Source organism: Hamadaea tsunoensis DSM 44101 (assembly GCF_000428945.1).
Lineage (GTDB): Bacteria > Actinomycetota > Actinomycetes > Mycobacteriales > Micromonosporaceae > Hamadaea > Hamadaea tsunoensis.
Window position 1 is genome coordinate 1 of the sequence record NZ_KE386821.1, and the last position, 55,359, is coordinate 55,359.

The 55,359-nt window shown below is 71.3% G+C and carries 56 protein-coding genes (1 of these 56 only partly in view); 29 read left to right on the forward strand and 27 right to left on the reverse strand.

Translation table 11 applies throughout. From position 1 onward, the window contains the following. Positions 1 to 333 precede the first annotated feature (333 nt). The 5 genes from G401_RS0139020 to G401_RS0139040 form a co-directional block, all read right to left on the reverse strand. Positions 334 to 1,026, reverse strand: a complete 693-nt coding sequence (locus G401_RS0139020; protein WP_027346749.1) for a phosphonatase-like hydrolase — start codon at positions 1,024 to 1,026, stop codon at positions 334 to 336. After that, positions 1,023 to 2,132 (reverse strand): TIGR03364 family FAD-dependent oxidoreductase, encoded by a 1,110-nt coding sequence (locus tag G401_RS0139025; protein ID WP_027346750.1) that lies wholly within the window; start codon positions 2,130 to 2,132, stop codon positions 1,023 to 1,025. The genes G401_RS0139020 and G401_RS0139025 overlap by 4 nt, the downstream gene beginning before the upstream one ends. A 100-nt stretch (positions 2,133 to 2,232) precedes the next feature. Continuing rightward, positions 2,233 to 2,973, reverse strand: coding sequence for a GntR family transcriptional regulator (locus G401_RS0139030; protein ID WP_027346751.1), 741 nt, complete (start codon positions 2,971 to 2,973; stop codon positions 2,233 to 2,235). Between the two features lie 49 nt (positions 2,974 to 3,022). Continuing rightward, entirely contained in the window at positions 3,023 to 3,826 is an 804-nt protein-coding gene (locus G401_RS0139035) for a family 1 encapsulin nanocompartment shell protein (RefSeq protein ID WP_027346752.1), read from the reverse strand. Continuing rightward, on the reverse strand, positions 3,826 to 4,869 hold the full coding sequence (locus G401_RS0139040; RefSeq protein WP_027346753.1) for a Dyp-type peroxidase: 1,044 nt from the start codon (positions 4,867 to 4,869) through the stop codon (positions 3,826 to 3,828). The genes G401_RS0139035 and G401_RS0139040 overlap by 1 nt, the downstream gene beginning before the upstream one ends. Before the next feature lie 250 nt (positions 4,870 to 5,119). Here G401_RS0139040 and G401_RS0139045 point away from each other — a divergent pair, with 250 nt between their 5' ends. The 3 genes from G401_RS0139045 (at position 5,120) to G401_RS0139055 (ending at position 8,878) form a co-directional block, all read left to right on the forward strand. Then, the gene (locus G401_RS0139045) at positions 5,120 to 5,947 is read left to right on the forward strand and encodes an alpha/beta fold hydrolase (protein ID WP_245602070.1); all 828 of its coding nucleotides are present in this window, start codon (positions 5,120 to 5,122) and stop codon (positions 5,945 to 5,947) included. A 152-nt stretch (positions 5,948 to 6,099) separates the two neighbouring features. Then, positions 6,100 to 8,445 carry an FdhF/YdeP family oxidoreductase gene (locus tag G401_RS0139050; protein WP_211240963.1) on the forward strand — a complete coding sequence of 782 codons (2,346 nt, stop codon included), beginning with the start codon at positions 6,100 to 6,102 and terminating at the stop codon, positions 8,443 to 8,445. A gap of 148 nt (positions 8,446 to 8,593) precedes the next feature. Beyond that, positions 8,594 to 8,878, forward strand: a complete 285-nt coding sequence (locus G401_RS0139055) for a hypothetical protein (RefSeq protein ID WP_027346756.1) — start codon at positions 8,594 to 8,596, stop codon at positions 8,876 to 8,878. Here the strand turns inward: G401_RS0139055 and G401_RS0139060 are convergent. Beyond that, complete coding sequence (locus G401_RS0139060; RefSeq protein ID WP_034594509.1) at positions 8,875 to 9,957, reverse strand: NAD(P)/FAD-dependent oxidoreductase; 1,083 nt, start codon at positions 9,955 to 9,957, stop codon at positions 8,875 to 8,877. The two genes, G401_RS0139055 and G401_RS0139060, sit on opposite strands and share 4 nt — an antisense overlap. Before the next feature lie 102 nt (positions 9,958 to 10,059). On the opposite strand from G401_RS0139060, the gene G401_RS0139065 reads away from it, so the two are divergent. Beyond that, positions 10,060 to 10,902 carry a helix-turn-helix domain-containing protein gene (locus tag G401_RS0139065; protein ID WP_027346758.1) on the forward strand — a complete coding sequence of 281 codons (843 nt, stop codon included), beginning with the start codon at positions 10,060 to 10,062 and terminating at the stop codon, positions 10,900 to 10,902. Between the two features lie 17 nt (positions 10,903 to 10,919). Here the strand turns inward: G401_RS0139065 and G401_RS0139070 are convergent, their stop codons facing one another. Next, positions 10,920 to 11,333: a nitroreductase family deazaflavin-dependent oxidoreductase gene (locus tag G401_RS0139070; RefSeq protein WP_027346759.1), complete on the reverse strand. Its 414-nt coding sequence runs from the start codon at positions 11,331 to 11,333 to the stop codon at positions 10,920 to 10,922. A gap of 14 nt (positions 11,334 to 11,347) precedes the next feature. After that, on the reverse strand, positions 11,348 to 11,872 hold the full coding sequence (locus G401_RS0139075) for an HAD domain-containing protein (protein ID WP_027346760.1): 525 nt from the start codon (positions 11,870 to 11,872) through the stop codon (positions 11,348 to 11,350). A 148-nt stretch (positions 11,873 to 12,020) separates the two neighbouring features. On the opposite strand from G401_RS0139075, the gene G401_RS0139080 reads away from it, so the two are divergent. Then, entirely contained in the window at positions 12,021 to 13,271 is a 1,251-nt protein-coding gene (locus tag G401_RS0139080) for a glycoside hydrolase domain-containing protein (RefSeq protein WP_027346761.1), read from the forward strand. Between the two features lie 142 nt (positions 13,272 to 13,413). Here G401_RS0139080 and G401_RS53885 read toward each other — a convergent pair whose 3' ends face one another. Both G401_RS53885 and G401_RS0139090 read right to left on the reverse strand, forming a co-directional pair. Further along, positions 13,414 to 13,839 carry a GNAT family N-acetyltransferase gene (locus tag G401_RS53885; protein ID WP_051367914.1) on the reverse strand — a complete coding sequence of 142 codons (426 nt, stop codon included), beginning with the start codon at positions 13,837 to 13,839 and terminating at the stop codon, positions 13,414 to 13,416. Further along, complete coding sequence (locus G401_RS0139090) at positions 13,840 to 14,214, reverse strand: winged helix-turn-helix transcriptional regulator (RefSeq protein WP_027346762.1); 375 nt, start codon at positions 14,212 to 14,214, stop codon at positions 13,840 to 13,842. A 122-nt stretch (positions 14,215 to 14,336) separates the two neighbouring features. Here G401_RS0139090 and G401_RS0139095 point away from each other — a divergent pair, with 122 nt between their 5' ends. Together G401_RS0139095 and G401_RS51465 are read left to right on the forward strand one after the other, a co-directional pair. Further along, entirely contained in the window at positions 14,337 to 14,702 is a 366-nt protein-coding gene (locus G401_RS0139095; RefSeq protein WP_027346763.1) for a DoxX family protein, read from the forward strand. 49 nt (positions 14,703 to 14,751) lie between these two features. Next, complete coding sequence (locus G401_RS51465; RefSeq protein ID WP_051367915.1) at positions 14,752 to 15,498, forward strand: PHP domain-containing protein; 747 nt, start codon at positions 14,752 to 14,754, stop codon at positions 15,496 to 15,498. Between the two features lie 6 nt (positions 15,499 to 15,504). Here the strand turns inward: G401_RS51465 and G401_RS0139105 are convergent, their stop codons facing one another. Next, a complete protein-coding gene (locus G401_RS0139105) occupies positions 15,505 to 16,431 on the reverse strand; it encodes a lysophospholipid acyltransferase family protein (protein ID WP_027346764.1) in 927 nt (308 codons plus the stop codon). Between the two features lie 236 nt (positions 16,432 to 16,667). Between G401_RS0139105 and G401_RS0139115 the strand changes: the two genes are divergently transcribed. From G401_RS0139115 to G401_RS0139125, 3 genes are all read left to right on the forward strand, one after another. Further along, on the forward strand, positions 16,668 to 17,660 hold the full coding sequence (locus G401_RS0139115; RefSeq protein ID WP_027346765.1) for a hypothetical protein: 993 nt from the start codon (positions 16,668 to 16,670) through the stop codon (positions 17,658 to 17,660). 33 nt (positions 17,661 to 17,693) lie between these two features. Then, positions 17,694 to 18,425 carry a VOC family protein gene (locus G401_RS0139120; protein ID WP_027346766.1) on the forward strand — a complete coding sequence of 244 codons (732 nt, stop codon included), beginning with the start codon at positions 17,694 to 17,696 and terminating at the stop codon, positions 18,423 to 18,425. A gap of 66 nt (positions 18,426 to 18,491) precedes the next feature. After that, complete coding sequence (locus tag G401_RS0139125) at positions 18,492 to 19,259, forward strand: class I SAM-dependent methyltransferase (protein WP_027346767.1); 768 nt, start codon at positions 18,492 to 18,494, stop codon at positions 19,257 to 19,259. Here the strand turns inward: G401_RS0139125 and G401_RS0139130 are convergent. The 4 genes from G401_RS0139130 to G401_RS51475 form a co-directional block, all read right to left on the reverse strand. Next, positions 19,247 to 20,914: an AMP-dependent synthetase/ligase gene (locus G401_RS0139130; RefSeq protein WP_034594511.1), complete on the reverse strand. Its 1,668-nt coding sequence runs from the start codon at positions 20,912 to 20,914 to the stop codon at positions 19,247 to 19,249. The genes G401_RS0139125 and G401_RS0139130 overlap by 13 nt on opposite strands. Positions 20,915 to 21,011: 97 nt before the next feature. After that, positions 21,012 to 22,343 (reverse strand): ricin-type beta-trefoil lectin domain protein, encoded by a 1,332-nt coding sequence (locus G401_RS51470; RefSeq protein ID WP_051367916.1) that lies wholly within the window; start codon positions 22,341 to 22,343, stop codon positions 21,012 to 21,014. Positions 22,344 to 22,898: 555 nt separating this feature from the next. Then, entirely contained in the window at positions 22,899 to 24,644 is a 1,746-nt protein-coding gene (locus G401_RS0139140; protein WP_027346769.1) for an ABC transporter ATP-binding protein, read from the reverse strand. Continuing rightward, entirely contained in the window at positions 24,641 to 26,404 is a 1,764-nt protein-coding gene (locus G401_RS51475; protein ID WP_051367917.1) for an ABC transporter ATP-binding protein, read from the reverse strand. Before G401_RS51475 ends, G401_RS0139140 begins: the two co-directional genes overlap by 4 nt. Before the next feature lie 124 nt (positions 26,405 to 26,528). On the opposite strand from G401_RS51475, the gene G401_RS53890 reads away from it, so the two are divergent. Both G401_RS53890 and G401_RS51485 read left to right on the forward strand, forming a co-directional pair. Further along, positions 26,529 to 27,113, forward strand: coding sequence for an AAA family ATPase (locus tag G401_RS53890; RefSeq protein ID WP_051367918.1), 585 nt, complete (start codon positions 26,529 to 26,531; stop codon positions 27,111 to 27,113). A gap of 82 nt (positions 27,114 to 27,195) precedes the next feature. After that, positions 27,196 to 28,611 carry a phosphatase PAP2 family protein gene (locus G401_RS51485; protein WP_051367919.1) on the forward strand — a complete coding sequence of 472 codons (1,416 nt, stop codon included), beginning with the start codon at positions 27,196 to 27,198 and terminating at the stop codon, positions 28,609 to 28,611. A gap of 25 nt (positions 28,612 to 28,636) precedes the next feature. Here G401_RS51485 and G401_RS0139160 read toward each other — a convergent pair whose 3' ends face one another. After that, positions 28,637 to 29,746, reverse strand: a complete 1,110-nt coding sequence (locus G401_RS0139160) for an FAD-dependent oxidoreductase (RefSeq protein WP_027346770.1) — start codon at positions 29,744 to 29,746, stop codon at positions 28,637 to 28,639. Between the two features lie 97 nt (positions 29,747 to 29,843). On the opposite strand from G401_RS0139160, the gene G401_RS0139165 reads away from it, so the two are divergent. Further along, a complete protein-coding gene (locus tag G401_RS0139165) occupies positions 29,844 to 30,533 on the forward strand; it encodes a TetR/AcrR family transcriptional regulator (RefSeq protein ID WP_027346771.1) in 690 nt (229 codons plus the stop codon). Positions 30,534 to 30,629: 96 nt separating this feature from the next. Here G401_RS0139165 and G401_RS0139170 read toward each other — a convergent pair whose 3' ends face one another. Continuing rightward, the gene (locus G401_RS0139170) at positions 30,630 to 31,448 is read right to left on the reverse strand and encodes a DUF1206 domain-containing protein (protein WP_027346772.1); all 819 of its coding nucleotides are present in this window, start codon (positions 31,446 to 31,448) and stop codon (positions 30,630 to 30,632) included. Between the two features lie 133 nt (positions 31,449 to 31,581). On the opposite strand from G401_RS0139170, the gene G401_RS0139175 reads away from it, so the two are divergent. After that, entirely contained in the window at positions 31,582 to 32,469 is an 888-nt protein-coding gene (locus G401_RS0139175) for a diacylglycerol/lipid kinase family protein (protein ID WP_027346773.1), read from the forward strand. Positions 32,470 to 32,493: 24 nt separating this feature from the next. After that, positions 32,494 to 33,693: a calcium-binding protein gene (locus G401_RS53895; RefSeq protein WP_027346774.1), complete on the forward strand. Its 1,200-nt coding sequence runs from the start codon at positions 32,494 to 32,496 to the stop codon at positions 33,691 to 33,693. A 3-nt stretch (positions 33,694 to 33,696) separates the two neighbouring features. On the opposite strand, the gene G401_RS0139185 is transcribed toward G401_RS53895, so the two are convergent. Genes G401_RS0139185 through G401_RS0139195 form a run of 3 tightly spaced genes read right to left on the reverse strand, consistent with a single transcriptional unit; the run spans position 33,697 to position 36,829 of the window. After that, a complete protein-coding gene (locus G401_RS0139185) occupies positions 33,697 to 34,038 on the reverse strand; it encodes a hypothetical protein (protein ID WP_211240964.1) in 342 nt (113 codons plus the stop codon). Next, entirely contained in the window at positions 34,035 to 34,997 is a 963-nt protein-coding gene (locus tag G401_RS0139190; protein WP_027346776.1) for a hypothetical protein, read from the reverse strand. Before G401_RS0139190 ends, G401_RS0139185 begins: the two co-directional genes overlap by 4 nt. A gap of 35 nt (positions 34,998 to 35,032) precedes the next feature. Continuing rightward, positions 35,033 to 36,829 carry a hypothetical protein gene (locus tag G401_RS0139195; RefSeq protein ID WP_027346777.1) on the reverse strand — a complete coding sequence of 599 codons (1,797 nt, stop codon included), beginning with the start codon at positions 36,827 to 36,829 and terminating at the stop codon, positions 35,033 to 35,035. Positions 36,830 to 37,013: 184 nt separating this feature from the next. Here G401_RS0139195 and G401_RS0139200 point away from each other — a divergent pair, with 184 nt between their 5' ends. Both G401_RS0139200 and G401_RS53900 read left to right on the forward strand, forming a co-directional pair. Further along, complete coding sequence (locus G401_RS0139200; protein ID WP_027346778.1) at positions 37,014 to 37,280, forward strand: DUF4235 domain-containing protein; 267 nt, start codon at positions 37,014 to 37,016, stop codon at positions 37,278 to 37,280. A gap of 378 nt (positions 37,281 to 37,658) precedes the next feature. After that, the gene (locus G401_RS53900; RefSeq protein ID WP_027346779.1) at positions 37,659 to 38,396 is read left to right on the forward strand and encodes an alpha/beta fold hydrolase; all 738 of its coding nucleotides are present in this window, start codon (positions 37,659 to 37,661) and stop codon (positions 38,394 to 38,396) included. 9 nt (positions 38,397 to 38,405) lie between these two features. Here the strand turns inward: G401_RS53900 and G401_RS0139210 are convergent, their stop codons facing one another. Genes G401_RS0139210 through G401_RS0139225 form a run of 4 tightly spaced genes read right to left on the reverse strand, consistent with a single transcriptional unit; the run spans position 38,406 to position 40,555 of the window. Further along, complete coding sequence (locus G401_RS0139210) at positions 38,406 to 39,065, reverse strand: Type 1 glutamine amidotransferase-like domain-containing protein (protein WP_027346780.1); 660 nt, start codon at positions 39,063 to 39,065, stop codon at positions 38,406 to 38,408. A gap of 37 nt (positions 39,066 to 39,102) precedes the next feature. Then, positions 39,103 to 39,672, reverse strand: a complete 570-nt coding sequence (locus G401_RS0139215; protein WP_027346781.1) for a dihydrofolate reductase family protein — start codon at positions 39,670 to 39,672, stop codon at positions 39,103 to 39,105. A 2-nt stretch (positions 39,673 to 39,674) separates the two neighbouring features. Further along, a complete protein-coding gene (locus G401_RS0139220; protein WP_027346782.1) occupies positions 39,675 to 40,175 on the reverse strand; it encodes an SRPBCC domain-containing protein in 501 nt (166 codons plus the stop codon). After that, positions 40,172 to 40,555 (reverse strand): ArsR/SmtB family transcription factor, encoded by a 384-nt coding sequence (locus G401_RS0139225; protein WP_027346783.1) that lies wholly within the window; start codon positions 40,553 to 40,555, stop codon positions 40,172 to 40,174. The genes G401_RS0139220 and G401_RS0139225 overlap by 4 nt, the downstream gene beginning before the upstream one ends. A 131-nt stretch (positions 40,556 to 40,686) precedes the next feature. Here G401_RS0139225 and mmuM point away from each other — a divergent pair, with 131 nt between their 5' ends. The 11 genes from mmuM (at position 40,687) to G401_RS51510 (ending at position 53,092) form a co-directional block, all read left to right on the forward strand. Further along, positions 40,687 to 41,649 (forward strand): homocysteine S-methyltransferase, encoded by a 963-nt coding sequence (gene mmuM, locus G401_RS51500; RefSeq protein WP_084558103.1) that lies wholly within the window; start codon positions 40,687 to 40,689, stop codon positions 41,647 to 41,649. Between the two features lies 1 nt (position 41,650). Then, positions 41,651 to 42,070: a YkvA family protein gene (locus G401_RS58545; protein WP_027346784.1), complete on the forward strand. Its 420-nt coding sequence runs from the start codon at positions 41,651 to 41,653 to the stop codon at positions 42,068 to 42,070. Between the two features lie 108 nt (positions 42,071 to 42,178). Beyond that, the gene (locus tag G401_RS0139240) at positions 42,179 to 44,920 is read left to right on the forward strand and encodes a cation-translocating P-type ATPase (protein WP_027346785.1); all 2,742 of its coding nucleotides are present in this window, start codon (positions 42,179 to 42,181) and stop codon (positions 44,918 to 44,920) included. A 29-nt stretch (positions 44,921 to 44,949) separates the two neighbouring features. Continuing rightward, on the forward strand, positions 44,950 to 45,951 hold the full coding sequence (gene argF, locus G401_RS0139245) for an ornithine carbamoyltransferase (protein WP_027346786.1): 1,002 nt from the start codon (positions 44,950 to 44,952) through the stop codon (positions 45,949 to 45,951). A gap of 1 nt (position 45,952) precedes the next feature. Beyond that, positions 45,953 to 46,888 carry a carbamate kinase gene (gene arcC, locus G401_RS0139250; RefSeq protein ID WP_034594516.1) on the forward strand — a complete coding sequence of 312 codons (936 nt, stop codon included), beginning with the start codon at positions 45,953 to 45,955 and terminating at the stop codon, positions 46,886 to 46,888. Positions 46,889 to 46,910: 22 nt separating this feature from the next. Then, a complete protein-coding gene (locus tag G401_RS0139255; RefSeq protein ID WP_027346788.1) occupies positions 46,911 to 48,173 on the forward strand; it encodes an arginine deiminase in 1,263 nt (420 codons plus the stop codon). Between the two features lie 27 nt (positions 48,174 to 48,200). Then, positions 48,201 to 48,341: a hypothetical protein gene (locus tag G401_RS56515; protein WP_157546793.1), complete on the forward strand. Its 141-nt coding sequence runs from the start codon at positions 48,201 to 48,203 to the stop codon at positions 48,339 to 48,341. Beyond that, positions 48,334 to 49,863: a Na+/H+ antiporter NhaC family protein gene (locus G401_RS51505; RefSeq protein WP_051367920.1), complete on the forward strand. Its 1,530-nt coding sequence runs from the start codon at positions 48,334 to 48,336 to the stop codon at positions 49,861 to 49,863. The genes G401_RS56515 and G401_RS51505 overlap by 8 nt, the downstream gene beginning before the upstream one ends. Before the next feature lie 5 nt (positions 49,864 to 49,868). Next, positions 49,869 to 51,377, forward strand: a complete 1,509-nt coding sequence (locus G401_RS0139270) for a YfcC family protein (protein WP_027346789.1) — start codon at positions 49,869 to 49,871, stop codon at positions 51,375 to 51,377. A gap of 103 nt (positions 51,378 to 51,480) precedes the next feature. Beyond that, positions 51,481 to 51,846 carry an SHOCT domain-containing protein gene (locus tag G401_RS0139280; RefSeq protein ID WP_034594518.1) on the forward strand — a complete coding sequence of 122 codons (366 nt, stop codon included), beginning with the start codon at positions 51,481 to 51,483 and terminating at the stop codon, positions 51,844 to 51,846. A 37-nt stretch (positions 51,847 to 51,883) separates the two neighbouring features. Next, positions 51,884 to 53,092, forward strand: a complete 1,209-nt coding sequence (locus tag G401_RS51510) for a cation:proton antiporter domain-containing protein (protein ID WP_051367921.1) — start codon at positions 51,884 to 51,886, stop codon at positions 53,090 to 53,092. Here G401_RS51510 and G401_RS0139290 read toward each other — a convergent pair. Continuing rightward, on the reverse strand, positions 53,071 to 53,856 hold the full coding sequence (locus G401_RS0139290) for a GNAT family N-acetyltransferase (protein ID WP_027346791.1): 786 nt from the start codon (positions 53,854 to 53,856) through the stop codon (positions 53,071 to 53,073). The genes G401_RS51510 and G401_RS0139290 overlap by 22 nt on opposite strands. Positions 53,857 to 53,964: 108 nt before the next feature. Then, complete coding sequence (locus G401_RS51515) at positions 53,965 to 54,519, reverse strand: TetR/AcrR family transcriptional regulator (RefSeq protein WP_051367922.1); 555 nt, start codon at positions 54,517 to 54,519, stop codon at positions 53,965 to 53,967. Positions 54,520 to 54,679: 160 nt separating this feature from the next. Here G401_RS51515 and G401_RS0139300 point away from each other — a divergent pair, with 160 nt between their 5' ends. Next, the gene (locus G401_RS0139300) at positions 54,680 to 55,120 is read left to right on the forward strand and encodes a DoxX family protein (RefSeq protein WP_027346792.1); all 441 of its coding nucleotides are present in this window, start codon (positions 54,680 to 54,682) and stop codon (positions 55,118 to 55,120) included. 78 nt (positions 55,121 to 55,198) lie between these two features. Here the strand turns inward: G401_RS0139300 and G401_RS0139305 are convergent, their stop codons facing one another. After that, positions 55,199 to 55,359: the 3' portion of a phosphotransferase gene (locus G401_RS0139305; RefSeq protein ID WP_027346793.1), read on the reverse strand. Its footprint extends 178 nt past the window's final position; the window shows 161 of its 339 coding nt (coding positions 179–339); the start codon falls outside the window, past its right edge; its stop codon occupies positions 55,199 to 55,201.

Genomic DNA, 55,359 nt, shown 5'->3' on the forward strand with positions numbered 1-55,359 from the left:
TCCGGCCCGATCTGCATGATCAATGACGTGTCAGGTGCAGCGGAACCCGGTCAGCGCGCTCCGGAACCGTAAACGATCATGCATCGGGTGGCCGTTTCGACACCACAGCCGTAAACGATCACCCCACCGACCGCCGTCCCGGCGCCCATATCGGACAGTCGGGACAAAGGCCGGGCGGGGGTGGGGTGAAGCGGTGACCGGACGACGGTGAACAATGCTTCGCCCCACCCACCTGGCAGTGGAGTCCCCGGAGCGCAGCGATAGGGGCGGAACGGTCTCCCGCGGGAGGAGCGGAGGTGAGATCGACGAACCCGGGACAAAAAGATCTTGACCCTAATGATCTTGCATGGGACCCGAGATGACGGCGGGGAGTTCGCGGATCGACGGGAGGACGTGGGTTGCCCCTGCGGCGGCGAGTGTGGGCTCGTCGTGGGCCCCCGTCAGTACGCCCGCCACGATGGACGCCCCGGCGCGCAGGCCGCAGAGGATGTCGTACGCGGTGTCGCCGGCGGTCGCGACGGCCCGCACGTCGTCGACGGCCAGCCGGAGGACGGCGGTGAGGACGAGGTCGGGGTAGGGCCGGCCGCGACCCGCTTCGGCCGGGCAGAGCGTGAGGTCGGCGATGTCCCGCCAGCCGAGGGCGTCGAGAATGCCGTCCTGTGTGGACCGGGCGAAGCCGGTCGTCAGGGCCACCTTGACACCGGCCTCGCGGAGCGCGGCGATGGCCTCGGCGGCACCGTCGACGGGACGGCAGCGGCCATCGCCGACGAGGTCGGCGTACGCGGACTCGAAGGCGGCGTTCGCCTGCTGCGCCTTGGTCTCGTCGCCGGACATCAGGTGCCGGAACACGGTGATCTTCGACTCGCCCATGGTCCGGCGCACGTACGCGAGCATCCCGTCGTACGCGTCCGTCCCCGGGTGGACGCCCTGGCCGCGGATGGCGGCCGTGAACGCGTCCTCGACGAGGCCGTCGTCGGCGACGGTCGTCCCGGCCATGTCGAGGACCGCCAACTGTATGCGGGTCACCAGCCCAGCTCCTCTGCGGTCTGTTCGGCGATGGCGGGGGAGCAGGTCATGCCGCGGCCGCCCGGTCCGGTCACGAGAACGGCGCCGGTGCCGAGCCGCTGTCGGTGGACGATCGCGGCGGGGTCGAGGCACTGCGCGTAGACGCCGGCCCAGCGGCGTACGACGCGGGGGAGGGGGCGGCCGAGCAGCGCCGAGGCCACCTCGGTCACGTGGTCGTAGGGCGGCTCGACGACGTCGAAGTCGAACGGTTCGGCGTACGCGTGGGTGTCGCCGATCGTCAGGCCGCCGTCCAGCCGCTGCACCATCAGCAACTGCATCTTGTACGCGTCCGCCACCGGGCTCTGCGCCTGGGCGGCTTCCAGGGCGGACGAGTCGAAGGCGGGGTAGTAGCGGAAACTGTCGCCGTCGGCCACGGAGGTCGTCAGCGCCTCGCCGAGCGGTTCGGTCTGCGCCATCTGCAGGCGGACGCGGCGTACCGGCAGTTCTCCGGCGACCTCCCGGGTCAGGCCGCCGAGCGCCGCCCCGGTCGCGAGGACGACCAGGTCGCCGGCGTGGGTGTCGCCCTGGTCGTCGCGTACGGCGGAGTCGGCGAGGTCGCGTACCTCCCGGCCGGGCAGCCACGTGTAGCGGCCCGACGCGGCCATCGCGGCGCGCAGAGCGGGCAGGGCGACCCGCGACTCGACGGCGCCGTCGCGGCCGCACCAGAGCGCGGCGGTGAACTCCCCGCGCAGCGCGGGATTGCGGCGGCGGGTCTCGGCCGGGTCGAGCAGTTCGAAGCCGCGCTCGACCGCGTCGGGCGCGGCGACTGCGGCCTCGGCGACGGCGACCTCGGCCGGCGTCCGGCAGACGGTCAGCGACCCGTTGCCCCGGAACCCCACCCCCGGTACGCGTTCCCCGATGGACTGCCACAGTTGGCGGGCCCGGGAGGCGACGGCCAGTTCGGGGCCGGCGGCGCGGCCGGAGACCCAGACGAGGCCGAAGTTGCGTACGGAGGCGCCCCGGGCCTCGCGCTCGCGCTCCAGGTGCACCACGGAGTGGCCACGTTCGACTGCCTGCCAGGCGTGCATGGTGCCGAGCACTCCGCCGCCCACGACGATGATTCGCACGAGCAGAAGACTCGGCGCGCCGGATGAACCGTAGGCGGTCGGTACGCGACGCGCGGGTGAACCGGGCCGAAAGGTTCGGACCAGTTATGGTTACGTGATGTCAGGCGCGGAGCCGCGTCTCGAAGCCGATCCGGTCGCCGCGGTACAGCGCCCGCACGCACTCGATCGGCACACCGGCCGGATCGCGGCTGACCCGCTGCATCAGCAGCATCGGCAGGGCCGGATTGGTCTGCAGCAGCAGCGCCTCACGCGGGCTCGCGAGCGCGGTCTCGATCCGCTCGGTCGCCTCCGCCCACACCACGCCCAGTTCCTCCTGCATGCACCGGTACAGCGAACCGGCCGGATCCAGCACGTCCATCAGCGTCGGGTACCGCTCCGCCGCCAGGTACGTGCTCTCCAGGCCCAACGGCTCGCCATCGGCCAGCAGTACGCGTTCCAGATGGACCACAGGCGCGCCGGGCCCGATCGCGAGCGCCGCCGACACCTCGTCGCCGGCCGGGACCACGTCGAAGGCGGTGACGGTACGGGAGGGCTCGTAACCCATGTCCCGCAACGCTTCCGTATAGCTGTGCAGGGACAGCGGCTGGATTACCTTCGGCTTCGCGACGAACGTCCCGCGGCCCTGCCGGGCGCTGAGCCGGCCCTCGATCGTCAGCTCCGAGATCGCCTGGCGGACGGTCGACCGGGCCACGGTGTAGCGGGCGGCCAGATCCCGCTCGGGCGGCAGCGGCGCGCCCACGCCCAGCTCGGCGATCTCCGCCAGGATCCGCGCCTTGACGGCGTAGTACTTGGGTACGCGGCCGTGATCCGGTACGCCCGAACGGAAAGCGGCAGACGGCACGGCGCCCACCCTACGCCGATCGCGGCCGGAGACCCTGTCGGCGTTTCCGCTACGCGGCGGCGGGCAGCGCGACCACGGCCTCCGAGGTGTACGCGAGGAACGTCAGCGTCTCCTGCAGGTACAGCTCGACGTTGCCCTCGTCGTGGCTCAGGTACCCGATCGCGAGATCCTGGCCGAGGGCCAGCTCGTAGTCGCCGCCCCGGGTCGACAGGACGAAGCCGCCCTCGATCGCCGGAGCCCAGACGATGTCGCCGTCGACGATCGCCGACAGGTGCTTGCGTACGGGGTAGCCGTCGTCGGCGCCCTCGTCCGCCAGCTTGTACGCGTCGGCGCCGAGCGCCAGCGCGTACGGGCCGCCGACCCCGGCGAGGCGGAGGGCGGCGAGGGCGCGGCTGACCGCGTCCGGATAGTCGTCCGGGTCCTCGGGCAACGGGACGGGCGCCAGCGACGCGCTCGTCCGCAGGCCGGCGATCCCGGCCGCCGGGTACCCCTCGAAGATCACCTGGTCCTCGGCGAACGCGATCTGCCGGGCGGCGTCCTTGGCGGGCTGCCAGTCGGCGTCCTTGGCCCCGCGCTCGACGGAGTCCACCTGCCGCCGGTCGACGGTGAACGGTACGCGCAGCTCCACGACCACGCTCGCCTGCCGCACCTCCGCCCGTACGCCGTCGGCCGGCCCCGCAACCGGTTCGCGATGCCCGGTCCCGAGCGCGGCGAACGTCTCGCCCGCGGGCTCGGCCACGTCCACGAGACGGCGTCCGGCGACGTGGCGGCGGAACGTCCGGCGTACCTCTTCTTCGAGGTCGGCCCACGCGGCCGCGCTGATCGGGGCGAGTTCCCGGTAGAGGTTGTCCATCACTGTCCTCTCAGGTCGCCCACGCCGAGCGTGGGTGCGAACGTGTGCGTCAGGGTGACCCGGGGGCCGTCGGCGGCGGGGTCCGCGGCGGGGTCGGCGGCCGTGCCGAAGGGCGGGTCGTCGAGGAAGGTCTCCGACGGGGCGAAGAACAGGTTCCCGGTGACCGCGGTCGAGAAGTCCAGGATGCGGTCGTGGGCGGCGGTGCCGTCGCCGAGGAACATCCGGTCCAGCATGCGCTCGGTGACGGTCGGCGTACGCGCGTAGCCGATGAAGTAGGTGCCGAACTCGGCCTGGCCGACCGACCCGAACGGCATGTTGTCGCGCAAGATCTGCCGTTCGGTGCCGTCCGGGTCGACGATCGTGGTCAGCGCGGTGTGGGCGCTCGCGGGCTTCTCGTCGTCGCCGAGTTCGACGTCCGACAGCTTCCGGCGCCCGACGACCAGTTCCTGCGCCTCGGTCGGCAGCGCGTTCCAGGCCCGCAGGTCGTGCAGGTACTTCTGGACGATGACATAGCTGCCGGCGGCGTACGCGGCGTCCTCGTCGCCGATCAGCACGGCGGCCGCGGCGGCAGGCCCGACCGGGTTCTCGGTGCCGTCGACGAAACCGAGCAGGTCGCGCGCGTCGAAGTAGCGGAATCCGTGCACCTCGTCGCAGACCGTGACGGCGCCGCGGATCCGGTCCATGATCTCCTGCGCCAGCGCGAAGCAGAGGTCCTGTTGCTGGGCGCGGATGTGGAAGAGCAGATCGCCCGGGGTGGCCGGCGCGCGGTGCACCGGGCCGGTCACCTCCCGGAAAGCGTGCAACTCGGCCGGCCGCGGCGTGGTGCCGAACAGCCGCCCCCATACCTCCGCGCCGATGCCGGTCACGCAGCTCAGATCGCCGTCCGGCGCGCGGAAGCCCACCGCCCGCTGCAGACCGGACAGGTCCGGCAGGAGATCGCGTACGCGGTCCTCGCCACCGGGGTCGACGGTCACCACGAGGATCAGGGCGGCCCTCGTGAGCGGGCTCAGTACGGACTGCGAGACCGCCGTGTTCGCTTCCATCGCGCAACCTCCGGATCGGCGCCGGTGGGAGTGCGCCCCGCTCGACGCTACCGACCGGATCCGATCAAGCCGGATGATTCCGAGCTTTGCCGCGAACCGGTTTGCTTCCGGCGTACGCTATGGAACTTGGGCACGGACCCCGCGGCGAGCGCGGGCGGTCCGCAGCGCCTTCATCCGCGGCAACGACGGCCGCGTGATTTTTCTCCAGCGAGATCTGATTCGCACCCGCGAGTGGGGAGTTTTCACGATCATGAGTACTGGAATGGTCGGCACCAAGGACGGTACGCAGATCTTCTACAAGGACTGGGGCGGCGGGCAGCCCGTCGTGTTCAGCCACGGCTGGCCGTTGACGGCCGACGCCTGGGACGACCAGATGTGGTACGTCGTCTCCAACGGTTTCCGCGCGGTCGCCCACGACCGGCGCGGGCACGGGCGCTCCAGCCAGCCGTGGGACGGCAACGACATGGACACGTACGCCGACGACCTGGCGGCGGTCATCGAAAAGCTCGACCTGCACGACATCGTGCTGGTCGGGCACTCCACCGGCGGCGGCGAGATCACCCGCTACATGGCCCGCCACGGCACGGACCGGGTGGCGAAGGCGTGCCTGGTCGGCGCGATCCCGCCGCTGATGCTCAAGACCGACGCGAATCCGGAGGGGCTGCCCCGCAGCGTCTTCGACGAGCTGCGCGGCAACGTCGAGCGGGACCGGTCGCAGTTCTGGCAGGATCTCAGCGCCCCGTTCTACGGCGCCAACCGCAAGGGTTCCAAGGTCAGCCAGGGCCTGCGGGACAGCTTCTGGCTGATGGGCATGACCGTCGGGTTCAAGGCCGCGTACGACTGCATCCGGGTCTTCTCCGAGACCGACCAGACGGCGGACTGCAAGAAGATCGACGTGCCGACGCTGATCATCCACGGTGACGACGATCAGATCGTGCCCATGGTGGCGTCCGCGGCGAAGTCGTCGAAGCTGATCAAGAACAGCACGCTGAAGGTGTACCCGGGCGCGCCGCACGGCCTGACCGCGACGCACCAGGACGAGTTCAACGCGGATCTCCTCGCCTTCATCAAGGGCTGACCCCGCAGGGGCCGGCCCGCAACTCTCGGCACCAAGATCCCGTTTGGATCAGGGATTCGCACGTGATCATGGCCCATGATTCGGGTGATTTCCCTGATCCAAACGGGATCATCGAACGCGGCACCACGAACGCGGCACCACGGGGGGAAGCGATGGTGGAGGGGGACGCCGAGCAGCGGATGCTGGGGGCGGTGCCGGGGGAGGCCGCGCTGGGGCGGGGGCCGCTGCCGAAGGGCGATCACGAGCGATACGAGTACCACCATCCGGCCGCGGGGTGGGGTGCCGCCAAGAGCGTCGGCCACGTGCTGCTGCACAGTCCTGAGCCGCTGGACGGCATGCGGGCGCTGCTGGTCATGAACCAGGAGAACGGCGGCTTCGACTGCCCCGGCTGCGCCTGGCCCGACGACCCGACCGGCCTGCACCTGGACATCTGCGAGAACGGCGTCAAGCACGTCACCTGGGAGATGTCCCCAGCCAAGGCCGGCCGCGACTTCTTCGCCGCGCACACCGTCGCCGAGCTCTCGAACTGGACCGACCACGACCTCGAAGACGTCGGCCGGCTCGCCGAGCCGATGGCCTACGACCCCGGAACCGACAAGTACGTCCCCATCTCCTGGGACGACGCCTTCGCCGTGGTCGGCCGCACGCTGCGCGGCCTCGACAGCCCGCACCGCGCGGCCTTCTACACCTCGGGCCGGCTCAGCAACGAGGCCACCTTCCTCTACCAGCTGTGGGTACGCGAATTCGGCACCAACAATCTGCCGGACTGCTCGAACATGTGCCACGAGGCGAGCGGCCGGGGACTGACGGCGGCCATCGGCACGGGCAAGGGCACGACCGACCTGTCCGACTGGGAGCAGGCGGACGCGATCTGGCTGATGGGCGACAACGCCGCCACGAACGCGCCCCGGATGCTGACCTGGCTCGCCGAGGCCGATCGTCGCGGCGCCGCCCTGGTGCACGTCAACCCGCTGATCGAGGCGGCGTCCCGGCGTACCATCGTGCCGCACGAGTTCGTCGACATGGCCACGTTCCACACGACGAGGACCGGCACCCGCAACGTCCAGGTACGCATCGGCGGGGATCTCGCGCTCCTGCGCGGCGTCGCGAAGGCGCTCCTCGAAACGGCCGGGCACGACGAGGCCGCCCTCGACCGGGAGTTCATCGAGCAGCACACGAGCGGGTTCGACGCGTACCGGTCGGCGGTCGAGGAGACGGCGTGGGACGACATCGTCCGCGACAGCGGGATCGCCGAGGCCGACATCCGCGCGCTCGCACAGTCCTATCGCGACTCGGAGCGGACGGTCATCGCGTGGTGCCTGGGCCTGACGCAGCACGAGCACGGCGTCGACACCGTACGCGAGATCGTCAACGTGCTGCTCCTGCGGGGCAACATCGGCCGCCCCGGCACCGGCCCGTCCCCCGTACGCGGGCACAGCAACGTGCAGGGCAACCGCACCTGCGGCATCGACCACCGCCCGAGCGCCGCGTTCCTGGACCGGCTCGCGTCGGCCTGCGGGATCGACCCGCCGCGCGAGCACGGGCTCGGCACGGTGGCCACGATCGAGGCCATGCGGCGCGGCGACGTGACCGTCTTCGTGGCCCTCGGCGGCAACTTCGCGCTCGCCGCCCCGGACCTGCCGGCGACGGCCGAGGCGTTGCGCGCCTGCGAACTCACCGTCCAGGTGAGCACCAAACTCAACCGCAGCCACCTCGTCCACGGCCGGCAGGCGCTGATCCTGCCGTGCCTCGGGCGTACCGAGCGGGACCGGCAGGCCGGCGGCGAACAGGGGATCACCGTCGAGGACTCGATGGCGATGGTGCACATCTCCTTCGGCATGAAGGACCCCGTGTCGCCCCACCTGAGATCCGAATGCGCCGTCATCGCCGGGATGGCCGCGGCGACCCTGCCCGGCTCGCGTACGCCCTGGACGGCGTACATCGAGGACTACGACCGGATCCGGGACACGATGGCCGAGGCGCTGGACGGTTTCGAGGACTTCAACGCCAGGGTCCGCCGGCCGCACGGCTTCCGCCTCGCCCAGCCCGCCCGGGAACGCGACTTCCGTACGCCTTCCGGCCGGGCGGAGTTCTGGGCCGGCCCGCTTCCGTCCGATGTGGACCCTGGCGAGGGCCGGTTGATGCTCACCACGATCCGGTCGCACGACCAGTTCAACACCACGATCTACGCCAACGACGACCGTTACCGGGGGCTGCGCGGACTGCGTACCGTCATCTTCCTGAACGAGGCGGACATGCGGGCACGCGGCCTGTCCGAGTGGGACCTGATCGACGTGACCGCGATCTCCCGCGACGGTACGCGCCGCACGGTGCACGGCTACCGGGCGGTGACCCACCCCATCCCGCCGGGCTGCGCGGCCGGCTACATGCCGGAGCTCAACGTGCTGTGCGGCCTCGCGGACGTGAGCAGCCAGAGCGAGCAGCCCGTCACCAAACACCTCGTCATCGAGATCACCCGGCAACCACCCGGTTCCTGAAGCCCCTCCACCGACTCGGCCGGCGCCGGTACGCGTACTACCGCACAGGGGAAGGCCCACGACGGTGCGTGCGGGATCCGCCTGGTGGTGCGGGTGACCGGCCTTGTGGCGGAAGCGGGCGCGGAGCTCCGATCGCTACCCTCCTGCCATGATCTTCGTGGATGGGCAGGGCAACGAGCGCCTGATCCTGGACGGCGAGTGGTTCGAGAAGCAGCGCGGCGGCGAGTCGAAGACCCGCGTGCCGGTGTCGTCCTTCCGCGGCGCGCAGTGGCAGGAGATCGAGCGGCGTACCAAGCTCTTCGGGGGCACCAAGGAGCGCCTGATCCAGGTGACGCTGACCTTCGACGGCGGCCCGTTCGTCGGCTTCGTCGCGGAGGAGGCCAAGCGGCCCGAGCTGGAAGCCCTGGTCGCCGGCCTCGAATCCGCCCGTTAGTCCGCGCCGAGGAGTTCGCGGTACCGCTCGATGTAGAAGGTCTTCTTGATGTGCGCCGTCGTGGCCGCGTCGAGCAGTCCGGCCTCGGGCGCGTAGGACACGCCGCCGTGCGGGCCGAGCGGCAGCACGATGGCGTCGGGCGTGGGTTCGTAGACGGCGGTCGCCTCGCGTCCCTCGATGAGCGCGCGGATGTTGTCCGCCACCACGGCCGCGTGGAACTGGGCGAGGCGGGCCATTTTCAGCTCGGGGACGTCGGTGATGTCGCCGACCGCGAACACGGTCTCCTGGCCGGTGACGCGCAGCTGCGGCGTCACCGCGACCTGCCCGTTGGGCCGCCGGACCGCGGCCAGCTCGCCCGCCAGGTAGGCGCTGGCGGTGACGGCGCCGTAGCACGGGAACCAGACGTCCGCGGTGATGTCCACACCGGACAGTGTGGTGGCGGTGAACTCCGCGGCGGCACCCGGCTCGGTCGGCGGCAGCTCGCGCAGGGACGTACCCAGGACCAGGTCGACGCCCAGCTCGGCGAGCTGGCGGCGCAGCTCGGCGCGTACCTCGGCGGGGAAGCCCGGGCCGAGCGGTTCGTCGGCGGGGTCCACGACGGTCACGGCGGTACCGGGCCACGCGGCCTTGATCTCGCCCGCGAACTCCAGGCCGACCGGGCCGGCGCCCAGCAGCAGCACCCGGTCCGCGGCGGCGAGCGTCTTGTACGCCTCAGCGAACCGCCGCGCGCCGGTCGCCCGGTCGTCGGAGTCGAGCTTCGCCGGGAACGGGTACGCCGTCCCCGTCGCCAGGACGAGATAGTCGGCCTGGAGCACGTCGCCGGAGGCCAGCCGGACCGATCCCGGGTGGACCTCGACGGCCCGGTCCCGGCGTACGCGGCCGCGGGTCAGCAGCCCGTCGTAGGGGATGAACAGCTGTCCGGCCCAGGCCGGGTCGACCACCGCCCGGAGGGTGGCTACGTTGTGCACGAAGGCGTCGCGGGGTTCGATCAGAGTCACGTCGGCCACCTCGTCGAGCGCCTTCGCGACGGTGATCCCGCCGTACCCGCCGCCCACGATGATCACGCTGGGATTCGTCATGCCCACCACTCTGGCCACGGAACCGGCCCTCGTGGAGACCGGCGTGAGGGTGGTAGGCGCAGGGCCACGATCCGGTCCGGCGGCGCTGCTACCGTCGAACCCGTGAGCGACAACGAACTGGGCCTGTTCCTGCGTACGCGCCGCGAAGCGGTCACCCCGGCGCAGGCCGGACTGCCGGTCGGCCCCCGCCGCCGGGCGGCCGGACTGCGCCGGTCGGAGGTCGCCGCGCTCGCGGACGTCAGCGTCGAGTACGTGATCCGGCTGGAGCAGGGCCGCGACCGGCACCCGTCGCCGCAGGTGCTGTCCGCCCTGGCCGACGCCCTGCGGTTGACGGCGAGCGAGCGGACCCACCTCTACCGGCTCACCAAGTCGGCCGACCCCGGTTTCAACTGCCGTGGCGCGACCCCGCCCGTCCGGCCGGTACGCCCGACGGTCCAGGCCCTGCTCGACCGTTTGGAACCCGCGCCGGCGCTGCTGCTCAACCAGCTCGGGGACGTGCTCGCGTACACGACGGGGTTCCAGCGGATCGCCGGGCCGGCCGGGCTGCTGGGGGAGCGTACGCCGAACCTGCCCCGGTTCGTGTTCGGCGACCCCCGCGCCCGCGAGGTGTTCCCCGACTGGTCGCACGTCGCCGACGAGCAGGTCGCCGCGCTCAAGAACGGCCCGTTCCGGGCGGACCCCGGGCTGGCCGCGCTCGCCGACGAACTGGCCTTCCTCGCCGGCGAGGAGTTCACCCGCCGGGTCGCCACCCTCCCCGGGCTGCCGGCGTCCCACGGGATCCTGCGCTGGAACCACGCCGAGGCGGGGATGCTGCGGCTCGCGTACGAGGTGCTGGACCTGGCGGCCGACGACAACCAGCGGCTGCTCGCGTACCTGCCCGCGGACGAGGGGACGCAGCGGGCCCTGGACCGGCTGAACCACCAGGGACTGCGGCTCGTCGGCTGAACCCGAGCGGGCGTGACTCAGCCGGTACGCGTCACCCGGAAGACGGGGATCACGCGGCTCGTCTTCTCCTGGTACTCGCCGAATCCGGGCCGCTCCGCGACGATCTGCGGCCACACCTGCTCCCGCTCGGCCGGGCTCAGCTCGGCGGCGGTCGCGGCGAACGTCTCCTCGCCGAACTCGGCGGTGATCTCCGGGTACGCCTTCAGGTTGTAGTACCAGTCGGGATTGTCCGGTGCGCCGCCCTTGGACGCGACGATCAGCCAGCCGCCGTCCGGCTGCGGGAACGACATCACGGGCGAGACGCGTACCGTGCCGGTGCGGGCGCCGGTGTGGTGGATGAGGATCAGCGGCGCTCCGGCGAACGGGCCGCCGACCTGCCCGCCGTTCGTGCGGAACTCCTCGATGATCTTCGCGTTCCAGTCCTGTGCCATGTACGGCGTGCTCCTCAGTCGATGGTGCCGGTCTGTGCGCGTACCCAGGTCTCGACGGCGACCAGGTCGGCTTCGGTGATTCCGTGCTTCGTGTCCACCCGGTGCACGAGGGCCGGACCGCTGTGATGCTCGGCGATGTACGCCCGGTCGGTGTGCGAGATCTCGTCGTCGATCCACACGAACGCGCGCCCGGCCGCGACCTCGACCAGCGCCCGCGTCTTCCAGCCCAGGTCCGGATCGTCCTCGGCGATCGCGCCCGCGTCCACCGGCGGCAGTTCGCCCAGCTCGACGACCGGCAGGCGCGGCAGCCCGAGCCGCGGCGCGATCACCTCGTTGGCGTCGTGCATCCAGGCCGTCGCCCACATCATCTCGCAGCCCAGCGCGGCCAGCCGGGGCCCGTGGCCGGGGGTCAGCCTGACCAGCAGCGGGTTGTCGTCCTCCTGCCAGGCCGCCCAGCCTTCCTCCGTACGCGGCGAGGTCACCCCGCCCAGCGGCAGCAGCGTTCCGTCCACGTCGAGGAAGAGCAGCGGACCCGTCATACGGCGGACGATACCTCGCGCTCCCGGTAACGCCGCGACGGCGGGGCCGCAAGGTCTACTCGGCCTCGTCGATACATGGTAGAAATTCCTTCACCGAAGTATGCACCGCTTCGAAAATCCGTACACGGACCATCGCCTGGAGGCGTGCATGAGAAGGTTCCCAGTCGTCCTGACCCTGCTGGCAGCGGCGGCGTTCGCCCTGCCGGGGGTGCCCGCGACCGCCGATCCGTCCACAGTGGCCGCCACCGCGGCGGTGGCCCTCGCCGCGGCCCCGCAACCGGGCACCTTCACCGGCAAGGGATTCGACACGTGCACCGCCCCCTCGCAGGCGGCGATGAACGCGTGGCGCAGCAGCTCGCCGTACCAGGCGGTCGGCATCTACATCAGCGGGGCCAGCCGCTCCTGTTCGCAGCCCAACCTCACCGCCACCTGGGTCGCCAACCAGATCGCCAACGGCTGGCACCTCATCCCGATCGAGCTGGGCTACCAGGCGCCGTGCGGGACGCGTACGCCGAAGATGTCCAGCGATCCCACGACGGCGCGCTCGCAGGGCGTGTCCGCGGCGACCAGCACGGCGAACGCGGCGACGGCGCTCGGCATCGGCGCGGGCAGCACCATCTACAACGACATCGAGGGCTACCCGTCGACGGCGGCCTGCAAGGCGGCGGTGCTGTCCTTCCTGTCGGGCTACACCGAGCAGCTGCACGCCCGCGGCTACCTGGCCGGCATGTACTCCAGCGGCTCGTCGGGGGTCAAGGACGTCTGCTCCGCGTACAACGACACGAGCTACACGCGTATCGACCAGATCTGGATCGCCTGGTGGAACGGCGTCGCCGACACGGCCGGGGGCAGCTACTGCGCCGACACCGCCTGGCCCGGCCACCAGCGCCTGCACCAGTACGCGGGCGACGTGACGGAGACGTGGGGCGGCGTCACCATCAACATCGACCGGGACTACGTGGACGTCACCAGCGCCCAGGCGCCCGCGCCGTGGAGCACCACAGTGGACAACGCGACGGCCGGACAGTTCACCGCGAGCGCCAACTGGGGCACGTCCTCCTACTCGGGGCAGCGGTTCGGCGCGGACTACCGGTACGCCAACCCGGTCTCGTCGAGCGACGCGGCCTGGTACAGCGCCGACCTGCCGGAGACGGGCAGCTACGAGATCTCGGTCTGGTACCCGGCCGACGCCGGCTACAACAACCTGACCCCGTACATCGTCGTGACCACGGCCGGCAACCAGTCGGTTTACGTCAACCAGCGGGCGAACGGCGGCCAGTGGGTGTCCCTCGGCACGTTCACGCTGGCGGCGGGGGCCGGCAACAAGGTCGGCGTCAGCCGCTGGACCAGCGGGACCGGCTACGTCATCGCCGACGCCGTCCGCATCACCCGAGCCTGACCCCCTTCCCGGCGATCTTGCGCGAATGTCCGGGCCTTTCGGGCATTCCAGACGGAAAACGTGACAGTCGCGCAAGGTCGTCGGGGCGGAGCGTGGGGTCGTGAGTCGCCGCCGGGCCAAAATCCTCTAAAAGCCAAATCCTCTAAAAGAGGTTGATGAGGACCCGGCGGTCGATCAGGCCGGTCACGTCGTCCAGGTAGGGCGGCCCCACTACCCGCGCACCGCAGGCGACGTAGAAGCCCACGGCCGTCTCCCGCGCGTCCGCCCACAGGATGGCTTCGCCGCCGGCCCGGGCCTGATCCGCGACGGCGGACAGGAGGCGCCGGCCCGCACCCTGCCCGCGGTAGGCGGGATCGACTGCCATGCCCCAGAAGTAGCGGGCCGGCACTCCCGGTTCGTCGGGGCACGGCCACCGCACGTGCGAGACAACCGCGACCACCGCGCCGCCGTGCGTCAGCGCGAGGTGACCGGCCTCCCCGCTGTCCGCGCGGGTCAGGGTCCCCGCCCAGCCCAGCACCTCGCGCCGCAGCCCGAAGGTCGACTCCACTCCGACCGGGACGAGATCCATCTAACGGCCCTTCTCGTACGCCGCCCGGCTCGCCTCGATGTGTGGGACGTGCTCCATCGCCCAGCCCGCGAGCGCCAGCGCCGGCGGGATGAGGCTGCGGCCGGTGGCCGTCAGGGCGTACTCCACCCGGGGCGGGACCTCGGCGTGGACGGTCCGTGCCACGAGCCCGTCGCGTTCGAGGTTGCGCAGGGTCAGGGTCAGCATCCGCTGCGAGATGCCCGGGATCTGCTGCTGCAGCTCGGTGAACCGGACCGTGCCCTGGTCGAGGGTGGCCACGATGAGCAGCGTCCATTTGTTGCAGATCTGGTCGAGGATCGCGCGGATCGTCCGGCCGCCGTCGCCCCGGATCATGCAGGTGTGCTCGTACTCGGACATGACGACCCCCTGTGCCTCACGCACACGCGTGTGCCTTTTGTACGCGCGCCAATAGTGACGCATCATGTGGCCACGCACAAACGGTAACCATCCTTGTACTGGCCGGTTCACGAGGAGCACACATGAAGATCGCGTATTGGATCGTCGCCGCGTTGCTGGCGCTGTTCTACCTGTACGCCGGGGGCAAGAAGGTCGCGCAGACCAAGGAACAGCTGCAGCCGATGATGGGCTGGGTCGACACGGTCCCGATGCCGCTGGTACGCCTGATCGGCAGCATGGAGGTGCTCGGGGCCATCGGTCTGATCCTGCCGCCGCTGACCGGGATCGCGCCCGTCCTGGCCCTGGTCGCGGCGGCCGGTCTCGTGGTGATCCAGATCGGCGGGATCATCGTGCACCTCGTGCGCGGGGAGGCGCGGCTGATCGGGCTCAACGTGGTCCTGCTCGCCCTGGCGGCCGTCACGGTATGGCTGTCGACGACCTGGCTGTGAACGGATCCGGCTTCAACCGCCGTTCACCCGGCGGAATTAGCATCGCGGCGTGACGCGTACCGGCCGGGCCGACCTCCATCTGCACACGAATCTCGGCGACGGCTGGATCAGCCCGGCCCGCCTGGTGCGGACGGCGGCGGCCCGGCAGCTCGACGTGATCGCGGTCACCGACCATGATCACCTTGACGGGGCCCACCGGGTCGAGGAGATCCTGGCCGCCACCGGTACGCCGATCAGCCTCGTCAAGGGCGTCGAGGTCACCACGCGCAGCGGTCACCTGCTGGGGTTGTTCGTGACGAAGGCGCCCAAGCAGCTGCGGCCGGTCGAGGAGACGATCGACGCCATCAAGGCGCAGGGCGGCCTGGTCGTCGTCGCGCACCCGTTCGGCCGGCTCGTGCCCAGCCTGAGCCGCCGCCGCATCGAGGGACTGCTCGACGCCGGGTACGCGATCGACGGCCTGGAGACCTACAACCCGAGTCCGGCCAACGCCCGGCAGCGCGACGCCGTGCTCGCCGCGAACAAGGACTGGGGGCTGGCCGAGCTCGGTTCCAGCGACGCGCACTTCTGGCAGCACGTCGGGGCCGGGTACACGACCTTCGCCGGCACGTCCGCCGAGGACTTCCGGCGGGCCGTCCTCGACCGCGGCGTACGCGCGGGCGGTCAGGAGCAGCGGCCGCAGCGGCTCAACCCCGGGGCGTACGTGGCCCAGTGCGCGTGGAGCTGGTTCGTCGACCCGCCCCGCCGCATGATGCGCCGCCGCCGCGAAGCGCGTGAGGAACGCCGGGCGGAGTCCTGAAGCGACTCAGACGCTCGCGAGGGCCGGCGTACGCACGGGTGCCACCGCGTCCGGCCAGAACCGGCGGAACATGAACCACTGCGTCGGGCTCTGCCGGATGACGGCTTCCTGGCACGACATCATGTACTGGGTCAGCCGCTCGATCTCCGCCCGCCGCTCGGTCGCGGTGCTCACCGGGCGCGGGAACATCGGGGCGAAGGTGCGGATGTAGTGGCGGTTGCCGGGGGCGTACCAGACGTAGCCGGGCAGGATCGCCGCGCCGGACTTGACCGCCATCGCGGCCGACCCCGCCGGCACGTACGCCGTCCGCCCGAAGAACGTCACGGCGACGCCGCGTTCGGGTTCGACCGGCCGGTCGGCGACGATCGCGAGCGCGCGCCCGGCCGCCAGTTCGGCCAGCGCCGGCCGGGCGGCGTTGGAGACGGGGATGATGCTGACCCGCTTGTCCCGCCGATGCCCTTGCAGAAGGCTGTTCAGCCGGGCGTCGCCGAACGTGTCCGCGATCGCCGAGAGCGGGGCGTACTGCGCGGCGATCGCGCCGGCCAGGTCCCAGCTGCCGAAGTGCCCGGTCGTCACGATCAGGCCGTGCCCCGGGGACTGCGCCCGGCGGAGGTTCTCCCGCCACGGCGTACCCTCGCTGAGGTCGAGCGAGCCGGCCTCGACGGCGGCCAGGTCCTCGAACGGCAGGCAGATCAGCGACGCGGCCGTGCGGCCGTAGTTGTACCAGGAGCGCAGGGCCGCGCGCTTGACGCGCGGATCGGCCGCGGGCAGGCCGAGCACGGTCGCCATGTTCTCCTGCGTGACGACGCGCTTGGCGCGCCAGCCGAGGTAGGTCGCCGACGTGACGGTGGAGGCGAGCCCGTGCCGCAGCCGGCGCGGCGTCCTGCCCGCGACGGCGATGCCCGAGCGGGCGAGCCAGTAAACGGACGACACCGGGGTCTCCCTTGGTCGGGAGGGTCATCGTCGGGCGCGGCCGGGGAACCGGACAGGGCGGTTCTCCGGAAGTTTCCGTGACCTCGCGGTGAATCGTTTCCACCGAGCGCCCCTCGCCGGTCTGCGCCGGGTCGCCGCCCCGTGATACGTTGCCCGCAATTTCTCGATCAACTTCGGAACGACCTCAGCGCAAACTTCAGAACAAGACTTCGGGTTCAACTTCGGACGGTGCCGCCGTGTCCCAGCCTCCCCTCGACGACGATCCGCTGGCGCAGCTGGCCGAATGGGGCAGGACCGTCGAACGCCGGGCGCGGCGCGGCCTGCGCCGCCGGGCGCTCGCGCGCGCGGCCCTGCGATCGGTCGGCCGGCTGTTCAGCCGTCCAGGCCGGACGGTCGCGCTGCTGCTCATCGTCGCCATGGTCGCCTTCACCGGCGTGGGCCTGAGCCACTGGCGGGCCGCCGGCCCGTCCGCGTACCCGTCGGCGGTCGCGTCCGGCGCCTCGGTCACCGCCTCCGGTCATTTCACCGGTACGCCGGCCGAGGACTTCCCCGTCGGTGAGGCGGGCCTGTCGATGCCCGCCGCGTCGGCCGCCGGGGCCTGGACGATGGCCGAGGTCGAGGATGCGCTGAAGCGCGTACGCCAGGCGCTCATCGCCTCGCATCTCGACCCGGCGCTGCAGGTCGACCACGATCCGTCGGCGTTCCTGCGGCTCGTCTCGACCGACACCGCGGCGTACGTCCGCACGCAGCTGCAGCGCGGCGGGCTCGGCGTCAACCTCGTCCGCTTCGACCTGTCCAGCGGCGTACGCCCATCGGCCGAAAAGGCCCGCGTCAGCGGCCACACCACCTACCGGGCCACCCGCTGGGGCAAGATCGACGCGCTCGAAGTCGTCACCAACTACGTCTGGGTGTGCGCCTTCGACGTCCCCGAGAACTGGACGGGCCGCGACATCGTCCTCGTGCACGACGAGGAGCACTGGATGTTCCCGAAGGCGGCCTCGGTGGCCGTCGCGTACCAGGGGATGGGCCTGTCGGACTCCGGCGGCTACTGGGACCTCATGGACTGCGCGGCGACCCGCCGCGGCCTGACCGCCCCGTTCGGCACCGACGCCGAGGTGAACCCGCGCGGCACGGCCCAGGAGCCGGAGTCGGCGTATTTCCGGGCGGACCACGGGCTGGACGTCGAGGACGGCTGCCTCGATCCGTCGCCGACCGGCCAGGCGAAATGATCACCGACGGGGCGACCGGATAACATCTCGTCCGTGGCGACGCGGCTGGTACAGATCAACATGAAGGCTTCCGACGATGCCGCCCTCGGCGGTTTCTGGGCGGACGTGCTGGGCTGGGCGGTCTCCAGCGAAGGGCCTGGCGTGACCAACCTCGAACCGCACGGCTTCGCGTACCCCGATCCCGCCGCGATCTGCATCGACCTCGTCGTCTCCACGGAACCGAAGACCGTGAAGAACCGCGTACACGTCGACCTCGCCACCACCTCGGCGGCGCACCACGCGGAGCTGATGGGGCGCCTGACGGAGCTCGGCGCGACCCCCGCCGACATCGGCCAGGGCGACGTCCCGTGGACGGTCATGGCCGACCCGGAGGGCAACGAGTTCTGCGTGCTGGATCCGGATCCGTCCTCTCAGGACATCGGCCCGATCGCCGCGATCGTGGCCGACTGCGCGGACCCCCGGGCCGCCGTCCGGTTCTGGGGCGAGGCCATGGACTGGACCGTGCACGAGGTGACCGACCAGCACGCGATCCTGCGCTCAGCCCAAGGCGTCGGCCCCTACCTGCGGTTGCAGCGCACGCCCGACCCGAAGACCGTCTGGAACCGAGTTCACCTCGACCTGCGCCCGTACGCGGGCGACGACCTGCGGGCCGAGGCGGACCGGCTGCGGTCGCTCGGCGCCACCGCCATCGACCTCGACGGCATTCACTGGCTGGTCTTCGCCGATCCCGAGGGCAGCGAGTTCTGCCTCCTCACGCCGAGCTGACCCGCGGAACGCGGAGCCGGCGGAAAACACGTGGCGGATCGGGGCGACTCGGGGCAGGCTGCGCCCATGACCATCGTGGACCTGTTCGACCGGATCGCCCCCGACTACGACGAGGTCGTCCCCTTCTTCGCCGACTTCGGCCGGCAGCTGCTGGACTGGCTCGGTGTGGTACCCGGTACGCGGGTCCTCGATCTTGGTTGCGGCCGTGGTGCCCTGGCGATCGAAGCGCTGCGCAGAGGGGCCGTGGTGACCGCCGTGGACGCCGCCCCCGGCATGGTACGCGAGCTCGCCGCGCACGTGCCCGGCATCGACGCCCGGGTCATGGACGCCCACCGGCTCGACTTCGCCGACGAGTCCTTCGATCTCGTGGTGAGCGGATTCGCCGTGCACCTGCTGGCGGATCCCTCATCGGCCGCGGCCGAGGTGCGGCGCGTCCTGGTGCCCGGTGGCCGGTTCGCGTTCTCGTGGCCCGGCGCGTGGTCGACGGAGGCCCGCTGGGCGTTCCTCGGTGAACTGAACCGGGAGTTCGCCGCGTACGCGGGCCGGGAGCGGCGCAACGGGAACGATGCCGAGGCGGAGGACATCCTCGCGGGCTTCGACGACGTCGCCGACGCCGGTGCCGAGGTGCATCTGGCGCTGCCGGCGGTCGACGCGTACTGGGATTGGGAGTGCTCGCACGGGTCGCGGGCGTTCATCGACGCGCTGCCGCCGGATCGGCGGGCCGAGTACCGGGCGCGGCTGCTCGCCGAGGTGGCCCGGCTGGAACCGCTGGAGATCGACCGGGGCGCCGAGTTCTGGCGTGGTACGCGGCCCCGGAGCACTCAGGCGGTGTAGAGCGCTTCGATCTCCGCCGCGTACTTCGCCGCGATCGCCATCCGGCGCAGCTTCAGCGTCGGCGTCAGCTCCTCTCCGCCGGGCGCCCAGGTCCCGGGCAGGATCGCGTACCGCTTGATCTGCTCGATCCGGGCGAGCGTCGCGTTGCCCTCCTCGACCGCGCGCGCCACCTCGGCCGCCGGGTCGAGTGACGGGTCGCGGGCCAGGCCGGCGGCGACCGCCTCCGCGTCGAGCACGATGAGGGCGACGTTGTAGGGGCGGCGGTCGCCGATGACCGTGATCGCGCCGATGTAGGGGCAGCGGGTGGCCACGGCCGCCTCGATCGCCGTCGGCGCCATGTTCTTGCCGGCCGCGTTGATGATGAGTTCCTTCTTGCGGCCGACGATGCGTACGTAGCCGTCGTCGTCCAGGGTGGCCACGTCGCCGGTGCGCAGCCAGTCGCCGTCGAACGCGGCGGCCGTCGCGGCGGCGTCGCCACGGTACCCGCGGGTGACGATCGGCCCGCGGATCAGCAGCTCGCCGTCGTCCTCCAGGCGCAGCTGCACGCCGTCGAGAGCGCGGCCGACCGTCCCGGGCCGGATGGCGTCCGGCGGGTTCAGGGTGCTCACTCCGCAGGTCTCGGACAGGCCGTAGACCTCGCTGACGCGTACGCCCAGGTCGAGGAAGTAGGTCAGGACCGGCACCGGCAGCGGCGCGGCCCCGGACATGATCCAGCGGGTCCGGTCCAGGCCGAGCCGGGCGCGTACCGAGGCCAGGACGACGCGGTCCGCCAGCGCGCGTACCGGTCCGCGGCTGCGCGCCGCGGCCCGGAAAACCTTGCGGCGCAAGGCCGGCGCACCGAGCAGGGCCTCCTCCACACCGGCTCGCATCTTCTCGAGTACGCGCGGGACGGTGCCCAGATACGTCGGCCGGACGGCGACCAGCGCCTCGCCGAGCCGCTTGAGGTCGGCCAGGCAGGTGATCCGCGTACCGTAGAGCAGCTGCACGTAGTGGCTGGCGAGCCGGTCGGCGATGTGCGCGGCGGGCAGGTACGACAGGGTCTCGTCGTCGGCCCGCAGCCCCGCCAGGGCGTCGACCGCCGCGACCTCGGCGAGCAGGTTCGCGTGGGTCAGCTCGACGCCCTTGGGCCGGCCGGTCGTGCCGCTGGTGTAGATGATGGTCAGCAGGTCCGCCGGCCCGACCGCCCGCCAGGCGGCGTCGAAGTCGAAGTCGCCCGGGTCGAGCGCCTCCAGCTCGTCCAGAGTGGACGCGTCCGGGACCTCCCCGTCGACGCAGACGAGCTTGATCCCCGGTACGCCGGCGGCCGCGACGCGCTGCGCGTACTGCCGCTCGGTGATGACGACCGCGGCCCCGGCGTCGCGCAGGATGTGCGCGATCTGCTCGGGCGAGGAGGAGTTGTAGAGCGAGAACGGCACGGCGCCGAGGTGCACGGCGGCCGTGTCGCAGAGGTGGAATTCCGGCCGGTTGCTCAGCATCAGCGCGACCGTGTCCCCACCCCGTACGCCGAGCGCCGCGAGCCCGCCCGCGATCAGCCGTACGCGTCGCGCGTAGTCGGCCCAGGTGACGGTCAGGCCGGTGTCGAAGGACTGGAGCGCTACGGCGTCCGGATCGCGGACGGCGATTTCCTGGAACGCGGAGCAGAGGGTGGCGGCCATGGCGAATATGGGACCACAGTCGGACCCCGGCGAGAAGGGGGCGGCATGATCGCCGCCCCCTCGGTTGCCCCTCTCCTCAGCCGAACGTCCGCGGGCCTCAGGCCGGCAGGCTCCACTGCTGGGCGCCGGAGGTGTTGCAGTCCCAGATCTGCACCTGGGTACCGGGCGTCGTGGAGCCGGACGGGTCGTCCAGGCAGCGGTTGGACTGCGGGTTGTAGTACGTGCCGTCCGCGCGGTGGATGAAGACCTGCGCGCCGGTGTTGTTGCAGTCCCAGATCTGCAGCTTCGTGCCGTTGGCGGTCGCGCCGCCGGGGATGTCGAGGCACTTGCCGAGCACGTGCAGGGTGGTGCCGGCCTCGACGTAGGTCCACTGCTGCGCACCGGTGCCGTTGCAGGTGTAGATCTGCACGGCGGTGCCGTTGGCGGTGCCCGACGCGCGGTCGTCGAGGCACAGGCCGTTCGCGTTCTTCACGGCCTTGCCGCTCGGCGGCGGAGTGGTGCCGCCACCGGAGGTGTAGACCGCCACGTAGTCCACCAGCATCGGGATGCCCGACGTCGTGGAGGCGGTGGGGCCGCCGCCGAACGCGGCCGGGAAGCCGCCGCCCATCGCCACGTTCAGGATGACGAAGAAGCCGTGGTGCACCGCGTTGTTCCAGGTGGTGGCGTCGACCTGGTTGGCGTTGACGGTGAAGAAGTTGCTGCCGTCGAGGTACCAGCGGATCTGCTCCGGCGACACGCTGCGGTCGTACTCGATCGCGTACTGGTGGTAGCCGGTCTGGCAGCCGCCGCACGCCCGCTCGCCGCTGCCGATGCCCGTCGTCTCGTTGCACGGACCGCCGGGCGAGGTTCCACAGTGCAGCGTTCCGAACTCGGAGCTGCGGCCGTTGATGTCCTCCATGATGTCGATCTCGCCGATGCCCGGCCAGCCGGACGCGCCGGTACCCCGGGCGGCCTGCCCGAGCGACCAGAATGCGGGCCAGTACCCGGCCGCGCCCGCGCCGCTGACGTTCGGCTGCTGCAGCGAACCCTCGATGCGCAGCTTGCCGCCGGCCGGCGCCGCGAAGTCGGTGCGCTGCGTCTCGACCCGGCCGCTGGTCCACTGGCCGGAGCCGTTGCGGATCGGCTTGATGACCAGGTGGCCCGCGCCGTCCTGGTACACGTTCTGCGTGCTGTTGGTCATCGTCTCGACCTCGCCGGTTCCCCAGTTGGCGGCGCCGCCCGGGTAACTCGTACCGATGTCGTAGAGCCAGTCCGAGGTGTTCAGACCCGTGTTCGCCGCGCCGGTGAAGTCGTCGAGGAACACGCGCGTCCAACCCGCCGGAACCCCGGGAGCGGAGGCCTGGGCAGGCACCTGGGGGAGGGCGCCGGCCAGCAGGGCGAGGACGGCCGCTGCCGGCAGAAGCAGACGCTTCCTGCGGGCAAGGTTCATGGGAGCCTCATTTCGGGGGACGGAGGCGTACGCCCGGGCGGGCTGCCCGGACGAGCGCTCTCAGGCGGGGACGAATCTGGCTGGGCTAGGCCGAGAGAGCGCTCTCACATGGTGAAGTTCCATAGATAATTCTGTCAATAGGTCGATGGCGAGGGGGCGTCAGCCGGCGCGGTGATAGACGATCATGGTCGTCTGCCAGGTCGCGACGAGGTAGTCCCCGCTGACCACCCTGGTGACCGGACTGGGAGTCGTGCTCGGTTCGACCGGTCATGGCGATGCTGTGCCGAGACCGCGGGGCGTTGCCGTATTGACGGTATTTGATCACGATGATGAGGTCGGAACTGCCGTCATAGCGGCAAATGATCACCAGCCGCAGGCGTGTTCGGCTTGATCATGATCTGAAGGCTTGGTCAAGTGCCCGGATGCTGTTTGAAACGGCCCGATTCTTGCAGCTCCCCGGCTCTTGATCAAGCAATGGAGATCAATTACTACAGCTTCCGGGCACTCGATCACCGTCAACCGCTCCGCGCCTGCTCCCTGTCGACGCTGCAGGTTTTATGCCGCCGATCCGTGCCAGGAGCGCCAGAGCGACGCGTACGCGCCGTCCGCTGTGACCAGCTCGTGATGGCTGCCCAGTTCGGTGATCCGGCCGTTCTCCATGACGGCGACCCGGTCGGCGTCATGCGCGGTGTTGAGCCGGTGGGCGATCGCGATGACCGTCCGTCCGGACAGGACCGCGCCGAGCGCCTGCTCGGTACGCCGGGCCGTGGTCGGGTCGAGGGCTGCGGTCGCCTCGTCGAGGATGAGGGTGTGCGGGTCGGCGAGGACCAGCCGGGCCAGGGCCAGCTGCTGGGCGTCGGCGGTGCCGAGCTGGCGGGCGCCGTCGCCGAGCAGGGTGTCGAGGCCGTCGGGCAGGTCGGCGTACCAGTCGGCGCCGACGGCCAGCAGCGCGTCGAGCATGGCCGCGTCGGTGGCGCCCGGGGCGGCGAACGCCAGGTTGTCCCGCAGGCTGCCGATGAACACGTGGTGTTCCTGGGTCACCAGCGCGATCCGGCGGCGGCGTTCGGCCGGGTCGATCTCGGTGACCGCGTGGCCGCCGATGCTCACCGAACCGGTCCGGGGCGCGTCGATCCCGGCGAGCAGCCGGGCCAGCGTCGACTTGCCGGCTCCCGAAGGGCCGACGATGGCGAGCCGCTCGCCGGGGCGTACATCCAGGTGGACGTCGTGGAGCACGTCGTGGCCGCCGGGGTAGGAGAAGCTGGCCCCGCGCACGACGAGCTCGCGGCCGCTGATCCGGGCGGTGGCGCCGCGCGGCTCGGGCGGTACGAGGCCGACGCCGAGCACGCGGGCGAAGGAGGCCAGGCCGCGCTGGGCCTGTTCCATCCATTGCAGCAGGCGGTCGAGCGGGTCGATGGCCTGCTGGAGGTAGAGGGCGGCGGCGACGACGTCGCCGAGGGTGACCCAGCCGTGGTGGTAGAAGTAGCCACCGGCGACCAGGATGGTGGCGATGGGCAGCGCGTAGCTGCTCTCGACGGCGGGGAAGAAGACGCTGCGCAGGGCGAGCGTGGCGCGGCGGGCGCGCCACTGGCGGCCGACGCGGTCGACGCCGCGGGCGATCCGCTCGTCGGCCAGCCGCAGGGCCTCCGTGGTACGCGCGCCCTCGGCGGTCGTCGTCAGCTCCTCGGTCAGCTCGGCGACGGCCGCCCCCTCGGCCAGGTACGCCGACGTGGCCCGGCGCAGGTACCAGCGGCTGACGGCGATCGTGGTGGGCAGTCCGGCGAACCCGGCCAGGCCGAGCAGCGGGTGGAGCACGAAGATGGCCGCGAACAGCAGTGTGAGCTGGAGCGACGAGATGATCACGACGGGTACCACGTCGCGGACGGCGATCCCGACCGCGGCCACGTCGACCGAGCTGCGGGTGGCCAGGTCGCCGGTGCCGGCCCGCTCGACCGCCGAGACCGGCAGCGCGAGCGTGCGCCCGACGAAATCCTCGCGCAGCCGGGCGACTGAGCGCTCGCCGAGCCGGTGGCCGTAGTACTGCGCGAAGCGGGCGAAGAGCACCTGGATGATGACGCACCCGGCGATGGCGAGCGCCAGTTTGTCCACAGCGGACGGTCCGTCGCCGGCCGTGACCCGGTCGACGATCCGGCCCACGAGGGCGGGCCCGGCCAGGCCCGCGACCGCCCCCACGACGTGCAGGGCCAGGATGATCGCGACGGCTCGCTTCTCCTTGCGCAGGAGGGCGGCGGCGGCCTGGCGTACGGTGCGCTTGTCCGCGACCGGCAGGCGGGTCGTTGTCATGCGGAGATCTCCCCGGTGGTCGCGGTCGCCGTGTCGGGCTCGGAGCCGCGGGCCACGAGCTGCCGGTAGCCGGACTCCCCGGCGAGCAGGTCGGCGTGGGTCCCCTCGGCGGCGACCCGCCCGTCCTTCAGGTACGCGACGACGTCGGCCCGCCCGAGCAGCAGCGGGGACGTGGCGAGCAGGATCGTCGTGCGGCCGGCGCGGTGCGTACGCAGCCGGTCGGCGATCCGCGCCTCGGTGTGGGCGTCGACGGCCGAGGTCGGGTCGATGAGGATCAGGACCTCGGGCTCGGCGAGCAGGGCCCGGGCCAGCCGCACGCGTTGGCGCTGCCCGCCCGACAACGTCCGGGCCCGCGGCTCGAAGGTGGTGTCCAGCCCGTCCGACACCGAGTCGGCGACGTCCTCGGCGGACGCCGCGTACAGGGCCTGCCGGACGGCGGTGTCGTCCCGGGCCCCGCCCCGGTTGAGGATCTCGCGCAGCGTCCCCCCGAACAGGTAGGAGTCGTGGTCGGCGACGAGGATGCGTTCCCGGACCGTCGCCAGCTCGATCGCCGTGATCGGTACGCCGCCCCAGGTCACGTCGCCGGGCTCGCCGGTGGCGGTGTAGCGGCCGAGGCGGTCGGCGAGCGCGACGGCGTCCGCCGGATCGTCGGCGGCGACGCCGATCATCAGGCCGGTCGGAATGCTCAGCCCGGACGCGCGGTCGAACAGGTCGGCGGGTTGCGCCGGTGCCGCCTGGGGCTCGGTCGCGCCGCCGAGGACCCGGTCGGGCTCGATGGTGAGCACCGCGAGGATCCGGCGGGCCGCGACCCGGCCGGCGATCACGTCGTACCCGGCTTCCAGCAGGAACCAGACCGGCACGACGAGGATCGCGGTGTACCCGTAGACGGCGACGAGCTGCCCGATGGTGACCGTCCCCTCGGCGGCCATCCGCGCGCCGAGCCACACCACGGCCGCCAGGAACAGCCCGGGAATGCCGATCGTCAGCGCCTCGACCCAGCTGGCCAGCGCGCCGACCCGATAGCCTTCCGTCCGCAGTTCGCGGGAGCGCTCGGCGTACCGGCGGGCGAACAGGTCGCGGCCGCCGACCCCGGCCAGCACCCGCAGTCCGGCCACGATGTCCCCGGCCCGGGTCGTGAGGATGCCCTGCTGCCGGCGGTAGCTCGACTCGGTCTTCTCCAGCCGCCGCAGCACCGGCCCGACGGCCACCGCGATCGCCGGTACGCCCAGCAGCACGACCACGGCCAGCAGGGGTGACACCTGCCACAGGGCGAAGGCGACGGTCGCGTACGCGATCACGGCCCCGACGCCCGGCCCGGTCAGCGTCAGCACCATCGACACGCGGCCGATGTCGGTCCCGCCGACGGTGGCGACCTCGCCCGCCGCCAGCTTCCGCGGCAGCACGGCACCGACCCGGGCGACGTGCCGGACGAGCAGGGCCGCCGAGCGGGCGGTGGCGTCCTCACGGACGAACGTCATCGTCCGGTGCCGGTTGATGCCCAGCCACGCCAGCAGCATCCCCGCCAGCACGATGACGCCGGCCCAGGTCAGCAGGGCCGCCGTATCGCCTTTGCGCAGCCCGTCGTCGATGGCTCGGGAGATCAGGTAGGGGCGTACGGCCAGGCCGACCATCCAGAGCGTCCCGAACAGGCTGCCGCGCAGCACGCGTACGGGTTGCCGGCGGACCAGCCACCACATGTAGCGCAGCGGCCCCCGCACGTCGGGTACGCCGGGATCGGGGTGGGGGATCCGTGGGGGCATAAGGCCAGGCTACCGGGAGGATCAAATCGTTTCGGAGATCCAAATCAAAGATCACCTTCCCCGGAATACGCTGATCGCCGCCGACCAGGTGCGAGGACGACCCTGAGTGAGGGGAGAAGGCCGGATGGCGGAGCGGATCGTGCTGGTGAACGGGCTGCCGGGGTCGGGGAAGACGACGCTCGCCGGACTCCTGGGGAAGGCGCTCGGCGTTCCCGTGATCGGCAAGGACGCGCTGAAAGAGGCGCTCTACGTGCCGGGCGTCGTCCCGGAACAGTTGGGGCGCCTGGCCTCCGACGTCATGTGGCGGCTGGCCGCGATCACCCCCGGCACGGCGGTCCTGGAGTCGTGGTGGTTCAAGCCGCGCGACCTCGCGTACGCCGAGGCCGGCTGGCGTTGCTGCGGCGAGCCGGACCTGATCGAGGTCTGGTGCGACGTACCTCCGGTGGTCGCCCGGGACCGGGTGCTCGCGCGGAGCCGTCCGGACACCGTCTACCAGGACGCGCAGCGGCTCGCGACCGCGTGGGACGACTGGGCCGAACACGCCGAACCGCTCGAAATCGGAGGCGTGGTACGAGTCGACACGACGGCCGGAGTCCACATGGGAGACCTGGTTCGGGTTCTGACTGCGCGACGCGGAGTGGCCACGTGCCCGGAATCGGAGCCGTCCTCGGACTCGGCCGGCCCTGATAGGCGTACAACGGAAATTTGATCTTGATCTTGATTCGCGACTACCCTACAGCGTGTCGTGTTCCGAGGTTTTGACCTCACCCGCCCCGGGCAAAGGCTGATCCATGCCCACTCCCGCCACGCGCCGCGCGCGTACCTTCGCCGGCGCCGGGGCGGCCGGCCTGATCGTCACCCTCGGTGCCGGCGTCGGTTTCGCCCTGGTCCTCTCCCTCGTACGCGGTCAGTGGCCGCCCCTCGAACGCCTGGACCATGACGTCGCCGCGTCGATGAACCGCGTCGTCGCCGCCCACCACTGGATGCAGGTGGTCCTCCGGACGATCACCGCGTTCGGCAGCACCCTCGTGCTGTCCTGCGTCATCGGCGTGGTGGCGATCGCCCTGCTGGCCCGGCGGCGGGCGCGGCTGGCGGCGTACCTGGTGGTGACCGGGGTCGGAGCCATGATCATCGGACCCGCGCTCAAGCTGTTCGTCGGGCGGCTGCGTCCCGTCGTGGAGCAGACCGTTCTCGTGGCGCCCGGCAACAGCTTCCCCAGCGGACACTCGCTCGGCTCGTTCACCTGTTACGGCGCGCTGCTGCTGATCTTCCTGCCCGTCCTGTCCGACCGCGGCCGCCGGTACGCGTACGCGGGGGTGGCGGTCCTGGTGTTCCTCATCGGGTTCAGCCGGGTGGCGCTCGGCGTGCATTTCGTGTCGGACGTGCTCGGCGGCTGGCTGCTGGCGCTGCTGTGGCTGTCGGTGACGGCGGCCGCGTTCTCGGCCTGGCGCCGGTCGGCGGGCCTGCGCCCGGCGGAGCCGCTGACCGAGGGCCTGGAGCCGGAGGCGGCGCCGGCCATCCGCCCCGCCGTCCACGCCGGCCTCGGCATCGGCTGGCGGACCGCCGCGGGCCTCGCGGTGGGGTGGGTGCTCGCCTTCGGCGTGGTCCTGACCCTGGGCCAACTGGTGGACCGGCCCGGCAACCTGCTCGGCGACCAGTCGATCCCGCACTGGTTCGCCCAGCATCGCGGCACGACGCTGACCCAGTTGAGCGCGGTCGCCGCCGGGATCGGCAGTACGCCGGTGATCCTCTCGGTCGGCCTGGCCGCCGCGCTGCTCGCGCTGGCCGTGACCCGGGGTTGGCGGGCGGTGTTCTTCCTGGCCGTCGTCCTGGCCGGCGAGATCACGATCTTCCTGGCCACGGTCACGATCGTCCACCGCGCCCGCCCCGACGTCGAGCGCCTCGACGGCCACCTGCCCACGTCCAGCTACCCGTCCGGCCACCTCGCCGCCACCCTCTGCCTGTACGCGGCCATCGCCCTGATCGTGTTCGCCCGCTACGGAAGGCGATGGGGCTGGGTCGCCGCCGGCGTCGGTGTCCTCATGGCTCTCGCCGTCGCGTGGGGACGGCTGTATCGGGGGATGCACCACCCGACGGACCTGCTCGGCAGCATCCTGCTGGCGGTCTGCTGGGTCGGAGCGTGCTGGCTGCTCATCCCGCCGCGTCCAGCCCGGAAGCCGCCGGAGGTCGAAAGCGAGTCGCGATAGGCGGGCCGGTCGCGAAACCTGGCCGTCAGCGGGGCCGGAAGAACGCGAGCATCTTCTCGGCGGCGTCCGGCGAGGCCAGCATGTCGTGAGTCTTCGCCGACATCCGGGCGGCGGCGCCGGTGCGCTCGAACATCTCGCGTTCGTACTCCTGCACGGCGGCAGGCAGGTCGTGCGGGTGCGCCGCCAGTGCGAGAGCGAGCCGGGCGCCGTCGAGCAGCGCCATGTTGGCGCCCTGCCCGACCGCCGGCATCAGGTGCGCGGCATCGCCGACCAGCGTGACGCCCGGCGTCGACGGCCAGGTCAGACCGATCGGGAGCGTGGTGACCGACCGCCGTACGACCGTGTCGTCGCAGGCGTCGATCAGCGCGGTGATCCGCGGGTGCCAGCCGGGCAGCAGGTCGATCAGCCGCGCCCGGGCCGCAGCCGGATCCTCGAACGGGAACGCGCTGGTGGTGAACCAGTCCTCCGCGGTGTTGTAGAAGCTCACGCCTATGCGGACGCGGCCGTCGCCGTTGCGCTGCGCCGCCAGCGATATCCCGTCGCCGAGCACCCAGTAGTTGCCGCGCCCGACCATCGCCGCGAGGTCGGGCCGGGTCCGGTCGACGTCGGGAATGCCGAACTCGACGACGTTCTGGCCGATGTGCGCCGGCCGGGCATCGGTGACCAGCGCGCGGACCCGGGAGGCCGCGCCGTCCGCGCCGACCAGCAGGTCGTACCGCGCGCTGCCGCCGTCGGCGAAACGCAACCGGCCACCCTCGGCGGACGCGTACGCGTGCCCCCAGCGCACCGTGCCCTCGGGAAGGGAATCGAGCAGCAGGTCGCGCAGGTCGGCGCGGTCGACCTCGGGCCGGTCCAGCGGGGCGTCGTCGGGGGTGTCCTCCTGGAGCAGCAGGGTGCCGTCCGGCTTGAGCAGGCGCATGTCCTGGCCCTCGCCACGGGCGATCGCGTGGAACCCTTCGATCAGACCGGCCTCGCGCAGCGCCCACTGGCCGGAGTGGATGTCGAGCATGCCGCCCTGCCCCCGCGCCGTACGCGACGGTTCTCGTTCGTAGACGACGGCGTCGATGCCGTTGACGTGCAGTACGCGGGCGAGGGCCAGGCCGCCCATGCCCGCTCCGACGATGGCGATGTCCACGGCCGCTCCTGATTCATCGTATTGACTGATACATCGTATAGATCGATACACTGTATAGCCACGATACACCGTAACACGGTGCGATATCGTCGGCGGCATGGTGGTGTGGGAGCGGCCGGAGCCGCCCGAGCGACCGGTGCCGGCCCCGCTGAGCCGGGAACGACTCGTCCGCGCGGCGATCAAACTGGCCGACGCGGACGGCCTGGACGCGGTGTCGCTGCGCAAGGTGGCCGCGGCGCTCGGCGTGGGGCCGATGCGGCTGTACGGCTACATCGCCACCAAGGAGGAACTGCTCGACCTGATCATCGACACGGTCTACGCCGAGATCCGGCCGGCCGGAGACGACTGGCGCCAGGTGCTGCGCTCCGTCGCCGAAGCCACCCGGCGAGCCGTCCAGCAGCACGAATGGCTCGCCGACCTGATCGGCGGCCGGCCGCATCTCGGGCCGAACACGCTCGCCACCGGCGAAGCCGTGCAGGCCGCCATGACCGGCGTCGACCTGGACGTCGTCGTGCCGGCGGTGGCCGCGGTCAACGCGTACGTGGTGGGCGCGGTACGCCGGGAGATCGCCGAGCGGCGCGCCGAGCGGGCCAGCGGGATGGACATCAAGCAGTTCCAGGCCGCCCACGGGCCGTACCTGCAACGGACCTTCGCGACGGGACGGTTCCCCGCGCTGTCGAGGGTCGTCCGCGACGGCCCACACCTGAGCGCCGACGAGACCTTCCGCATCGGCCTCGAGTTCCTCCTCGACGGCATCCAAGCCCGCATTTCCCAGTGTGGATCTTGACGGATGTCGGGAAAGTGAGGTCATTCCGGCAGAATGATGTTTCTTTCTGGACATCCGTCAAGATCGCGGCGACGGCGCGCAAGATACAGGCGGGGGTCAGACCTTGCGGTATTTGGACTGGAAGAAGCAGTAGATGCCGAAGGCCGCGAACCCCAGCGCCACCACCAGGAGCAGGACCGGTCCGTAGGGCGCCTGCGCCAGCGTTTTCAGGGCGGTGTCGAGGCCGCCGGACTTCGCCGGGTCGTAGGTGATCCCAGCGGTGACGACGAGGATGCCGACCACCGTGAAGGCGATTCCCTTGCCGAGGTATCCGATCCGGCCGAGGTTCGTCGCCGTACGCTTGACCGCCGGGCTCATCCGGCCGGTCTTGAGCCGCCGCAGGAACTTCGTCCGCAGACCGTAGATCGCCACCGCGATGCCGGCGATCACGACGATGCCGCCGGCGATCACGACGAGCGTCTGGCCGAACGGCTTGTGCAGGACGGTCGCGGTGAAGTCCTGCTGCTGACGGGCGCTGGTCGTGGCCGTGCCCTGCAGCACCTTCCACGCGGTGATCGCGAGCGCGCCGTAGAGGACGGACCGTACGCCGGACAGGGCCCGCTCGGCGAGGCGGCGTTTGCCCTGCTCTTCGCGGTGGCCGACGAACGCCAGGAGCAGCTGCCACACTGCCATCGCGAACAGTCCGACGATGATGACGATCATCAGGAAACGGCCCAGCGGTTGGGCGGCCAGCGTACGGAGGGCGCCGGTCTGGCCTTCGTCGCCATGCCCGCCCCGGCCGAGCAGGATCTGCACGGCGAGCCAGGCCAGGGCCAGGTGCAGCAGGCCGTAGCCGACGAACCCGATCCGCGTCGGCCACTCCAGGAACGAGCTGCGCGCGGCCCGGGTGGCGTGATGTTCGAGGGTCGAGGTCATAGGCCTTGTTGTCTCCGGCCGGGCCGCTTCTGAAACATCGGGGCGCGTCCGACCCACTGCTTCCGGGACATCGGGCTGCTTCGGGGACGTCGGGCCGCGCATAGACCTCGGGCCGCCGGGGTAGACGGCCGGGATGACGAAGATCGCCGTGATCGCGCACAGCCGTAAAACCCTCGGCGGCGGCCTTTCCGAACTCCGCCGGCTGCTCGCGGCGGAAGGCGTACGCCGGCCGATGTGGTTCGAAGTGGACAAGAGCCGCAAAGCACCGGCCCGCGTACGCGCGGCGCTGAAGGAGAAGCCGTCGCTCGTGCTCGTCTGGGGCGGGGACGGCATGGTGCAGCGGTGCGCGGACACGCTCGCCGGTTCGGGCGTACGCATGGGGATCCTGCCGGCCGGCACGGCCAACCTGCTCGCCACCAACCTCGGCATCCCGCACGATCTCGAAGAGTCGCTGCGGATCGCGTTGCACGGCGAGGTACGCCCGATCGACCTCGGCAAGCTGAACGGGGAGCACTTCGCGGTCATGGCCGGAGCCGGGTTCGACGCGCGGATGATCGGCGACGCGGGCCGGTCGTTGAAGAAGCGCGCGGGCAAACTCGCGTACGTGTGGACCGGGCTGCGGCACGTCCGCGACAACACGGTCGACGTGCGCGTGAAGGTCGACGGCACCACCTGGTACGCCGGACCGGCCAGCTGCGTCCTGCTGGGCAACGTCGGCACGATCACGGGCGGCGTACGCGCGTTCGACGACGCCCACCCCGACGACGGCCTGCTGCGCGTCGGCGTGACCACGGCACAGGGCGCGCTGGAATGGGCCCGGACGATGGGCCGGATGGCGCTGGACCGCAGCGAGCACTCGCCGTTCATCCGGGTCACCGCCGGCCATGACATCCGCGTCCGGTTCGGCCGCAAGACACTGTACGAAATGGACGGCGGGGCGCGGCGTACGACGAGGAAGTTGAAGGCGAAGGTGCGGCCGGCGGCGCTGCACGTGTGTGTCGCCCAGGCGACCGACGACTGATCATCGCGGAGTTACGGTGAGCGCGTGCGCCGACTCTCCGTTCTCGCCGCCGCGACACTGGTCGTGGCCCTCGTGCCGGCCGTGCCCGCCCACGCGGCCGGCGCCGTCGCCTACATCTCGGGTACCACCTTGTACTATGTGGACACTCCAGGGGCGTTCAGCACGCGCCTGATCGTGCGTTCCAGCGGGTCCACCTACACGCTGGACGCCGACCACTACGTCCTGGCGAGTACCGGCTGCGCCTATCCGGTGCCCACGGACACGACACTGGTGGCCTGCACGGGCACGATCGACACCGCCACGATCAAGATGGACGGCGGCGACGACCTCGCCGACTTCTACCCCTCGACCACCGCGATCGTGTCGCGCATCTACGGCGGCTCGGGCAACGACCAGCTGCTCGGCGCGGACGGTACGGACTACCTGTACGGCGAGGCGGGCAACGACTACCTCGACGGCTACGACGGGATGGACTGGCTCGCCGGCGGATCCGGCACCGACCAGCTGTTCGGCGGCGCGGGCTGGGGCGACATGGCCAGCTACGCCGACCACACCGCGGACGTCAACATCAGCATCGACGCGGCCACCGGCAACGACGGCGCGGCGGGCGAGGGCGACACGATCGGCACCGACGTCGAGATGCTCGAAGGCGGCTCCGGCAACGACAAGCTGGTCGGCAGCGACGACGACAACATCCTGCGCGGCTGCGGCGGCAACGACGTGCTCTACGGCCGGGGCGGATCCGATGCCCTGTACGGCGACGGCGACGGCGAGTACGGCGAGGACGGCCACGACAACGACCGGTGGAACGGCTGCACGATCGCCGCCATCGGGGCCGACTACTTCTCCGGCGGCGCCGGCCATGACATGGTCGGCTACCACCTGCACACCGCCGCCGTGCACGCCGACCTCGACGGGGCGACCGGCGACGACGGCGGCGCTGGTGAGGGCGACACGATCGCGTCCGATGTGGAGGACATCGCCGGCGGCTACGGCGACGACGTGCTCATCGGCGACGCGGGGCCGAACATTCTCAACGGCGGCCCCGGCAACGACCAGGTCTACGGTCTCGCGGGCGACGACTGGCTGGTCGGCGAGGGCGGCGACGACAAGCTCTACGCGGCCGCGGGCGCGGACTCGATCACCGGCGGGGCCGGCTCCGACCTGTGCGACCTCGGCGGGGACGGCCTCAGCACGGAAGAGTGCGAGGTCGTCCTCCCGTGACGGTCACTCGTCGCTGAGCTCCGCGAGCTGTTCGGCGGCGGCCTGGTTGCCCTGGGCGGCCAGCCGCCGCAACTCGTCGAGGTCGCCGAGCTCCGCCGCGGTCTCGATGAGCTGGTCGGTGGCGGTGGCGTTGCCCCGGTCGGCCAGGCGCCGCAGCTCGTCGAGGTCGCCGAGTTCGGTGGCGAGCTCGATGAGCTGGTCGGTGGCGGCCGCGTTGCCGAGGTCGGCCAGGCGCCGCAGCTCGTCCAGGTCGCCGGTCTCGGTCGCCAGCTCGATGAGCTGGTCGACGGCGTCGCCGTCGCCGCGGTCGGCCCGCTCGCGCAGCATGGTCAGTTCGTCGCTCACAGGTTCCCCTTCACGTCCCCGGAATTCTCGCACACATGTTCGTCCGGCGGAACGAGGGCGGCGGCGAGTCGGGCGGCGCGGTGCGCGTACGCGGCCCAGTCGGCGGGGGTGGCGGTCAGGTGCGGGTGGGCGCCGCGCTCCGACACCCGCCGCTGCGTCCACTGCCGTATCCGTCCATTCCGGACGGTCAGCGTCACCAGGACGCCGCCGTCCCAGCCGCAGGCCGTGAAGTCGCCGGCCGCGCCCGTCACCCGCTGCGGCTGCGTGATCCAGTCCAGCGCGGCGATCTCCTCCTGCACCTCGGCCGCCAGCTCGTACGCGAGGTTGCCGGCGGCCCGGTCGCGGACGCGTACCAGGTCGGCGTGGGCGGCCGACACCGCGCCGGGATCCCGGGTCAGGACTGCCGTCAGCTCGGCGGCCAGCCGGGACCGGTCGGCCGGCCCGACCCCGCGCTGATCCGCCATGGCCGCCTCCGCGCCGGACAGCCGATCCGCGGTGTACGCGAGCGGGCGTACCCGGTGCAGTCCGGACAGTGCCTGGCGTACGCGCTGGCTGCCCAGGTAGGGGCCGAACTCGGTGACGCCCGGCGGCACGGGTTCGGCGGCGTACGCGAGCCGCGGTCCGGGCCGGCCGGGGCGGGTGTCCAGCCGGATGAGCACAGGCGTCTCCATGCCACCGGGTACGCGGTTCCACCGGGGCATCGACGCCTCCAGCAGATTGCGTTCGAGCCAGGTCGCCTCGTGCACGGAGTCGCAGGCGACGGCCTCGATGCGGGTGACGGCGGCGACCATCGGCCGCAGATGCCGCCGGTCCCCGAGATCGGACCAGTACGAGCCGACGCGGGAGCGCAGCTGGGTCGCGCGGCCGAGGTAGAGCACGCGGCCCCGGGCGTCGCGGAACCGGTAGACGCCGGGGTCGCCGGGCAGCTGCCGGACCATGCGCCGGATCTCGGGAGTCACGCCCCGAGTATGCGCCTGGTCCGGCAGCCGTCCCGTCAGCCGATGAGGATCCGCAGCGTACCGGCCATCTCCGGGCCGTCGTAGCCGCTGACGAGGCCGATCGCGCGGACCGGCCCGAGCTCCCGGCGGTCCTGCTCGGTCAGCAGGGTACGCAGATCGGCGTACGCGGCCATCTGCACCGTGGCCGGCGGCGTGGCGAGAGCGGCCTGGAAGTCCGGACTGGACGCGAGGGTGCCGCTGCCCGCCGCGTACCCCGGGCTGGTGATCCTGACCGTGGTGCCGTCGATCGTGACCTGGGGTGCGGGGCCGCCGCCCGCGGCCTCGGCCTTGAGCTCGTCGTAGCCGGGGTCGCCGGGCTTGAGGCCGAGCTCCTCGGGCGACATGCCGAGGTCGGCGCCGGTGAACATGCTCGGCAGATCCGCGAGCGCCTGGGCGTCGGCGGCGGTGGCGACGGTGAGCGTGACCGAGTACGCGGGCTGCTCGCCGAGCTTGCTGACTGCGGCGGTCGCCGTGCCGTTGGACAGCGCGTCGATCATCGGGTTGAGCTGCGCGAACGGGTCGCCGTAACCGCCGCCGCGCTCCATCAGATCCATGAGCCGGATCATCTCGGCGTCGGTCGGCTCGTCCTTGGCCATGAGCTTCGCCAGCTCCTCCTGCTCGGCCTTGGTCAGCGGGGTCTTCGTCCCGGAACCGGAGGTCGTGCCCGCACCGGTGGAGCCGGTGCCGAGGCCCGTGAGGCCGCTGAACATCGGGCTGTTCTTCAGGTCGGGCAGCGCGGCGGCGACGGCCAGACCCGATCCGCCCGGCTGGGCGCCGAGCTTCGCGACGGCGTCGGCGATCGCCGGCTGCTTGCCGTCGCCCTGCTTGCCGTCGCCGGTGTACCCGAACGTGTGGTAGCGGGTCTCGATCCCGAAGTCGGTCGCGCGTACGCCGACCGCGATCGTGCCGGTCATCTTCGGCAGGTCGGCGGGCAGGGGGACGTCGCCATCGGAGGCTCCGTCACCGGGAGCGTAGTCACCGGGAGCGTCGTCACCGGAAGGGTCGTCAGCAGTGGTGTCGTCGACCGTCGCCTTGTCGAGAGCATCCATGGCGTCCGGGAACCCGGCGAGGTCGGCCCACAGCACCGCCACATTGTCCGCGCCGAGCCAGGTGCGGGCCGCCGCGTACCGGTCCGATGCGATGAGCGGGTGCTGGTGCGCCTCGGCGGCGGCGGCCTTCGCCGTCTCCGCGCCGTGCGCGGCACCGACCGCGATCAGCGCCACCCCGTCCTCGACCACGAAACCGACCGACGTGTCCTTCGCGTCGGCCGCGATGCGGGTCAGCGCGTCCCGCGCGGTCTTGTCGTCCCGGGTGGCGGCGGCGATCAGCAGGTACTGCTGCCCGTCGTGCGGCCAGACCGCCGCGCTGACGCGTACGCCGACCCAGCGGGCGAGATCCTGGCGCGCGTCCACGTCGGGCAGGTCGGCCTGCTGCAGGAGGTTCTCGACGACCTTCTGGGCGCTGTCCGGATCGGCCCCGGCCTGGGGGAACCTGCGGGCCAGGTTCAGCAGCTTCGCCTGCTGGCCGACGCCCGGCTTCAGGTCCACCGCGGCGTACGCGACGACCGACGCCGGGATCCGCCCGCCGGGCTGGGCGCCACCGGTCAGGAACTGATAACCGGCGTACGCGGCGATCCCGGCGACGAGCACGACGGCGACGGCGGCCGAGGAGAGGATCAGGGCCAGCCGGCGCTTGCGGGGCGGCCCGGCCTCGGCCTCGGGTGTCGCGGCGGCGGCGATGGCGGTCTCGTCGAGTTCCACGAGCGCCGGTTCGATCGGATCGGGGTCAGTCACCAGGGGCCTTTCGTTGAACAGGGGGCGCGCCCACGGGGGAGCGCGGCGAGGACGCTACAAGATCCCTTGATCACCGGTGTGTTCCAGGCCGGATCGGCCGAACGCCGGGCGGGCGGCGCCGTTCGGGGTACACCGAGCGCGGCTGCCGGGTGTTCATCGTCCGGCTCGGGGGTATCAGCAGGTCATGAATGGCAGCAAACTTCTCTACCGGCCGGTCGGTCTCGTCGGCGGCCTGGTGGCCGGCGCCATGGCCGGCTGGGCGTTCAAGCGGCTGTGGCGGACCCTGTCCGACGAGGACGACACCCCGGACGCGATCGACCGGGACCGCGGCTGGACGGAGATCCTGATCGCGGCGACCATCGAGGGCGCGATCTTCGGCGTGGTGCGGGCGGCGGTGGACCGTGCCAGTGCCACCGGGGTCTCCCGGCTGACCGGCCGCTGGCCGGACTAGTCGAGCTCTATGCGCGCCGGCGGCCGACCTCACGGTCCGGCCGCCGGCGGATGCACTCGGGTCCCAACCGCCCATACACGCGGACCGCCGCGTCGGACGGTCATCGGCTGACCGTCCTCGGCGGCGGACGCGCGGGCTGCGGCGGCCCGATCGGTGAAGATGCCGGGACCGTGCCGACCCCTTGAGCAGCTCGGCCCCGGAACCGGGTTGGCCGTTCTGGCTACGGCGGGACCCCGGTCCGCGTCGGCCCGCGCGCCGTTGCGCCGCCGACGGGCAGGGGATACCCGGCGTCACAAGGGTCAAACAGTGCGCCATGGCAGAAAATGTGCCAGACTCCCGGGCCCCCGCCCGGGTGAGGAATCCGCGAAGATCACGGGCATGAGTGTCCTACGCCTGCCCGACGGCCGCCGGCTCGGCTGGGAGGAGTCCGGCGACCCGGCCGGTACGCCTTTCCTGTTCCTGCACGGCACACCGCAGACCCGGCGGGCCCGGCCGGCCGACGAGGAGCTGGCCGGCGTACGCCTGATCGCGTTCGACCGGCCCGGCTACGGCGAATCCGATCCGGACCCCCGCCAGCGCCTGACCTCCGTGGCCCGCGACGCCGGCAACCTGGCGAAAGCCTGCGGGTTGGACCGGTTCGGCGTGGCCGGCTTCTCCGGCGGTGCCGCGTACGCGCTGGCCTGCGGAGCGGTCCTCGGCGACCGGGTCACCCGCGTGGTGGCCGCGGCGTTGACCGGCCCCGGCGACGAGCTCGGTACGCTGTCCACACAGGAGCGTCATGACCTGCGCCGGATGCGCCTGATTCCCGGCCGGGGCCGGAAGATCGTGACCGCCGCCGCGTCGGCGTACTGCCGGGAGAAAGACGGCGAGCAGTTCCCGGCCGGGCTGGCCGGCGACTGGCTGGCGACCGACGTCCGCCGGTGGCGGTTCCGGCTCGCCGACGTCCGGCCGCCGGTGCTCATCTGGGCCGGCGGCCAGGATCCCGGCCGGGCGGTGGCGGACGCGCCCCTGGTCGCCGCCCGGATCCCGCACGCCCGGGTACGCGTCGACGTGACCGCGAGCCACGAACCACCCGCCGGCGTCTGGCGGGAACTGTTCCAGGCCGCGGAACAGTAGGCGCCCCGGTCAGCCGAACTTCTTCCACTGGCCTTCGGAGATCACCTCGACGGCACCGTCGACGACCTTGATGGCGGTCTGCTCGTCGATGGCGTACGCCGGGGCGCCGAGGTCGGCGGCCCACCGCTCCGCGTCCGCCATGGTGTTCGTGGGGAACGCCTCCAGGTGCGGGAAGATCGAGAAGTCGACGACGCCCAGGGTGCGGTCGTCCGGCGCGGACGGCCACTCGACGAAGAGCGGGCCGATCCGGGGTGTCATCACCATGCTTCCGGCGCTCACCCCCACCCAGACCTTGTCGGGCAGGGACGGCAGCAGGTCGGCCAGGCCGGACTCGCGCATCCAGTGACACAGGAACGTCGCGTCGCCGCCGTCGACCAGGAGCACGTCGGCCTCCCTGACCCAGGGGACCCACCGCTGCGCGCCGATCGTGGGCAGCGCGGTGAGTTCGAGGACACCGAGCGACGCCCAGCCGAGCCCGGAGAAGTGCCGGAAGTCGGGCTCGGCGGCGATGAGCCCCCGGATCGAGGCCGGGCCGCACATCGGGTGGCCCCACTGCGCGGTCGGGACCACGAGGGCGTGGCTCTCGGCGATCGGCTTGCCGAGCATCTCCACGAGCGCGGAGTTGATACTGGGGTTGGTGACGCCGCCGGACGTCAGCAAGAGCTTCAAGATTCCTCCACATCGGACTGAATGGGTACGCGGCGGCTCAGCGGTGCCGGCCGTAGTGCAGTTCGAGGATCCCGCTGGGCTTGGCGGTGCTGTCGAGGAGATCGAGCCGGTAACCCTTGGGCATGTCGTCGAACATCAGGGTGCCCTGGCTGGTGATGTACGGGTACATGCTGATGCGGAATTCGTCGATCAGGTCGAGGCGCATGAGCGACCGCCAGAGGCGGACGCCGCCCCAGACCAGGATGTGGCCGTCGCCGCCGAGCCGCAACCGGTCGATCTCCTCGGCCGTGTCGCCGGACGCGATGCTGGTGCCGGACCAGTCGGCGGTGGTCATCGTGCGGGAGAAGACGACCTTGCGGCCGGCGTTCATGATGGCGGACCACGGGTGATCGGTCTTCGTCGGCAGTGCCCCCGCCATGCCCTCGTACGCGACGCGGCCCATCACGTGCGCGGACGCGTCGCCCAGCAGGGCGAGCGTCTCGTCGTCGGCGTCCGGGCCGCCCTGCTCGTCGAGTTCGCTGAAGGCGAAGTCCCAGAAGTCGGTGGCCGGGTCGGCGAGCAGACCGTTGAGCGAATAGTTGAACACGAGCGCGACGACTTTGCGCATGGTCAGGGCTCCTTGGTATCGATGTGCCCGGATGCCGTGTCCCGCAGGTACCGGGTGAGGCTGTCCAGCAGTTCCTCGGTGCCGCCCACACGCAGCGCCGGAGCGTGGACCCCGTCGATGCCGTCGAGATAGGTGCCCTGCTCGGTCCAGATCACCGTGGTGCCGCCCGCGCTCTTCACCAGCTCGATGGTGGCGATCGACACCGAGATCCGTACGCCGTCGGCGTACATCTCGTAGCTGTAGACGATCCGCTGATCGGGCACGATGTCGTAGTACAGCGCGTCGGAGCGGTAGGTCGTGTCGCGGCGCATGACGGTGAACCGCTCGCGCCCGCCGGGGCGGAAGTCGAACTCCTCGATGTCGTCCGAGGGCTTCACCTCGCTCGTCGCTCCCCATTCGTTCTTCGCCTCGACGGAGGCGAACGCGGCGAACACCCGCGAGGGCGTGGCCGGGTAGGTCCGTTCGAGCGAGAACGTGTCGTGGATGACGGAACGATCGGTCATGGCTTCTCCATCGGTCGCTGCCGGTCTTCCGGGTCGGCGGCGGTGTCGGGCCGGTCCGCGGTCTCCGCCAGGTAGTCGCCGAGCCGGTCCAGGTTGCGCTCGACCATCGTGCGCCGCTCGGCGATCCAGCCTTCCGCGGAACGCAGCACGGTGGTGTTGATGCTGCAGGTACGGGTGCGGCCGAGCTTGCTCGACCGGATCAGGCCGCTGGCCTCGAGTACCTGCACATGCTGCAGGACGGCGGTCAGCGACATGTTCAGCGGCTTGCTCAGCTCGCTCACCGACGCCGGGCCCCGGCTGAGCCGCTCGACCATGTGCCGTCGCCCCGGGTCGGCCAGTGCCTGGAAGACCCGGTCCAGATCCGGCGCATAGTGAAGCATGCGCTTGAGTATCATCGGCGTACGCTCGATAGTCAAGCAACTGGTTCAGTATGCGCCGGACCTGGACCAGAGGCGACGCGTGAGGACGGCTGCGCGTACGCGGGACGGGTCTCGGTCAGTAGGGTTCGGGGATGCCGGACTTCGCCGCCGCCCTGACCTCGCGAACCCTCGTCCTCGACGGCGGCCTGTCGAATCAGCTGGCGTCCCAGGGCCACGACCTCTCCGATGCGCTCTGGTCGGCCCGCCTCCTGCGGGATGATCCGGCGGCGATCGTGCGGGCGCATCTCGCGTACTTCATGGCGGGGGCGAGCGTCGCGATCACCGCGAGTTATCAGGCCACGCGGGAGGGGTTCGAGCGGTTCGGGATCGGGGAGCGGGAGACGGCCGTGTTGCTGGCGCGCAGCGTGGCGCTGGCGCGGGAGGCGGCCGAGCGGGCGGCGGCGCTGGGGGTGACGCGGCCGCTGTTCGTGGCGGCGTCGGTCGGGCCGTACGGCGCGATGCTCGCCGACGGATCCGAGTACCGGGGCCGGTACGGGCTGAGTGTCGCGGCGCTGGCGGGCTTTCACCGCTGGCGGATGGAGGTGCTCGCCGCCGCCGAGCCCGATGTGCTGGCCATCGAGACGATTCCCGACGCGGACGAGGCGCAGGCGCTCGTCGCGATCGTTGCCGACCTCGGTACGCCGGCCTGGCTCACCTACAGCGCCGCCGGTACGGCCACCCGCGCGGGGCAGCCGCTGACGGAGGCGTTCGCGCTGGTCGAGGGGGTCGGTTCGATCGTGGGGACGGGTGTCAACTGCTGCGTGCCGCGGGACGCCGACCGGGCCGTGGCGCTCGCGGCGGCGACGGGGAAGCCGGTGGTGGTCTATCCGAACAGCGGCGAGGACTGGGACGCCGAGACCAGGAGCTGGCGGGGTGCGGCGACGTTCACGCCGGAGCGGGTGGCAGGCTGGCGGGCGGCGGGTGCGCGGCTGGTGGGCGGGTGCTGCCGGGTGGGGCCGGACCAGATCCGGCTGATCGCGGACGCGGTCGGCGACCTGGACCCGCCGCCGCCCGCGCCGCCGGAGGAGCCGGGCACGCCGCCGGGGAAGGACTGAGATGCACAGCTGGCACAGCTGGCTCACCGGTCTGCTGATCGCCGTCGGGATGGTGATCCTGTCCTGGGGGCTGCTGATCGTCCTGGCCCGCCGGCTGCCGCCGGGCATCCTGCGCGACCTGGCCGCGTTCATCCCGGACTGCGTGACCACGGTCCGCCGGTTGCGGAAGGATCCGCGGGTACCACGGCGGGCGAAGATCGCGATCGTGTTCGCGGGGATCTGGGTGGCCAGCCCGATCGACCTGATCCCCGAGTTCATCCCCGTCATCGGTCCGCTCGACGACATCGTCGTAGTCGCCCTCTGCCTGCGGTACGCCGGCCGCCAGGTCCCGCGCGAGGTGCTGCTCGCGGCCTGGCCGGGCGAACCGCGCCTGCTCGAACGGCTGCTGGGCCCCCGTCGGCAGGACGCTCCGCCACCGTAATCCGACTCACCCGTGCGGGGTGAGGAAACACGCCCTTCCGCCAGCCATGATCGGGCTGACGAGGGGTGGTGGGTCGTGGCTGTAGACAGCACTTCCGACGTGGGAACCATGACCGAGGACCCGGCGTACGGGCGCACGTACGCCGAGGTGGCCGCCGCGGCCGGGGTCGATCCGGCCCGGGGGCTGAGCGCGGCCGAGGCGCAGTCGCGGCTGGCGAAGTTCGGGCCGAACCGGCTGGCGAGTGGCAAGAAGGAGTCCGCGCTGGCCGCGTTCCTGCGGCAGTACCGCGACTTCATGCAGATCATCCTGCTGGCCGCCGCGGTCGTGAACCTGATCGTGACGAAGAGCTGGTCCACGACGATCGTGCTGGCCGGCCTGACCGTGTTCAACGCCGTCATCGGGCTGCGCCAGGAGGCCAAGGCCGAGGAGAGCGTACGCGCGCTGCAGCAGATGATGAAGACGATCGCCCGGGTACGCCGTGACGGCCAGCCGGTCGAGATCGACGCCGACCAGCTGGTGCCCGGCGACGTGGTGCTGCTGGAGGCGGGCAACCGCGTACCGGCGGACGGCCGGATCGGGCTCGCCGCGACGCTGGAGATCGAGGAGGCCGCCCTGACCGGCGAGAGCCTCCCGGTCGGCAAGACGGTCAACCCGGTCAGCGGCGACGAGGTGGCGCTGGGCGACCGGACGTGCATGGCGTACATGAACACGTCGGTGACCCGGGGCCGGGGCGAGCTGGTCGTGACGGCGACCGGCATGGGCACCGAGATCGGGCACATCGCGCACCTGCTGGCCGGCACCGAGCAGGACAAGACACCGCTGCAGAAGCAGCTGGACGGCCTGTCGAAGATCATCGCGACGATCGCGGCCGTGGCGCTGGTGTTCGTGGTCGTGCTGGGCCTGATCCGGGGGCAGTCGTTCAACACGCTGTTCATCACCGGTGTCGCGCTCGCCGTGGCAGCGATCCCGACCGGCCTGCCCGCCGTCGTGACGGCCCTGCTGTCCATCGGTACGCGTGACATCGCGGCCCGCAACGCCATCGTCAAGCGGCTGCCGGCGGTCGAGACGCTCGGCTCGACGTCGGTGATCTGCTCCGACAAGACCGGCACGCTCACGCTGAACAAGATGACCGCGCGCGAGCTGATCGTCCCCGGACAGCACCGGTTCACCGTCAGCGGCGAGGGCTACAGCACCGAAGGCAAGATCACGCACGTCGGCGGGGTGTCGGTGGACCTGGACGCGTACCTGCTGCCGATGGCCCTGTGCGCCGACGCCGTGCTGGACGGGGAGAGCCTGATCGGCGACCCGACCGAGGGCGCGCTGATCGTCCTCGCGGCCAAGGGCGGCCTCGACCTCACCGAGACCCGGGCCACCTACCCGCGTATCGCCGAGGTGCCGTTCGACTCCGACTACAAGTTCATGGCGACCTTCCACAACATGACCGACGAGGCCGGCCGGCCCGTCGTGCGCTGCTACGTCAAGGGCGCGCCGGACGTGCTCATCTCGCGGGCGGCGTACTTCCGTGACCCGTCGGGATCCGTCGTACCGGTCACCGACGCGAACCGGTCGCTCGCGGCCGACGCCAACGACCGCATCGCCGCCGCCGGCGAGCGCGTCATGGTGGTCGCCCAGCGCGACTTCGACCCGGCCGCGTTCGACCCGGCCGCCGACCACATCGAGGATGTACGCGACCTGACGCTGCTCGCGATGGTCGGCATCGTCGACCCGCCCCGGCCGGAGGCGAAGGCCGCGATCGCGGAGTGCCGCACGGCCGGGATCCGGGTCCGGATGATCACCGGTGACCACGCGACGACCGCGGCGGCCATCGCGGGGGAGCTCGGCATCGAGGGCCGGGCGCTGACCGGGGCGCAGTTCTCGGCCATGACGGACGAGCAGCTGCTGCGGGAGCTGCCGACGATCGGCGTGATCGCCCGCGTCGCCCCGGAGGACAAGCTCCGCCTGGTACGCCTGCTCAAGGAGAGCGGCAACGTCGTGGCGATGACCGGTGACGGGGTCAACGACGCGCCCGCGTTGAAGGCGGCCGACATCGGCGTCGCGATGGGCATCACCGGCACCGAGGTGTCGAAGGAGGCCGCCGTCATGATCCTGACGGACGACAACTTCGCCACCATCGTCGGCGCCGTCGAGTACGGCCGGTCGCTCTACGACAACCTGCTGAAGTACCTGCGGTTCCAGATGTCGACCCTGGTCGCGTACATCGCGATCTTCCTGGCCGCCGGGGTGCTCGACATCGCCGCGGGGCAGCCGCTGAACCCGCTGCAGATCCTGTGGCTGAACATGGTCATCGACATCCCGATCGCGATCGCGCTCGGCTTCGACAAGCCGACCGCCGGCCTCATGGACCGCCCGCCCCGCCCGGTCGGCGCGCCCGTGCTGTCCCGCGCGAACTGGATCCGGCTGTGCGTCCAGGGCGCCGTGATGACGATCGGGTCGCTGATCGCGTACCAGATCGGGCATGGGCAGGGCGGGCCGGTGCTCGGGGCGACCATGCTGCTGACCACGCTGTCGCTGTTCCACCTCGTCGGCGGCCTGCTGTCGCGCGACCAGGTCAACACGATCTTCGACCGGTCGGCTATCCCCGGCGCGCAGCAGCTGCGCCGCTACGGCATCGCGCTCGTCGCGATCATCGCCGTCACCGCGCTGGACATCCTCAACCGGATCTTCGGCACCGTCTCGCTGGGCGGCCGCGAGTGGCTGATCAGCATCGGCATCGCCGCGACGCTGCTGGTCGTCGAGGAACTCATCAAGGTCGTGATCCGGCGCGGCATCCGCCGGACCGCACCCGAACTCGCCGTCGTGACCGCCGGCCGCGCTCCGCGGGCCGTGTGAACCGACGCAACGCACAGGGGAGTACGTCGATGGCATTCAACCTCCGGGGCCGCAGCTTCCTCAAGGAACTCGACTTCACCCCGGCCGAGCTGCGCTACCTACTGCAACTGTCGGCCCAGCTCAAGGCGGCCAAGTACGCCGGCTACGAGCGCCCCGGCCTGGCCGGCAAGGAGATCGCGCTCATCTTCGAGAAGACCTCCACGCGTACGCGGACCGCCTTCGAGACCGCCGCGCACGACCAGGGCGCGACGGTGACCTACCTGGAGCCGACCGGTTCGCAGATCGGGCACAAGGAGTCCATGAAGGACACCGCCCGGGTGCTCGGCCGGACCTTCGACGCCATCGAGTACCGCGGCTCGGCCCAGTCGAACGTCGAGACACTCGCCGCGTACGCGGGCGTGCCGGTCTACAACGGGCTGACCAACGAGTTCCACCCGACCCAGATCCTCGCCGACATGCTCACGATGCAGGAGCACAGCAGCAAGCCGCTGAACGAGATCTCGTTCTGCTACCTCGGCGACGCCCGCAACAACATGGGCAACTCGCTGATGGTCGGCGCCTGCAAGTTCGGCATGGACGTACGCCTCTGCGCCCCGCAGCACCTGTGGCCGTCCGACGATCTGGTGAAGGCCAGCCGGGAGATCGCCGCGCAGACCGGTGCCCGGCTGACGCTGACCGAGGACATCGACGACGGCGTACGCGACGTCGACTACCTCTACACCGACGTGTGGGTGTCGATGGGCGAGCCGCACGAAGTGTGGGCGGAGCGCATCAAGCTGCTGCAGCCGTACCAGGTGAACGGCGGGGTGCTGCAGCGCACGGGCAATCCGCGGGTGAAGTTCATGCACTGCCTGCCGGCGTTCCACAACCGGGAGACCCAGGTCGGCGAGGAGATCTTCCAGGAGTTCGGCCTCGACGGGCTGGAGGTCACCGACGAGGTGTTCGAGTCGCCGAATTCGATCGTCTTCGACCAGGCGGAGAACCGGCTGCACACGATCAAGGCCGTGCTCGTCGCGACGCTGGGTGACTGACATGCCCGACCGCACCCGTGTCGTCGTCGCCCTCGGCGGCAACGCCCTGCTGCGGCGGGGCGAGCCGATGACCGCCGAGGCGCAGCGCGGCAACGTGCAGCAGGCGGCCCCGCTGCTGGCCGCCGTCGCGACCCGCCATCAGCTGATCGTGACGCACGGCAACGGCCCGCAGGTCGGGCTGCTGGCGCTGCAGGGCGCCGCCCACACCGGCAGCGATCCGTTCCCGCTGGACATGCTGGGCGCCGAGACCGAGGGCATGATCGGCTACGTCATCGAGCAGGAGCTGGGAAACCTGCTGCCGCCGGAGATCCCGTTCGCCACCGTCCTGACGATGATCGAGGTGGATCCGGCCGACCCCGCGTTCGCCGACCCGACGAAGTTCGTCGGCCCCGTGTACGACGAGGACCGGGCCCGCAAGGTGGCCGAGGAGAAGGGCTGGGCGGTCAAGCCCGACGGCCGGTACTGGCGGCGGGTGGTCCCGTCACCGGAGCCGAAGCGGATTTTCGAGATCCGGCCGATCCGCTGGCTGGTCGAGAAGGGCACCATCGTGATCTGCGCCGGCGGCGGGGGCGTGCCGACCATGTACGCGCCCGCCGCGACACCGGGCGGCCGGTCGCGGCTCGTCGGCGTCGAAGCTGTCATCGACAAGGACTTCGCGGGCGAGCTGCTGGCCAGGGAGATCGAGGCGGACCTGTTCGTCATGGCTACCGACGTCGACGCGGTCTACCTCGGCTGGGGTACGCCGCAGCAGCGCCGCCTGGACCGGGCGACCCCGGCCGAGCTGCGGGCCATGGATTTCGCGGCCGGGTCGATGGGCCCGAAGGTCGAGGCCGCCTGCCGGTTCGTCGAGCGGACCGGTCGCCGGGCGGCCATCGGCGGCCTCGCCGACATCGAACGGATCGTCGACGGCACCGCCGGTACGCAGATCGTCACGTGATGAGCGCACAACGGGGGTTGTGATGGAGAGATTCGGCGTTCACTCGGAGGTCGGCACCCTGCGCAAGGTCATGGTGCACCGGCCGGACCTCAGCCTGAAACGGCTGACACCGTCCAATCACGACGAACTGCTCTTCGACGACGTGCTGTGGGTCGAGCGGGCCCAGTACGAGCACGACCAGTTCGTGGCGAGGATGCGCGAACGCGGCGTCGAGGTGTTCCTGCTGCAGGACCTGCTGGGCGAGACGCTGGCGGCCCGCGACGAGACCCGGCTGCGGATGATCGAGCTGGTGGCCTCCGAGTACACCGTCGGCCTGTCCCTGGTCGACGAGGTACGCGCCGTCTTGGAGCAGCTGAAACCGGCGGACCTGGCCAAGCATCTGATCGGCGGCCTCACCGTCGCCGAGGCCGGCCTGGACGTCGGCCGGCTGACGGGCGGCTCGCTGCCGGCCGCGGCGATGGACGACACGAGCATGTTCGTGCTGCCGCCGCTGCCCAACAGCCTGTTCACCCGCGACTCGTCGTGCTGGATCTACGGCGGGGTGGCGATCAACCCGATGTACTGGCCGGCCCGGCGGCTGGAGGCGTACAACGTGGCGGCGATCTACCGGTCGCATCCGATGTTCGCCGACGCGGAGTTCTCGTTCTGGTACCCGCAACTGCGTGACGACGGCCGGTTCGCGATCGAGGACTTCGGCCGCTCGGCGCTGGAGGGCGGCGACGTCCAGCCGATCGGCAACGGCACGGTGCTCATCGGGCTGAGCGAGCGTACGCAGGCCCGCATGATCGAGCAGGTGGCGCGGTCGCTGTTCGACGCCGGCGCCGCCGAGCGCGTGATCGCGGTCGTGATGACCAAGGACCGCGCGCACATGCACCTCGACACGGTGTTCACCATGCTCGACCGGGACGCCGTGACGCTCTACCCGAAGGTGATCGACAACGTCCGGGCGATCAGCCTGCGCCCCGGCTCCGGCTCGGGGAAGTTCCACGTCACCGTCGAGGACGGGCTGCTTCCGGCGGTCGCCGACGCGATGGGCGTGGACCGGCTGCGCGTAGTGGAGACCGGCGGGGACGCGTACCAGCAGGAACGGGAGCAGTGGGACGACGGCAACAACGTCGTCGCCCTCGCGCCGGGCGTCGTGGTCGCGTACGAGCGCAACACCCACACGATCGCCAAGATGCGCGCGGCCGGCATCGAGGTCATCACGATCGAGGGTTTCGAGTTGGGCAAGGGCCGCGGCGGCGGGCACTGCATGACCTGCCCGCTGTTGCGCGACCCGCTCTGACCCGGCGTACGCGGAGAGGTGGCCCGGATGTACAGGTGGATCATCGCCGCCGTGGTGGCTTTCGCGATCATCGCTCTGATCGCGTACGCCCGGGGGCCGCGCCATCACCACGGCGACGAGGTGGGCTCGTTGCCCTCGCCCGTGCCGGTGGTGAGCGTCGGTGCCTGACCAGGCAGCTCCGGCACCACCCAGGCCGCCGACGCTGCTGGACGCGCTGCTGCCGGTGATCGTCCTGATCGGAATGCTGATCCTGACGATCGCGATGTTCGGCGTCGGCGCGACCGACGGCCCGCTGCAGGTCGCGCTGCTGCTGAGCGCGGCGTTCGCGAGCCTGATGGCGCTCAAGAACGGCCACACGGTGGCGGCCGTCGCCGACGCCGCGATCGGCGGGGTGAGCTCGGCTCTCGGCGCGATCTTCATCCTGCTCGCGGTCGGCGCGCTCATCGGCACCTGGAACATGGCGGGCACGATCCCGACCGTCGTCGACTACGGCATCCGGCTGATGACCCCGGCCTGGTTCTTCTTCGCGACCGCCCTGGTCTGCGCGCTCGTCGGCATGGTGACCGGCAGTTCGTGGACGACCAGCGGTACGCTCGGCGTCGCGTTCGTCGGCATGGCCTCGGTCATGGGGCTGTCGACGGCGATCGCGGCGGGCGCGGTGATCTGCGGGTCGTACTTCGGCGACAAGATGACGCCGCTGTCCGAGACCACCATCCTCGTGCCGAAACTGGTCGGCCGGGGGCTGACGACCGGCGCGCACATCCGCAACATGGCCTGGACGTCCGTCCCGGCGCTGGGGATCAGCCTGGTGCTGTTCCTGATCATCGGATTCACCAGCAGCCCCGAGGCGGAGATCTCCACGCAGGCCGCCGTCGACGCACTGGGCTCGGCGTACAACGTGGGAATCGTCAGCCTGATCCCGTTGCTGTTGCTGATCGTCTTCGCCGCGGTACGCGTACCGCCGTTCCTGGCGATCCTCGGCTCGGCCGTGTCGGCGGCGGTGCTCGCCCCGTTCACCCAGCCCGAGGCGGTCAAGGCGTTCGTGGACGATCCGGGGCTCGGCGGTCTGGCCACGGCCGTCAAGGCGGGCTTCGCCGCGATGGCGACGGGCTTCGTCAGCAATTCCGGAGTGGCCCCGATCGACCAGCTGTTCTCCCGGGGTGGCATGGCCAGCCTGCTGTCCACGGTATGGCTGATCCTCGGCGCGCTGTCGTTCGCCGCGATCATGGAGCACGCCGGCTTCCTGCAGCGGCTGCTGCAGCCGATCGTGTCCCGCGCCCGCAAGCGCGGCTCGCTGATCCTGGCCGTCAACGCCAGCGGCATAGGTCTCAACGTGATCGCCGGTGACCAGTACGTCGCCGACGTGCTGCCCGCCCGCATGTATCGCAACGAGTTCGCCCAGCGCGGGCTCGCCCCGCAGGTCCTGTCCCGGGCGGTCGAGGACTCCGGCACGGTCACCTCGGTCCTCGTGCCGTGGAACACCTGCGGCGCGTACATCTCCGGCGTTCTCGGCGTACCGACCGTGAGTTACCTGCCGTTCTGCTTCTTCAACATCCTCAGCCCGATCCTCGACGTCCTGTACGGCTACATCGGGTTCAAGGTCCCGACCGTCCCGCCCGAACCGACCGCCGGTCGCGAGGACCCGGCCGGTCCCCAGGCCGCCGGCGGCCGACCGGCCACAGCGAGGTGAGTCGAATGACGACGAGCACGGCGAAGCCCTCCGGGGCGAAACCCGGCGGGTCGCGGTTCACGCTGCCGTCGGCGTACACGATCCTGTTCGGGCTGATCGTGATCATGGCGATCGCCACCTGGATCATCCCGGCCGGCACCTACGACCTCGACAAGACCGGCAACCCGGTGCCCGGCACCTACCACGAGGTCGCCTCCAGCCCGCAGCGCATCATCGTGGACTCGCTGCTCGCGCCGATCAACGGCCTCTACGGCATCGAGGACGCCAAGGGCACGATCAGCTTCTACAACACCGGTACGCTGTTCGGCGCCATCGACGTGGCACTGTTCATCCTGGTCATCGGCGGCTTCCTGGGCATCACCCTGCAGACGGGCGCGATCCAGGCCGGCATCTCCCGCCTGGTACGCAAGCTGCGCGGCCGGGAGAAATGGATGATCCCGATCCTCATGTCGGTGTTCGCCCTGGGCGGGTCGACCTTCGGCATGGCCGAGGAGAGCCTGGCCTTCTACGCCCTGGTGATCACCGTGATCATCGCGGCGGGCTACGACACGATGACGGCTGCCGCGATCGTGCTGCTGGGCTGCGGGATCGGCGTCCTCGGTTCGACGATCAACCCGTTCGCGACCGGCATCGCCAGCGGATTCGCCGGCATCCCGATCAGCGACGGCATCGTGCTGCGGCTGATCATTCTGCTGGTCAGCCTGGCCGTCGGCATCTTCTTCGTCATGCGGTACGCCGAACGCGTCCGCCGGGACCCGGCGAAGTCGATCGTGTTCGACCTGAAGGCCGACAACGACAAGCACTTCCGCCTGGAAGAGCAGGGCGACGGTGACGGCGGGGCGGCCGTGATGACGGGCCGGCAGAAGGTGATCCTGGTGCTGTTCGCGCTCGCCTTCGCCGTGATGATGTACGCCGTCATCCCGTGGTCGGACATGGGCATCGGGCTGCCCACGCTCTGGTGGTGGTTCCCGGAGATGACCGGCTCCTTCCTGCTGTTCTCGATCGTCATCGGACTGGTCGGCGGCATGAAGGAGGGCAAACTCACCGACTCCTTCGTGAACGGCGCCAAGGACCTGCTCGGCGTGGCCCTCATCATCGGCATCGCCCGGGGCATCACGGTCGTGATGACCAACGGCCAGATCACCGACACCGTCCTGCACTGGGCGGAGACCGCGTTGGGCGACGTCGGCGAGGCGGGCTTCTCGATCGTGATGTACCTGCTGTTCCTGCCGCTGTCGTTCCTGATCCCGTCGTCGTCCGGCCTCGCCACCGTGGCCATGCCGATCATGGCGCCGCTCGCCGGGTTCCTGCACGTGCCGCCGGCGCTGGTCGTCACGGCGTACCAGAGCGCTTCGGGGTTGATGAACCTGTTCATCCCGACCTCGGCGGTGGTCATGGGCGGGCTGGCCATCGCCCGGGTGCCCTACGGGCGCTACCTGCGCTGGGTCTGGCCGCTGCTGGCGATCCTCGCCGCGATCACCATCGTCTGCCTGGCCGTGGCCGCGCTCGCATGACGGGCCCTGGCGTGATCTTCACCCGGAGCGGGTGAGGTGGCGGCCGGTCGGCGCTGACACCGTGAACTGTAGGCATTCGTGCAGCATGAGGAGGGTGAGCGCCATGGATTGGTCGTTCGGCGATGTCTTCTGGTCGATGATGGTTTTCTTCTTCTGGGTCGTCTACTTCTGGATGTTCATCTCGATCTTCGCCGACATCTTCAGGCGCGAAGACCTGTCGGGCTGGGCCAAGGCGGGCTGGATCTTCCTGATCATCATCCTGCCCTTCATCGGCATCCTGCTCTACGTGATCATCCGGCCGAAGATGACCGCGCAGGACAAGCGGATGCTCACCGAGGTCGAGGAGCGCCAGAAGCGCGCCTCCGGGTACTCCGCCGCCGACGAGATCGCCAAGCTGAGCAAGCTGCGCGACGAGGGCACGATCACGGCCGACGAGTTCGACTCGCTCAAGCGCCGCGCTCTGGCCTGACCCGCGCGGGCGCGCCGTCCTGCGACGAAGGGCTCCCATGGCGAGCGTCTACACCATGATCGCGCTGGCCGCGCTGCTCATCCTGTGGGCGCTCGTCTCGGCCCGGGCGGCGCGCCTGAGCCTCGGCGTACCGCTCGTGCTCATGGTCGCCGGCGCGCTGATCGCCGGCAACGACCGCGACAACGCCGTCGTCGGCGAGCACGCGGCCACCGTCCGGCACCTGCTGGAGGCGACCCTCGCGGTCGTGCTGTTCACCGACGCGACCGAGGTCCCCCTGCGCGACCTGCGCAGATCCGGGCACCTGCCGGCCCGGCTGCTGCTGGTGGCGTTCCCGCTCACCGTGGCGGCCGGGTACGTCGCCGGGCGGCTGCTCTTCCCGGCGGCCAACGGCTGGCTGCTGGCGATGATCGCGGCCGCGCTCGCCGCGTGCGACTCCAGCCTGGCCGGCGCGCTCGTCGGGGACGACCGCGTACCCGCGCGGCTGCGTACCGCCCTCAACGTCGAGAGCGGCTTCACCGACGGTCTCGCCACGCCGCCGGTCCTGCTGTTCCTCGCCGCCGCCCTGGCCGGCGGCTACGACGAGACCTCCGGCAGCCTCCTCGGCCGTACGCTGACCGGCCTGCTCATCGCCGTCCCCGCCGGGGCGGCCGTCGGCTTCGCCACCGGCAAGCTGCTGAGCATCACGCGTACGCACGGCTGGAGCACGCCGCGATCGGAGCGCCTGGCCTATCTGAGCGTGGCCGCACTCGCCTTCGGCACGGCGTACCTGCTGCACGGCAACGGACTGGTCGCGGCGTTCGTGGCGGGCCTGAGCGTACGCGCCGCCGACCCGGACCTGCCCGAGGACCAGACGCAGCTGTGCCATGACGTGGTCCTGCTGCTGTCAGCCGGGGTCTGGTTCGCCTTCGGCTCCACACTGCCCCATGCGCTGAGGGATCTGAGCTGGGCCGTGCTCGCGTACGCGGTGCTGAGCCTGACCCTGGTGCGCTTCCTCCCGGTGTCGCTGAGCCTGATCGGGTCGCAGCTGCCCGGGCGTGAACGGGTCCTGCTGGGCTGGATGGGACCCAGTGGCCTGCCGAGCGTGATCCTCGGCCTGATCGCGCTCGAACAGCTCACCGGCGACGCGGCGCGGCTGGTGGCGGCGCTGCTCGCGGCGACGGTGGTCCTGAGCGTGGTGCTGCACGGCCTGTCGGCGAAGCCGATGGCCGACCGGCTCGGCGCGCCTCACACCAAGGGCAGGCTGTAGGTGCGCTCCTGGCCGAAGGAGAGGAAGCCGAGGCGGCGCAGGATCGGCGAGCTGGTCGCGACGCGGCCCTGGGTGAGCGCCATCGTGGCGCCATGCCCGGCGGCGTAGGCGAGCCGGGCGGCGACCATCGCCCGGTAGACACCCCGGCCGCGGTACTCCTCCAGCACCGCGCCGCCCCACAGCCGGGCCACGCCATCGACAATCTTGATGCCCGCGACCGCGACGGGCGTCCCCTCCAGGTACGCGACGACGAGACCACCGGTTCCGGCGGCGACCGTCTCCCGGTCGGCGGCGGCCCGCCGGGCGAGAACCTTCTCATCGGGAGTGCCGCCGCCGCCGAAGACCGTGCGCGCGACGGTGCTGGCATCGCGGGCCACGTCCAGCTCGGTACGCCACCGCAGGTCCAGGCCGGGAACATCCGGCGTCGTGACGTCGGCGGGTACGCGCAGAGCGAGGACATCGGCCGTGTCGACGAGTTCGGCACCGCGATCGAGCAACGCGTCGTCGAACCCGTCGGGAGCGCTCAGCCGCACGTAGACCTGCACCTCCGGCAGGCCGAACCGGGCCGCCCGATCAACGATGTCGATGAGGACGTCCCGGGCGGGCCGGGAGGTGCGCACCCATTGCAGATTCAGCGGATCGCTGAACTGGTCCGGGTAGCGGACCAGGCGGTACTCCGCGGTTTCGACGACCTCGGACCCTTCCGGCTCCAAGACCCAGGCTTCATTGGCCGCGGCTACTGTCGCAAGATCGAGTTCGCCCATGGGCCGAGGCTACCCCATTGCCGGCAGGTCGGCCGGTACGCGACAACCTGATGATCGTTCGCGCCTCTGTCGTCATCGGGGGACCGCCGCTTGATCGGACAGGCCGCCCTATCCGCGGCGCAGATGGCCGAGGGCGGCTTCCAATGCTTGCCGCCCAACGGTTTCGGCGTCGCCGTCCGCGCTCTCGGTGAGGGCGCCGCTGAGCCAGAGGCTCGCGAACCCGTGCGCGGTCGACCATGCGGCCAGCGTGACCGCCCGTTGCTGCTGCGGTGTGGGGGCCAGGCCGCGCGAGCCGGCCAGCAGGATCTGCCGGGCGCGTTCGCGGGCGGCGACCACCTCGGGATCCTCGGTCCGGTACAGCTCGGGCCGGAACATGACCTCGAAATAGGCCCGGTGGCTCACCGCGAACCGGATGTAGGCGACCCCGACCTCGAAGAAGTCGTCCACGACCGCCTCCAGTTCGTCGGCGAAGAGTGCGAACCCCTCCGCGGCGATGGCGGTGAGCAGTCCGGTCTTGTCGCCGAAATGGTGCACCGGTGCGGTGTGGGAGACCCCGGCGCGGCGGGACAGCTCGCGCAGGCTCCAGTTGGCCGGCCCGGACTCCTCGGTCGCGGCGAGCGCGGCTTCGAGGATCTCCCTGCGCAGGTTGCCGTGGTGGTACATCGTTCCTCTCTTCCTGCCGGGAAGCGCCGGTTCTCCTGTCGGGCCGTGCCGGGCGATTCCACAGCCGACAGTACGCATGTGACCGCCGACACCGAATCTTACCATTGACAAGATTCGGTGCCGCGAGCAATCTTACCAGTGACAAGATTGGAGGCCGGAGATGGCTCCGTTGATCGCCCTGATCGGTGGCTTCGCACTGCTGCGCCTGCTCGGCGTCGCCGGGGTGGACGCGCTCGACGCCTGGCAGCCCGCGCTGCGCGGCGGACTCGCGCTCATGTTCGTCACCACCGGCATTCCGCACTTCCTGCCCGGCTGGCGCCGCGACATGGCCGCCATGATCCCGCCGGCCCTGCCGCGTCCCGAACTGCTGGTGCTGCTCACCGGCGTCCTGGAACTGGCCGGCGCGGTCGGCCTGCTGATCGCGCCGCTCGCCCCGGCGGCCGCGATCTGCCTGGCGCTGCTCATGCTGGCGATGTTCCCGGCGAACGTGTCGGCGGCCCGCCGCGGGCTGTCGCTCGGCGGGAAGCCGGTCACGCCCCTGCCGTTGCGTACGCTGCTGCAGGTCGTCTTCATCGCCGCGGCGGTCGCGGCGGCCGTGTGACCCGTGCCGTCCAGAGCACGACAGCCTCGCCGGTTCCGCCGGCGAGGCTGCCTGCTGGGCGGGCCCATGCGAACAGCTTCACGATGCTGCTTCGAGGACGAAGTCCGCGTACCCGTCCGGGATCGGTACGCCTCGCGACAGCATCCAATGGAGACGGCTCGTACCCGTCAGCGCCACGGTCGTCCGGTAGCCGAGCCGGACGGCCGCCGCGTTTTCGGGGTGTGCCGAGAGGTAGTCCG

Bases quoted from the DNA above. Each gene is read 5' to 3' on its own strand.
- G401_RS0139060 (WP_034594509.1), bottom strand. From the start codon at position 9,957: ATGACGAATCCCAGCGTGATCATCGTGGGCGGCGGGTACGGCGGGATC.
- G401_RS53885 (WP_051367914.1), bottom strand. From the start codon at position 13,839: ATGGATCTCGTCCCGGTCGGAGTGGAGTCGACCTTCGGGCTGCGGCGC.
- G401_RS0139070 (WP_027346759.1), bottom strand. From the start codon at position 11,333: ATGGCACAGGACTGGAACGCGAAGATCATCGAGGAGTTCCGCACGAAC.
- G401_RS0139270 (WP_027346789.1), top strand. From the start codon at position 49,869: ATGACGACGAGCACGGCGAAGCCCTCCGGGGCGAAACCCGGCGGGTCG.
- G401_RS0139125 (WP_027346767.1), top strand. From the start codon at position 18,492: ATGACCATCGTGGACCTGTTCGACCGGATCGCCCCCGACTACGACGAG.
- G401_RS0139220 (WP_027346782.1), bottom strand. From the start codon at position 40,175: ATGACCGATCGTTCCGTCATCCACGACACGTTCTCGCTCGAACGGACC.
- G401_RS0139080 (WP_027346761.1), top strand. From the start codon at position 12,021: ATGAGAAGGTTCCCAGTCGTCCTGACCCTGCTGGCAGCGGCGGCGTTC.
- G401_RS0139280 (WP_034594518.1), top strand. From the start codon at position 51,481: ATGGATTGGTCGTTCGGCGATGTCTTCTGGTCGATGATGGTTTTCTTC.
- G401_RS0139300 (WP_027346792.1), top strand. From the start codon at position 54,680: ATGGCTCCGTTGATCGCCCTGATCGGTGGCTTCGCACTGCTGCGCCTG.
- G401_RS0139095 (WP_027346763.1), top strand. From the start codon at position 14,337: ATGAAGATCGCGTATTGGATCGTCGCCGCGTTGCTGGCGCTGTTCTAC.
- G401_RS0139290 (WP_027346791.1), bottom strand. From the start codon at position 53,856: ATGGGCGAACTCGATCTTGCGACAGTAGCCGCGGCCAATGAAGCCTGG.
- G401_RS0139225 (WP_027346783.1), bottom strand. From the start codon at position 40,555: ATGCTTCACTATGCGCCGGATCTGGACCGGGTCTTCCAGGCACTGGCC.
- G401_RS0139215 (WP_027346781.1), bottom strand. From the start codon at position 39,672: ATGCGCAAAGTCGTCGCGCTCGTGTTCAACTATTCGCTCAACGGTCTG.
- G401_RS0139240 (WP_027346785.1), top strand. From the start codon at position 42,179: ATGACCGAGGACCCGGCGTACGGGCGCACGTACGCCGAGGTGGCCGCC.
- G401_RS0139140 (WP_027346769.1), bottom strand. From the start codon at position 24,644: ATGACAACGACCCGCCTGCCGGTCGCGGACAAGCGCACCGTACGCCAG.
- G401_RS0139090 (WP_027346762.1), bottom strand. From the start codon at position 14,214: ATGTCCGAGTACGAGCACACCTGCATGATCCGGGGCGACGGCGGCCGG.
- G401_RS0139170 (WP_027346772.1), bottom strand. From the start codon at position 31,448: ATGACCTCGACCCTCGAACATCACGCCACCCGGGCCGCGCGCAGCTCG.
- G401_RS51475 (WP_051367917.1), bottom strand. From the start codon at position 26,404: ATGCCCCCACGGATCCCCCACCCCGATCCCGGCGTACCCGACGTGCGG.
- G401_RS0139200 (WP_027346778.1), top strand. From the start codon at position 37,014: ATGAATGGCAGCAAACTTCTCTACCGGCCGGTCGGTCTCGTCGGCGGC.
- G401_RS56515 (WP_157546793.1), top strand. From the start codon at position 48,201: ATGTACAGGTGGATCATCGCCGCCGTGGTGGCTTTCGCGATCATCGCT.
- G401_RS0139055 (WP_027346756.1), top strand. From the start codon at position 8,594: ATGATCTTCGTGGATGGGCAGGGCAACGAGCGCCTGATCCTGGACGGC.
- G401_RS51485 (WP_051367919.1), top strand. From the start codon at position 27,196: ATGCCCACTCCCGCCACGCGCCGCGCGCGTACCTTCGCCGGCGCCGGG.
- G401_RS0139040 (WP_027346753.1), bottom strand. From the start codon at position 4,869: ATGGAAGCGAACACGGCGGTCTCGCAGTCCGTACTGAGCCCGCTCACG.
- G401_RS0139035 (WP_027346752.1), bottom strand. From the start codon at position 3,826: ATGGACAACCTCTACCGGGAACTCGCCCCGATCAGCGCGGCCGCGTGG.
- G401_RS51510 (WP_051367921.1), top strand. From the start codon at position 51,884: ATGGCGAGCGTCTACACCATGATCGCGCTGGCCGCGCTGCTCATCCTG.
- mmuM (WP_084558103.1), top strand. From the start codon at position 40,687: ATGCCGGACTTCGCCGCCGCCCTGACCTCGCGAACCCTCGTCCTCGAC.
- G401_RS0139075 (WP_027346760.1), bottom strand. From the start codon at position 11,872: ATGACGGGTCCGCTGCTCTTCCTCGACGTGGACGGAACGCTGCTGCCG.
- G401_RS51470 (WP_051367916.1), bottom strand. From the start codon at position 22,343: ATGAACCTTGCCCGCAGGAAGCGTCTGCTTCTGCCGGCAGCGGCCGTC.
- G401_RS0139050 (WP_211240963.1), top strand. From the start codon at position 6,100: ATGGTGGAGGGGGACGCCGAGCAGCGGATGCTGGGGGCGGTGCCGGGG.
- G401_RS0139045 (WP_245602070.1), top strand. From the start codon at position 5,120: ATGAGTACTGGAATGGTCGGCACCAAGGACGGTACGCAGATCTTCTAC.
- G401_RS0139255 (WP_027346788.1), top strand. From the start codon at position 46,911: ATGGAGAGATTCGGCGTTCACTCGGAGGTCGGCACCCTGCGCAAGGTC.
- G401_RS53890 (WP_051367918.1), top strand. From the start codon at position 26,529: ATGGCGGAGCGGATCGTGCTGGTGAACGGGCTGCCGGGGTCGGGGAAG.
- arcC (WP_034594516.1), top strand. From the start codon at position 45,953: ATGCCCGACCGCACCCGTGTCGTCGTCGCCCTCGGCGGCAACGCCCTG.
- G401_RS0139130 (WP_034594511.1), bottom strand. From the start codon at position 20,914: ATGGCCGCCACCCTCTGCTCCGCGTTCCAGGAAATCGCCGTCCGCGAT.
- argF (WP_027346786.1), top strand. From the start codon at position 44,950: ATGGCATTCAACCTCCGGGGCCGCAGCTTCCTCAAGGAACTCGACTTC.
- G401_RS0139175 (WP_027346773.1), top strand. From the start codon at position 31,582: ATGACGAAGATCGCCGTGATCGCGCACAGCCGTAAAACCCTCGGCGGC.
- G401_RS51515 (WP_051367922.1), bottom strand. From the start codon at position 54,519: ATGTACCACCACGGCAACCTGCGCAGGGAGATCCTCGAAGCCGCGCTC.
- G401_RS53900 (WP_027346779.1), top strand. From the start codon at position 37,659: ATGAGTGTCCTACGCCTGCCCGACGGCCGCCGGCTCGGCTGGGAGGAG.
- G401_RS58545 (WP_027346784.1), top strand. From the start codon at position 41,651: ATGCACAGCTGGCACAGCTGGCTCACCGGTCTGCTGATCGCCGTCGGG.
- G401_RS0139165 (WP_027346771.1), top strand. From the start codon at position 29,844: ATGGTGGTGTGGGAGCGGCCGGAGCCGCCCGAGCGACCGGTGCCGGCC.